Source organism: Pokkaliibacter plantistimulans (assembly GCF_003194385.1).
Lineage (GTDB): Bacteria > Pseudomonadota > Gammaproteobacteria > Pseudomonadales > Balneatricaceae > Pokkaliibacter > Pokkaliibacter plantistimulans.
In genome coordinates this window covers 1-44,293 of sequence record NZ_LAPT01000115.1, presented here as the reverse complement: position 1 = coordinate 44,293, position 44,293 = coordinate 1, and the positions used below count along the sequence as shown (strand labels likewise).

37 protein-coding genes and 1 tRNA gene are annotated in these 44,293 nt (G+C 57.0%); 18 read left to right on the top strand and 20 right to left on the bottom strand.

Annotated features, from left to right (window positions below):
- Window positions 1–476 precede the first annotated feature (476 nt).
- Window positions 477–553: transfer RNA gene (locus WH50_RS21940), tRNA-Arg, on the bottom strand.
- 252 nt (window positions 554–805) lie between these two features.
- Between WH50_RS21940 and WH50_RS21935 the strand changes: the two genes are divergently transcribed.
- The 4 genes from WH50_RS21935 to WH50_RS26185 all read left to right on the top strand — a co-directional run bounded on the left by WH50_RS21935 (window position 806) and on the right by WH50_RS26185 (window position 3,809).
- Window positions 806–1,258 carry a c-type cytochrome gene (locus WH50_RS21935; protein WP_243410227.1) on the top strand — a complete coding sequence of 151 codons (453 nt, stop codon included), beginning with the start codon at window positions 806–808 and terminating at the stop codon, window positions 1,256–1,258.
- A gap of 218 nt (window positions 1,259–1,476) precedes the next feature.
- Window positions 1,477–2,436 (top strand): thioredoxin-disulfide reductase, encoded by a 960-nt coding sequence (gene trxB, locus WH50_RS21930; RefSeq protein WP_110189357.1) that lies wholly within the window; start codon window positions 1,477–1,479, stop codon window positions 2,434–2,436.
- A 181-nt stretch (window positions 2,437–2,617) separates the two neighbouring features.
- Window positions 2,618–3,202: a superoxide dismutase [Fe] gene (gene sodB, locus WH50_RS21925; protein ID WP_110189356.1), complete on the top strand. Its 585-nt coding sequence runs from the start codon at window positions 2,618–2,620 to the stop codon at window positions 3,200–3,202.
- A gap of 172 nt (window positions 3,203–3,374) precedes the next feature.
- On the top strand, window positions 3,375–3,809 hold the full coding sequence (locus WH50_RS26185) for a VanZ family protein (protein ID WP_133251400.1): 435 nt from the start codon (window positions 3,375–3,377) through the stop codon (window positions 3,807–3,809).
- 44 nt (window positions 3,810–3,853) lie between these two features.
- Here the strand turns inward: WH50_RS26185 and WH50_RS26430 are convergent, their stop codons facing one another.
- Window positions 3,854–4,378 carry a hypothetical protein gene (locus WH50_RS26430; RefSeq protein WP_165838516.1) on the bottom strand — a complete coding sequence of 175 codons (525 nt, stop codon included), beginning with the start codon at window positions 4,376–4,378 and terminating at the stop codon, window positions 3,854–3,856.
- A gap of 358 nt (window positions 4,379–4,736) precedes the next feature.
- Complete coding sequence (locus WH50_RS21910; RefSeq protein ID WP_104155683.1) at window positions 4,737–5,033, bottom strand: hypothetical protein; 297 nt, start codon at window positions 5,031–5,033, stop codon at window positions 4,737–4,739.
- 155 nt (window positions 5,034–5,188) lie between these two features.
- On the opposite strand from WH50_RS21910, the gene WH50_RS21905 reads away from it, so the two are divergent.
- Window positions 5,189–5,731, top strand: coding sequence for a DUF1499 domain-containing protein (locus WH50_RS21905; RefSeq protein ID WP_110189354.1), 543 nt, complete (start codon window positions 5,189–5,191; stop codon window positions 5,729–5,731).
- 19 nt (window positions 5,732–5,750) lie between these two features.
- On the opposite strand, the gene WH50_RS21900 is transcribed toward WH50_RS21905, so the two are convergent.
- A complete protein-coding gene (locus WH50_RS21900) occupies window positions 5,751–6,272 on the bottom strand; it encodes a TIGR02444 family protein (protein WP_165838515.1) in 522 nt (173 codons plus the stop codon).
- On the opposite strand from WH50_RS21900, the gene WH50_RS21895 reads away from it, so the two are divergent.
- Together WH50_RS21895 and bamJ are read left to right on the top strand one after the other, a co-directional pair.
- Complete coding sequence (locus tag WH50_RS21895; protein WP_110189352.1) at window positions 6,271–8,202, top strand: ABC-F family ATP-binding cassette domain-containing protein; 1,932 nt, start codon at window positions 6,271–6,273, stop codon at window positions 8,200–8,202. The genes WH50_RS21900 and WH50_RS21895 overlap by 2 nt on opposite strands.
- Window positions 8,203–8,392: 190 nt before the next feature.
- A complete protein-coding gene (bamJ, locus tag WH50_RS21890) occupies window positions 8,393–9,112 on the top strand; it encodes a BamJ family beta-barrel-assembly machinery protein (protein WP_104155679.1) in 720 nt (239 codons plus the stop codon).
- Window positions 9,113–9,208: 96 nt separating this feature from the next.
- Here the strand turns inward: bamJ and WH50_RS21885 are convergent, their stop codons facing one another.
- The gene (locus WH50_RS21885; protein ID WP_110189351.1) at window positions 9,209–10,219 is read right to left on the bottom strand and encodes a WD40 repeat domain-containing protein; all 1,011 of its coding nucleotides are present in this window, start codon (window positions 10,217–10,219) and stop codon (window positions 9,209–9,211) included.
- Between the two features lie 260 nt (window positions 10,220–10,479).
- On the opposite strand from WH50_RS21885, the gene ugpB reads away from it, so the two are divergent.
- From ugpB to WH50_RS21860, 5 genes are all read left to right on the top strand, one after another.
- Window positions 10,480–11,781: a sn-glycerol-3-phosphate ABC transporter substrate-binding protein UgpB gene (ugpB, locus tag WH50_RS21880; protein WP_207780428.1), complete on the top strand. Its 1,302-nt coding sequence runs from the start codon at window positions 10,480–10,482 to the stop codon at window positions 11,779–11,781.
- Between the two features lie 83 nt (window positions 11,782–11,864).
- On the top strand, window positions 11,865–12,740 hold the full coding sequence (ugpA, locus tag WH50_RS21875) for a sn-glycerol-3-phosphate ABC transporter permease UgpA (protein ID WP_110189350.1): 876 nt from the start codon (window positions 11,865–11,867) through the stop codon (window positions 12,738–12,740).
- Window positions 12,740–13,588: a sn-glycerol-3-phosphate ABC transporter permease UgpE gene (ugpE, locus tag WH50_RS21870; protein ID WP_104155676.1), complete on the top strand. Its 849-nt coding sequence runs from the start codon at window positions 12,740–12,742 to the stop codon at window positions 13,586–13,588. Before ugpA ends, ugpE begins: the two co-directional genes overlap by 1 nt.
- A 6-nt stretch (window positions 13,589–13,594) precedes the next feature.
- Window positions 13,595–14,653, top strand: a complete 1,059-nt coding sequence (locus tag WH50_RS21865; RefSeq protein ID WP_110189349.1) for a sn-glycerol-3-phosphate import ATP-binding protein UgpC — start codon at window positions 13,595–13,597, stop codon at window positions 14,651–14,653.
- Between the two features lie 128 nt (window positions 14,654–14,781).
- A complete protein-coding gene (locus tag WH50_RS21860) occupies window positions 14,782–15,501 on the top strand; it encodes a glycerophosphoryl diester phosphodiesterase (protein WP_110189348.1) in 720 nt (239 codons plus the stop codon).
- Between the two features lie 257 nt (window positions 15,502–15,758).
- On the opposite strand, the gene rsd is transcribed toward WH50_RS21860, so the two are convergent.
- Window positions 15,759–16,238, bottom strand: a complete 480-nt coding sequence (gene rsd / locus WH50_RS21855; protein ID WP_110189347.1) for a sigma D regulator — start codon at window positions 16,236–16,238, stop codon at window positions 15,759–15,761.
- Between the two features lie 136 nt (window positions 16,239–16,374).
- The gene (locus WH50_RS21850; RefSeq protein WP_243410226.1) at window positions 16,375–16,857 is read right to left on the bottom strand and encodes a disulfide bond formation protein B; all 483 of its coding nucleotides are present in this window, start codon (window positions 16,855–16,857) and stop codon (window positions 16,375–16,377) included.
- 230 nt (window positions 16,858–17,087) lie between these two features.
- Here WH50_RS21850 and WH50_RS21845 point away from each other — a divergent pair, with 230 nt between their 5' ends.
- Window positions 17,088–17,516: a flagellar basal body-associated FliL family protein gene (locus WH50_RS21845; RefSeq protein WP_165838514.1), complete on the top strand. Its 429-nt coding sequence runs from the start codon at window positions 17,088–17,090 to the stop codon at window positions 17,514–17,516.
- Window positions 17,517–17,589: 73 nt separating this feature from the next.
- Here the strand turns inward: WH50_RS21845 and WH50_RS21840 are convergent, their stop codons facing one another.
- The 11 genes from WH50_RS21840 to WH50_RS21790 form a co-directional block, all read right to left on the bottom strand.
- A complete protein-coding gene (locus WH50_RS21840) occupies window positions 17,590–18,690 on the bottom strand; it encodes a zinc-binding metallopeptidase family protein (protein ID WP_110189344.1) in 1,101 nt (366 codons plus the stop codon).
- 45 nt (window positions 18,691–18,735) lie between these two features.
- Entirely contained in the window at window positions 18,736–19,791 is a 1,056-nt protein-coding gene (locus WH50_RS21835) for a diguanylate cyclase (protein WP_207780427.1), read from the bottom strand.
- Window positions 19,792–19,864: 73 nt separating this feature from the next.
- Complete coding sequence (cheB, locus tag WH50_RS21830) at window positions 19,865–20,884, bottom strand: chemotaxis response regulator protein-glutamate methylesterase (RefSeq protein WP_110189343.1); 1,020 nt, start codon at window positions 20,882–20,884, stop codon at window positions 19,865–19,867.
- 175 nt (window positions 20,885–21,059) lie between these two features.
- Window positions 21,060–23,372, bottom strand: a complete 2,313-nt coding sequence (locus WH50_RS21825) for a hybrid sensor histidine kinase/response regulator (protein ID WP_110189342.1) — start codon at window positions 23,370–23,372, stop codon at window positions 21,060–21,062.
- Window positions 23,373–23,529: 157 nt separating this feature from the next.
- On the bottom strand, window positions 23,530–24,201 hold the full coding sequence (locus tag WH50_RS21820) for a chemotaxis protein CheW (protein WP_110189341.1): 672 nt from the start codon (window positions 24,199–24,201) through the stop codon (window positions 23,530–23,532).
- Complete coding sequence (locus tag WH50_RS21815; protein WP_110189340.1) at window positions 24,194–25,582, bottom strand: CheR family methyltransferase; 1,389 nt, start codon at window positions 25,580–25,582, stop codon at window positions 24,194–24,196. Before WH50_RS21815 ends, WH50_RS21820 begins: the two co-directional genes overlap by 8 nt.
- The gene (locus tag WH50_RS21810; RefSeq protein ID WP_110189339.1) at window positions 25,579–26,151 is read right to left on the bottom strand and encodes a chemotaxis protein CheW; all 573 of its coding nucleotides are present in this window, start codon (window positions 26,149–26,151) and stop codon (window positions 25,579–25,581) included. Before WH50_RS21810 ends, WH50_RS21815 begins: the two co-directional genes overlap by 4 nt.
- A 110-nt stretch (window positions 26,152–26,261) precedes the next feature.
- Window positions 26,262–27,866 carry a methyl-accepting chemotaxis protein gene (locus WH50_RS21805; protein ID WP_110189338.1) on the bottom strand — a complete coding sequence of 535 codons (1,605 nt, stop codon included), beginning with the start codon at window positions 27,864–27,866 and terminating at the stop codon, window positions 26,262–26,264.
- Window positions 27,867–28,016: 150 nt separating this feature from the next.
- Window positions 28,017–29,759, bottom strand: a complete 1,743-nt coding sequence (locus WH50_RS21800) for a bifunctional protein-serine/threonine kinase/phosphatase (protein WP_243410225.1) — start codon at window positions 29,757–29,759, stop codon at window positions 28,017–28,019.
- A gap of 24 nt (window positions 29,760–29,783) precedes the next feature.
- Window positions 29,784–31,253, bottom strand: a complete 1,470-nt coding sequence (locus WH50_RS21795) for a NarK family nitrate/nitrite MFS transporter (RefSeq protein WP_110189337.1) — start codon at window positions 31,251–31,253, stop codon at window positions 29,784–29,786.
- 344 nt (window positions 31,254–31,597) lie between these two features.
- The gene (locus WH50_RS21790) at window positions 31,598–34,297 is read right to left on the bottom strand and encodes a putative bifunctional diguanylate cyclase/phosphodiesterase (RefSeq protein ID WP_110189336.1); all 2,700 of its coding nucleotides are present in this window, start codon (window positions 34,295–34,297) and stop codon (window positions 31,598–31,600) included.
- Between the two features lie 85 nt (window positions 34,298–34,382).
- Here WH50_RS21790 and WH50_RS21785 point away from each other — a divergent pair, with 85 nt between their 5' ends.
- The 5 genes from WH50_RS21785 to WH50_RS21750 all read left to right on the top strand — a co-directional run bounded on the left by WH50_RS21785 (window position 34,383) and on the right by WH50_RS21750 (window position 42,703).
- A complete protein-coding gene (locus WH50_RS21785) occupies window positions 34,383–35,201 on the top strand; it encodes a substrate-binding periplasmic protein (protein ID WP_110189335.1) in 819 nt (272 codons plus the stop codon).
- A gap of 323 nt (window positions 35,202–35,524) precedes the next feature.
- Window positions 35,525–38,485 carry a PAS domain S-box protein gene (locus WH50_RS26695; protein ID WP_243410223.1) on the top strand — a complete coding sequence of 987 codons (2,961 nt, stop codon included), beginning with the start codon at window positions 35,525–35,527 and terminating at the stop codon, window positions 38,483–38,485.
- Complete coding sequence (locus WH50_RS21760; RefSeq protein WP_110189334.1) at window positions 38,482–40,488, top strand: sensor histidine kinase; 2,007 nt, start codon at window positions 38,482–38,484, stop codon at window positions 40,486–40,488. The genes WH50_RS26695 and WH50_RS21760 overlap by 4 nt, the downstream gene beginning before the upstream one ends.
- Before the next feature lie 198 nt (window positions 40,489–40,686).
- Entirely contained in the window at window positions 40,687–41,076 is a 390-nt protein-coding gene (locus tag WH50_RS21755) for a response regulator (RefSeq protein WP_110189333.1), read from the top strand.
- Entirely contained in the window at window positions 41,066–42,703 is a 1,638-nt protein-coding gene (locus WH50_RS21750) for a diguanylate cyclase (protein WP_110189332.1), read from the top strand. Before WH50_RS21755 ends, WH50_RS21750 begins: the two co-directional genes overlap by 11 nt.
- A gap of 22 nt (window positions 42,704–42,725) precedes the next feature.
- Here WH50_RS21750 and WH50_RS21745 read toward each other — a convergent pair whose 3' ends face one another.
- Both WH50_RS21745 and WH50_RS21740 read right to left on the bottom strand, forming a co-directional pair.
- Entirely contained in the window at window positions 42,726–43,595 is an 870-nt protein-coding gene (locus WH50_RS21745) for a CopD family protein (RefSeq protein WP_110189331.1), read from the bottom strand.
- The gene (locus tag WH50_RS21740; protein ID WP_110189330.1) at window positions 43,592–43,981 is read right to left on the bottom strand and encodes a copper resistance CopC family protein; all 390 of its coding nucleotides are present in this window, start codon (window positions 43,979–43,981) and stop codon (window positions 43,592–43,594) included. The genes WH50_RS21745 and WH50_RS21740 overlap by 4 nt, the downstream gene beginning before the upstream one ends.
- Window positions 43,982–44,293: the final 312 nt, after the last annotated feature.

The following is a 44,293-nucleotide window of genomic DNA, read 5'->3' as shown; positions in this document are numbered from 1 at the left end:
TGATTTTTAAAGAGCAGCTGGCGATCGCAACCACCAGTAAAGAAGAGGTGCGCATTCTATCGAATCACCGGAAGATGTCAAGCCGCGTTTTCGCTTGGCTTTTCTTCAGTATTCGCCGTTGCCGGCTAAGGTACTGAATTTGAACATCTTCTTTTTCTTCCGGAGCACTCAGCGTGTCGCTGCGTGTTCAGTGGGGGCGCATTATAGGCACTTCCGGGAGTCTGTCAACACTCTTCTCAACAAAATGCAAAACACCCTAAAACTGACCACCACAAGCGCAAAAGGCCCCGTAGGGCCTTCACCAATAGGCCAACTTCAACTCACAACCAGCATCAATGCGAAAGACGATGTCGTTAACAAGCCATCACCACTCAACTGACCGAACAGCGCTATAAATGTCATGACTATTAAAGAGGAGGAGATAGAAGCGACTTAGATATATAAGAGGAGGAGTATGTATAGAATGAAGTGTTTGATGGCGCGCCTGGAGGGATTCGAACCCCCGACCAACAGAATCGGAATCTGCTACTCTATCCAACTGAGCTACAGGCGCAATGTTCTTACCAGACAGGTAAGAACGACGCAGTATATTACTCAGCGATCAAACTGACGTCCAGAGCTTACAATCACAAAATCAAGAAATTAAAGGATTTTTTGTTGATCCCCCTCACAAGAGACCTTATTTCCGCTATGGGTATCTCCGACTATAATTCATGCACGTTTTAGCAAAATCAGCAGTACCGCACGCCTCATGTGAGGCGATTGCTCAAGATCGTGCTTACCGCGACCCGATAGAGAGGCTACCGTGACCAACCCTAACAAGATGCATACTCTCATCAAGCCCACATCCATCCTTGCAGTACTAGGAATGTGTACGTTGCTGAACATGCAGAGTATAGCGGCAGTAAACTCTGAAGAAGCTATCGCTAACCGGATCAAGCCATTTGCTACTGTATGCCTGGAAGGGCAAGAATGTGCCAATACCGTTGCTGCAGGGCCCGCGTCTGCAAGCGGGGCTCGAACAGGTGAAGATGTGTATAACGCATCCTGCCATACATGCCATGCCAGCGGATTGCTCAATGCACCAAAATTTGGCACCACTGATTGGCAAGAGCGAGCCGCCAAAGGGATGGAAACATTAATGAACCATGCGTTAAACGGCTTCAACGCAATGCCCGCCAAAGGGACCTGTGCAACATGTTCCGATGATGAGATAAAGAATGCTGTCCAATATATGGTAGATAGCGCGTCGAAATAACCATTGCGTCACCGGAAAACGACATAGTCGCCCCCACAAGTCTGAGACGACTTGTGGGGGGATATTTTAATAGTCACGTCCTATCAAGCTCATAAGCGGTCACTACTATAAGATGTCTCCGCGCCCCTCTAGAATGTCTCGCTTTCTGTCCTGCTATTGAAATCTGTACCTTGCGCCACCATTGCAAGGCCAACGCATTTATTGAGTAAAGGTGCATTATGAGCGAAGCCAAACACGTTCGTCTGTTGATTCTGGGTTCGGGCCCAGCCGGTTACACTGCGGCAGTATATGCAGCACGAGCAAACCTGAATCCAGTCTTGATCACTGGCATGCAGATGGGAGGTCAATTGACCACCACTACTGAGGTGGACAACTGGCCAGGCGACGTAGAAGGCTTGCAAGGCCCGGACCTCATGGAACGTATGCGCCAGCACGCAGAACGCTTCAATACAGAAGTTATCTTTGATCACATCCATACCGCCGACCTGCAGCAGCGCCCTTTCCGTCTGGAAGGCGACAGTGGCATCTACACCTGTGACTCTCTGATCATCTGTACCGGCGCCAGTGCCAAATATCTTGGTCTGGACAGCGAAGAAGCCTTTAAAGGCAAAGGCGTATCGGCTTGTGCTACTTGCGATGGATTTTTCTATCGCAACAAGAAAGTTGCAGTGATTGGTGGCGGCAATACTGCAGTAGAAGAGGCGCTTTACCTCTCAAACATTGCTGCCGAAGTCACCGTGGTACATCGCCGTGATAGCTTCCGCTCAGAAAAAATCCTGGCGGATAAGCTGCTGGCCAAAGCGAAAGATGGCAACGTCAAGATTGAATGGAATCACACCCTGGATGAAGTTCTGGGCGACGACATGGGCGTAACCGGTATGCGTATCAAGGATGCCGATACTGGCGCTACGAAAGATCTGGCAGTAGATGGCATTTTTATTGCCATTGGCCACACGCCGAACACCAGCCTGTTTGAAGGTCAGCTGGACATGAACAATGGCTATCTGAAAGTAAAAAGCGGAAGCGAAGGCAATGCCACTGCGACCAGTATTGCCGGTGTTTTCGCCGCAGGTGATGTTGCAGACCAGATCTACCGTCAAGCCATAACCTCTGCCGGGGCAGGCTGCATGGCCGCGCTGGATGCAGAACGCTATCTGGACCACCAGAGTAACAAATAATCGAACCCGGCGATTAACCATAATAAAATCGTGGATTTATGGCCCATCTTCCGAGAAAAGCTTAAATCCGCGATCACTATCTCTGGCCATGCAAAGGGCTCAGGGCAGTGATATGATGGCACCGCATCATAGATCGAAAAAACCACAACCGTTTGCTTAGCACCGATGATAGGAGACAACCATGAGCTTTGAACTTCCCGCTCTGCCATATGCGATGGATGCACTGGAGCCCCATATCTCCAAGGAAACCCTGGAATACCATTACGGCAAGCATCATCAGACTTATGTAACCAACCTGAACAATCTGGTTGCAGGCACCGACAACGAAAACAAATCACTGGAAGAGATCGTCCGCAGCTCCAGCGGTGGCCTGTTCAATAACGCCGCCCAGGTATGGAACCACACCTTCTACTGGAACTGCCTGGCACCCAACGCAGGTGGCGAACCCACCGGAGCGCTGGCTGATGCCATCAACGCTAAATTTGGCTCGTTTGCCGCGTTCAAAGAAGAATTCACCAAAACTGCCATTGGCACATTCGGTTCTGGCTGGGCCTGGCTGGTGAAAACGGCCGCAGGTGAACTGGAACTACGTTCTACCAGCAATGCCGGAACGCCTCTGACTGAAGATGGAGTGACTCCACTGCTGACCTGTGACGTTTGGGAGCATGCCTACTATGTAGACACTCGCAATGCCCGTCCCAAGTATGTAGAAAACTTCTGGGCACTGGTGAACTGGGATTTCGTTGCTGCCAATTTTGCAGCTTAATCCTTATCTCGCTGTGCATAGAAACCCAGCTTTGCTGGGTTTCTTGTTTCTGGCGATACCAACCAGCAACCGTATACATCCCTCATACATCTAAGCTAAAGAGCATAAATCTCCCTGTCAGTTATAAGAGCCTAATTGCGACTCAGCTACCATCGGCTTAATTTTGAGCGCGATGATGGAATCGCAATTCTGGAATGAAAAAGTTACCTTATCGACCATGACCTCTTCCTCATACTCCCCATGGCATCGCCGTCTGCTTGTACGTCACGTCATTGTACTGCTACTACTGGCAGTCGTATTTGCAGCAGCTTTCATACCTCTGGCAGGACAACTTGCAGGAGGAAAATGGCACAAGCTCATTCACATAGGAGTGTTTGCAGCAATAGGTATGCTCGGCCAGTGGGCATTACCCCGCACGCCCATGCATTTCAATCTCGGCTTCGCAGTCTTACTGGCGATTGCCCATGAGACCTGTGAAATAGTGGGGCACCATCACTACCTGGAGATCCATGACGTGATTATTGACAGCGTGGGAGGAATGCTGGGGGTATGCATGATGTCGCTGCTGCAGAGTGGCTATCGACGTTTTAGCCACTCTGGCTCTTGAGATATCTATGGAAGTAGTCCGACCTGTTAATGATCAGCTCGATTTCAGGGTTTTGTACGTAAGTCGATGCTAGAAATAGCCCACGGCCAGGGATACCCCTTGCCTATAGTCTGATCGTGAGCAGTCCAGACCAGGAAATAGGGAGACGGATCGGCCTGCATTTTGGTAACAGGCTCCCATTCCCCCTGACGATCAAGATCAGCAAAAGCAATGTAGCCCCCCTCTTGTAGTAGATGCCCTATATCACCGCTCGCTTCATAACCATCAATTGCCTTGAAGATCACCTGCTGGTGAACGCCCTTAAGTCGCTCACCATAGACCATTTCAAGCAACGCTTTTAAAGCGACAGCCCGGTAGTTCTTTTCTTTACGCAGAAAGGGATGATCAATATGCACGTCAGTAACAGGCAACTTGGTGCGTAATTCACTCAGCGTCACGGTAGTCAGGTCACGCTGATCCAGCTTGACGATAATCGAGGCCTCGTCAGCCCAGCCAGAACGCCAGCACCCCAGAGTTAAGAAGACAAACAAAAAAAACACTTTGGTTTTAGTGAACGAGTACAGAGGCATCACGGTTTCCATTCCGATCGAGTTGAAAGTTTAATCGCTACCTCTCCGTCATCAGAGGGCAGCGGCACACAGAGATATATCCAACCACCGCACTCCCTTGCTCCGTGGCAGTATAACCCGTCAAACTAATACTGAACCCGGCTCAAGGCAATCAATGCAGGGGCACAAATCAGTACAAAGGCAACCAGCACCAATAGCCAGGTGAATATGCCCGTTGCGTCTTTTGCATCATGTGACATAAAACCTCCTCCAGAAAACAGCCACGGCATCAACGTGTTTGCAGACACCAGAGCAGTAACAAGTAAGCGGTACACGTCAAAATTATTCAGAGCAATGAAGCTGCAAAACTCCGCCTGAATCAGAACAGCGGCATCTGGCCGTGATCTCCCGGCTCCTCCTGAGGTGTCTGCTCTTCCGGCAACTCCGTGGCAAGCAACCACTTCCAGTGTTCCTTCGCAGCGTCGGGTTCATTCAAGGCGAAACTGATCATGTTCCCCCAGGCATTAATACCCACATTCTCTGCGTAAGGGAGGCGACCTTCATAGTGTGCCTGAAACACCAACTGCCCAAGCCGGGCGACACTAACATCAACTCCCTGCCTGACCGCTGCCAAGCGCCACTTTTCCGACAATGTTTTTCTTTTAGGCTTAATCATGCCAGTACAGCATCCAGTCACCATACTGCAGCAATGCAGTCTGTTCAGAGGTCGTTTATTGTAAGGGAGCCATTGGGGATCAGCAAATAGCGACGAAAGCAAGGTGCAGTAAGCAACTGCGCAGTCGACGAGAAATTCATGACGGACACTGAATAATGAAGATCACGCGTAGAGTAGCCATACCGATAATGTCTATGCTGGGATTGTTGCTCTCCCTGCTGATATATCTGTTCGCCATAAGAGACCGGCTTATTCCTATCAACGATATTTCTACCGACCTGCAAGATCCACCCACTTATCACAAGGTAATCAGCCTGCGCAGCAGCTGGCAGAACTCTCCTCTCTATCCTCCTGAATTCGCCGCCATACAAAAGCAAGCTTATGCGGATATTCGCCCTTTGCAGAGCACGCTCTCAGCCAAGAAAAGCTTCGCACTGGCACAACACCTGATTGAACAGTCAGGCTGGATACTGGTTAGCAGTACACCCGAGGAAGGCATGCTCGAAGCAACTGCCATCACGCCGATACTACGTTTCCGTGACGATGTAGTGATTCGCATCCGGCCTCAGCCAGCAGGCAGCCTGCTGGACATGCGTTCATCATCGCGACTGGGGCGGAGCGATCTGGGTGTCAATGCCGCCCGTATACGTGCATTCATGCACCAATTTTCAGAACAGGCAGCGGAACTCCAGCAGTAATCGCCGTAAGTTCCGCCCCTCACCCAAACAGTGCTACTACGCCCAGCGACGGTATCCCTTGACTGAGGGCCGACAGATCGACATGTACTTCACTCAGCCCCTGAGACTGCAGATAGCAGCGCAGATTAATGCCAGCCAGCGCCCGCGCATCTGGCTCCGCAGAAGGTTCACGCTCACTACCCAGTAACAAAAGCTGCAGCCGTTGCAACTCTTCACGCTCCGCTGCCAGCTCATCATCCTTCAAACGCGCATACAGCGAATGACTCTTGTTTTCCTGCCCCACGGCACATCGCGCCTGACGCAGTGGCAACGTCACCTGCAGATGCCATTGCTGCCATGCCGTCGCCTGTTGAATCACGCTATAATCCAGCCTTTGTCCGCGCCAGCCCAGCCAGCAACAGGCCAGCAGCCAGTTCACGGCCAGCCCGTGCTGATCCTGAACACTCAGGCAAGCCTGCATCACGCCGGGCTGCCGGTACAGGCAACAGGCGAAGGACCACAACGAGGCCGCCTCGGCCTGCGTATATGTCGGATAGGTCATGATCAAACTCAGTGCACTCAGTTTACAGAGAGGAAAGCAGCTTCTGCTGGACAAGGCAGACCTGACTCTCAACCCCGGATACAAAGTGGGCATTATCGGCGCCAACGGCGCAGGCAAGTCAAGCCTGTTCAAATTGCTCATGGGTGAGCTGCATCCAGACAGTGGTGAGCTGAATATCACCCCCAGCTGGCGCATTTCGCATATGGCACAGGAAGTACATGCCTCGGAGCGCACTGCCCTCGACTACGTGCTCGACGGTGACAGCGAGTTCCGCCGACTGGAGCGAGAAATGGTCGCTGCCGAAGCGGAGGAGCGCCACGTTGAGCTGGGCGAGCTGCATGCACGCTTTGATGCCATTGATGGTTACCGTGCCCGCAGTCGTGCGGGGCAACTGCTTGACGGCCTTGGCTTCGGTGCGGCAGATCATCTGCGTGCCGTGCAGTCGTTCTCCGGCGGCTGGCGCATCCGTCTCAACCTCGCCCAGGCACTGATGTGCCCTTCTGACCTGCTATTGCTGGATGAGCCGACCAACCACCTGGATCTGGATGCCACCTTATGGCTGGAGCAGTGGCTGCGCCAGTATCAAGGCACCCTGCTGCTTATCTCTCACGACCGTGACTTTATCGACAACGTGGTCGACTACGTAGTGCACTTCGATCAGTGCAAAACCGTTCTGTACAAAGGTAACTACACCTTCTTTGAACAGGCACGCGCGGAGCGTCTGGCGCAACAGCAAGCCATGTTTGAGCGGCAGCAGGCACAGATCGCCCATATGGAAGACTTTATCCGTCGCTTCAAGGCCAAAGCGACCAAGGCGACGCAAGCCCAGAGCCGGATCAAGGCGCTGGAACGCATGGAGCGTATTGCGGCAGCTCACGTCGATACTCCTTTTACATTCCGCTTTGAAGCCAGTGACAAACTGTCTCATCCGCTGCTGGCACTGACACAGGCAGATCTTGGCTACAGCGACAAAAGCATCATCCGCAATATGAAGCTCAGCCTGCAGCCCGGCCAGCGTATCGGCCTGCTCGGCCCCAACGGTGCAGGTAAATCCACCCTGATCAAAACCCTGGTGGGCGAGCTGCCTCTGCAGGGTGGCGAGTATCAAAGCGGTGAACATTTACGCATTGGCTACTTCGCTCAGCACACGCTGGAAGCACTGGATATGGAAGCCAACCCGGCATTGCATCTGCAGCGCCTGAAGCCCGAACTGAGCGACCAGGATGTACGGAATTTCCTCGGCAGCTTTGGCTTTCAGGGCGACCGGGTATTTGAACTGGTGGGCGTTTTCTCCGGCGGTGAAAAAGCACGCCTTGCCCTGGCCCTGATTGCCTGCCAGAAGCCAAACGTCCTGCTGATGGACGAACCGACCAACCACCTGGATCTGGAAGTGCGTCACGCCCTCACTCTGGCACTACAAGAGTTTGAAGGCGCCCTGATTCTGGTATCGCATGATCGCGCCCTGCTGCGTTCCTGCGTCGATACATTCCTGCTGGTCGAAGGCGGTAAGGTCGAAGAATTTGCTGGCGATCTGGAAGATTACCAGCGCTGGCTGGCAGACCGTCAAGCCAGTCAGCGCGTAGAGTTAGAAGCCGAATCCAGAAGTGAAGGCAGTAGCAACAATGCCGCCGCACGCAAGGAACGCAAACGCCAGGAAGCCGCTATTCGTCAACAGCTGCGCCCTCTCAAGCAGAAGCTGGAAAAGCACGAGAAAGCAATGCATGACGCCCAGCAAAAACTGGACGAACTCAATGCCTCACTGGCAGATCCTGCAAACTATGAGGAAAGCAGCAAGAATCAGTTAAAGATCTTGCTAAGTGAGCAAGCGCAAGTGCAAACTCGCTTGGCAACTGCGGAGGAAGCCTGGCTTGCCCTCAGCGAAGAGCTGGAACAATTGGAAATACAATTAAGCGAAGCGCTTAACGACTAGCTTCCGTGATTTCAGTACCCTCTGGGCAACACGTTTGGAACTCTCCAAGCGTCGCAGGCAGGTCTCAGCTGGTGCCAGGCACCGGCGTCAGGGTGATATGCAACAGGCGTAGGGTCATGACTCGGCCCTATGCATATCGCCGCCGACGGGCCCGGCCCACAACTACATTAAACATCTTTAAGGATGCATCATGAAGAAACGTCTGTTGGCGATCGCCCTCAGCATGGTAGTGGCAGCGCCAGTTCTGGCCGCGGATGCGGTCAAGCTGGACAACGATAATGCCAAGCTCAGCTACTCCTTCGGTCTGGTACTGGGTGAGCAGCTGTCCAGCCGGGTCGACACCCTGGACTACGACGCTTTTATTGCAGGCGTGAAAGCGATCTATGACAAAACTGAACCTGCCATGAACCAGGAACAGGTTGCCGAGACCATCAAGTCGTTCCAGCAGAAGAAAATGGACGAAATGCTGGCTGATGCGAAAAAGAAATCTGATGACTTCCTGGCAGCCAATGCCAAAAAAGAGGGTGTGAAAAGCACCAAGAGCGGTCTGCAGTACAAGATCATCAGCGAAGGCAAAGGTCCCAAGCCCAAGTCAACCGATCAGGTTCGGGTAAACTACCGCGGCACCCTGATCGACGGTACCGAGTTTGACTCCTCTTACGCACGTAAAGAACCTGCTGAATTCCCGCTGGATGCCGTTATCCCCGGCTGGACCGAGGGTCTGCAGCTGATGCCTGTTGGCTCCAAGTTCGAGCTGTATATTCCGCCAGAGCTGGGTTACGGTCCCGGTGGTGCGGGCAGCATTCCTCCCAACGCGACGCTGGTGTTCGAGGTGGAACTGCTGGATATCCTCAAGCCAGATGCCAAGGCAGAAGAGAAGCCTGCTGAGCCCAGCAAGACCGGCTCATAAGCGTATCGGTTGGTTAAACACAAAACCCGGCATCTGCCGGGTTTTGTGTTTTTGGGACCCTGTGATCAGTGCGACAGAGGGCTCATCGCCGTATCCTCACGGCCCTTGCAGGATATTCAGAAAGCCATTGGACCCCAGCGCGTAATGATGCACCCCACCTTTGCTCGCCACCGACACAACCGACACACTGACAGGCTTCAGCTCATTACGACGATGTAGCTGCCAGGTTGCATCAAGACTACCGGTGCGCATATCCCACAGCATCACCTTGCCACTGCTGGTACCGGTCAGCAGACGCTGGCCCTTATCAATAAAGCGTGCGGCGGTAAACGTGGCCTTACGATCCAGAATTGAGTCCATTGACGCCAGGGTATATTTCACCTGACCGGTCAGGGTATCCCAGACAATCGCCTTACTCAGCTGAGCGGCGGAAAATGCCAGCTTGCCGTCATCCGACAGGGTGACCACACTGGGCTGATTGCCAAGATTCAGCTGATGCAGCATCTTGCCGCTGTTGATGTCCCATAGCGTAGTGACGAAAGAATCATCTCCGGTGAGCAGAAATCCTTTCTGGGCATTGAGATCCACCTTGCGGACACGGGAATCATGCAGCAGGGTCTGTATGATCTTGCCGGCCTTCAAATCAAACAGCACCGCGGTCTGATCCGTCAGCCCCAATGCCAGCAACTGGCCATTGGCTGACAGTGACAGATCCATGATCTCACTGGGGGCACGACGAAAATCCAGGGCTTTGCCGGTAGCCATGTCCCACAGCACAAAGTCGAAACTGGCGGCTGTGACGGCATATTTGTCATTGTCATCAATATCCATCGCCACCAGATTGGAGAACTCACCCTGCCGGTGATTCCAGTCATACAACCGCTTGTTGTCATCGACCTGCCACAGGCTGCCGCCATGAGTAACCGAACCAATCAGGGAAAACCTGGCATCCGCAGAGACTACACCACTGTATAGCCCGCGCAGCGCCAGTTCATTGGCCTGCTGTGGCTCGCGATCCGAACAACCGCTCAGCACCAGCATCACACTCAGCAGCAATACCTGCCACCGGCATCTTCGTTGTCGAACCTTCACCACCATGGAATCCATTTTCCCCTGCTGCCAAGCACCGCTCTGCCCTGAGCATAGCGCAGCCCGGTCAGGCACGACAGCCATCATTAGAGCTAAAGGTCTAAGCGAATGGAGGTCGTTTTTTTGTGACAAAAAAATGTCAAAAACAACTTTCATTTGAAAGCAAGTGAGTTATATTTTCTTTCACTCGAAAATATCGAGTCACTAATATGCAATATTCCGGCAGTAGTATCCCTCTCGACTGACAACTCCAACAATGAACCCGACGAGGACGCAAGATGAACAAGATGACTCTGTCAGCCCTGACACTGTCTGCGGCATTACTTCCCCTGGCCAGTCAGGCCGCTACGGAAATTGAATGGTGGCACGCCATGGGCGGCGCCAACGGCGAGAAGGTTAACGAGATCGCTGCCAACTTCAACAAGAGCCAGAGCGACTACATCGTCAAGCCAGTGTACAAAGGCAACTATTCCGAGACGATGACAGCTGCAATTGCTGCTTTCCGCGCCCATCAGCAGCCTGACATCGTGCAGGTCTTCGAAGTAGGCACCGCCACCATGATGTCGGCAAAAGGTGCAATCTACCCCGTATACCAGCTGATGAAAGACGCAGGTGAGAAATTCGACAGCAAGAACTACCTGAGCGCGGTGACCGGTTATTACACCGACAGTAACGGCAACATGCTGTCCATGCCGTTCAACAGTTCCACCCCTGTGCTGTACTACAACAAGGATCTGCTGGCCAAAGCCAACGTCGAGCCGCCCAAAACCTGGGAAGAAATGGACGAAGCAGGCAAAAAACTGCGCGCCGCTGGCGTACAGTGCGGTTTCACTACAGCATGGCAATCCTGGATTCAGCTGGAGAACCTCAGCGCCCGTCATAACGTTGCCTTCGCCACCGAAGACGATGGCTTCAAGAGCACCAAGGCTGAGCTGGCTTTCAACGGCCCGCTGCAGGTCATGCACATCAGCAAGATGGCTGAATGGCAGAAAGAAGGCGTATTCCAGTACGGTGGCCGCACCAATGATGCCGCCGCGAAGTTCTACAGCGGCGAATGCGCCATGTATACCGAGTCTTCTGCGGGATATTCAGGCATCAGAAAAAATGCCAGCTTCCCCTTTGGCGTAAGCCAGCTGCCCTACTGGCAGAGCCAGATCGACAAGCCGCTGAATACCATCATCGGTGGTGCCTCACTGTGGGCAATGCAGGGCAAGCCCAGCGACCATTACAAAGGGGTGGCCAAATTCTTCAGCTACCTGTCACAACCTGAAGTCCAGGCTGACTGGCACCAGTTCAGTGGTTATCTGCCTATTACCCAGGCCGCCTATGACCTGACCAAATCTCAGGGCTTCTATGACAAGAACCCTGGTACTGAGACCGCCGTCATCCAGATGACTTCAGGTACCCCCACGGTCAACTCCAAAGGCCTGCGTCTGGGTAACTTTGCCCAGATCCGCGACATCATCGACGAAGAACTGGAAAGCGTGTGGAGCGGCAAGCAAGATGCCAAGACCGCGCTGGATACAGCCGTCAAACGTGGTAACGAACTGCTGCGCAAGTTCGAAAAAGCCAATAAGTAAGGTGTAGTGAGAATACTGGCCGCCCTGTCTTCGGGGCGTGCCAGTGTTCTGATACCGTGCCTTACGGAAGTGAGTCAGTCCCCATGACCGTAACTTTCCCGCAACGACCCCTACCCTGGCTGCTGTTGCTACCGCAGCTACTGGTAACCGCCATATTCTTCCTCTGGCCTGCCGGGCAGGCAGTCAAGCAGGCTTTCTATCAGGAAGATGCCTTTGGCTTGAGCAGCGAATTTGTTGGTCTGGAAAACTTCAGCCACCTGCTGCACGATCCTCTTTATTACGCCTCGATCGGCACTACCCTGTTTTTCAGCTTTGCCGTGGCGTTTGTCGGCATTGCGCTGGCGTTGCTGCTGGCCGTTATGGCTGATCGGGTTATGCGGGGGCAAATCATCTACAAAACGCTGCTGATCTGGCCTTATGCCGTCGCCCCTGCTCTGGCCGGGGTGCTGTGGTGGGTCATGTTTGATCCCTCCACCGGACCGATTGCCGTCTGGCTGAAGTCCATGGGCATCAACTGGAACCATTTCCTCAATGGTAATCAGGCCATGACACTGGTTGTCATTGCCGCCACCTGGAAGCAGATCAGCTATAACTTCCTGTTTTTCCTGGCTGGGTTACAGGCCATTCCACGTTCGCTGATTGAAGCAGCGGCCATTGACGGTGCCAGCCCGTTCAAACGTTTCTGGACCGTGGTGTTCCCACTGCTCTCCCCTACCACCTTCTTCCTGCTGGTAGTCAATCTGGTCTACGCCTTCTTCGACACCTTCGGCATCATCGATGCGACGACCAGCGGCGGCCCCGGCCAGAGCACCAAGATACTGGTGTACAAGGTGTACGACGATGGCTTTATCGGCCTCGATCTTGGCAGCTCATCGGCGCAATCGGTCATTCTGATGATGATTGTCGGGGTGATGACGGTCATTCAATTCCGCTATATCGAACGTAAGGTCCAGTACTGATGATAGAACGTCGCCCCTGGCTGACTCTGTTCAGTCACTGCATCCTGATTCTCGGCATTATTGCTGTCGCGCTCCCCATCTGGGTCGCGCTGGTCGCCTCAACCCACCCTGCAGAAGCATTCAAGCAGGGGGTTATCCCGTTGTGGTTTGGCGACCAGGGCTGGATTACCTGGAAGAAAGTGCTTTTCAGTGCCGCCGGTAACGGTGTGGATGTGCCGGTATGGCTGATGATGATCAACTCGCTGGTCATGGCCCTGGCCATCGCACTGGGCAAGATAGCGATCTCCATCCTGTCAGCCTATGCCATCGTGTTCTTCCGCTTTCCACTACGCATGCTGTGTTTCTGGATCATCTTCATGACCCTGATGCTGCCGGTGGAAGTACGTATCGTCCCCACCTATAAGGTGGTTGCCGATCTCAGTCTGCTCAACAGCTATACTGGCCTCGCCCTGCCGCTGATTGCCAGTGCCACTGCGACTTTCCTGTTTCGGCAGTGCTTTCTCACCATTCCCGGTGAGCTGGTGGAAGCCGCCCGCATCGACGGTGCTGGCCCCTGGCGTTTCTTTAAAGACATCCTGCTGCCGCTGTCACGCACCAATATCGCGGCCTTGTTTGTCATCCTGTTTATCTACGGTTGGAACCAGTATCTCTGGCCGCTACTGATCACGACGGATGATCATTACTACACCCTGGTGATGAGCATCAAACGCATGGTGTCCGTGGCGGAAGGAGATATTGCCTGGAATAGCATTATGGCAACCACCATTCTGGCCATGTTGCCACCGGTACTGGTGGTCGTCGGTATGCAGAAGCTGTTTGTCAAAGGCCTGGTTGATACGGAGAAATAAGTCCTCATGGCTGAAGTAATACTGAATCAGGTCGGCAAGACCTACCCCAACGGCTACCAGGCCATCCCTGCCATTGATCTGCATATTGCCGATGGTGAGTTTATTGTACTGGTAGGCCCGTCGGGCTGTGGCAAGTCTACGTTGCTACGCATGGTGGCGGGGCTGGAAAGCATCAGCAGTGGTGAACTCCTGATCAACAACCAGCGCATGAATGAAAAGGAACCCGCAGAGCGCGATATTGCCATGGTGTTCCAGAACTATGCGCTGTACCCCCACATGACCGTGTTCGATAACATGGCCTACGGACTGCGCAATCGCGGTGCCAGTAAAGACGAGATCCAGCGCAAGGTATCGGACAGCGCCCGCCTGCTTGGGCTGACCGACCTGCTTGAACGCAAGCCCAAGCAGCTATCAGGGGGGCAGCGTCAACGTGTGGCCATGGGCCGCGCCATGGTTCGCCATCCTCAGGCATTTCTGTTCGATGAGCCACTGTCTAACCTGGATGCCAAGTTGCGCGTACAGATGCGGGTTGAAATACGCCAGTTGCAACGCCAGCTTGGTACAACCACCCTGTACGTGACCCACGATCAGGTGGAAGCCATGACCCTGGCGGACCGGCTCGTCGTATTGAACAAGGGACATGCCGAGCAGATTGGCAGCCCGCTGGAATTGTACGAGCGCCCAGCGACCACTTTCGTTGCCGAGTTTATCGGTTCCCCTTCCATGAACCTGCTGCCTGTCTCCATCACCGATCAGGGTCTGCAGCTGACGGAACAGGTCAGCCTGCAGGCTGACACGAAGGAACGAGGCGCTGTGATTTGGGGGATTCGCCCCGAACATCTGCAGCCCTGTAGCGAGAGCGAAGCCGACTTTGCGCTGCAAGTGAAAGCCGTTGAGGCGCTGGGCGCAGAAAGCCTGATCTATGGCCATACCGCAGGGCGCAGCGAACTGCTTGTAGTACGGGCACCCGGACCGTTCACACCTGCCATTGACCAGATGCTTTATCTGCGTGCGCCACAACAACAGTGGCATCTGTTTGATATCAACACCCAACAGCGAATTTAGGACGGGTTACGATCAGCCCCTGGCTGCCAGACCACTTTTCATATGGCCTGGCTGGCCACGACGGAAAGTAAACACGTTCCTGGAAGCCAAATATTGAGCGCTGCGGTCGCAGCCGAAGGAATGAAAGAATGCAAGATGTGCGTGTCATCGGCCACCGCGGTGCAGCCAGCCTGGCCCCGGAGAATACCCTGGCCTCTATTCGCAAGGCCTTTGAAACCGGCGCCACCTGGGTAGAGATTGATGTCTCTGTCACCCATGATGGCTCACTGGTAATTTTCCACGATGATACTCTGGAACGCTGCAGCAACGGCAAAGGGCTGCTCGAAGAAGCCAGCTGGGACTATCTGAAAAGCCTGGATGCAGGCAGCTGGTTCGACCCAATCTTCAGCCAGGAGCGTATCCCTTCCCTGCTGGATGCGGTACAGCTGATCCAGAGCCTGGGCATGGGCCTGAATCTGGAGATCAAATACGAGGGCAGTGATTATCCCCGGATTGTCGACCCTACACTGGCACTGCTGAACAAATACTGGCAAGAGCCCGATATGCTGGTCATTTCTAGTTTCAATCACGGCGCGTTGCTGCGCTGCAGAGCGCTGCAATGTCGTTACCCTCTTGGTCAGCTGTATGAAGGTATTCCTGCCAACTGGGAGAGCGAACTGCGGGCTATCAACGCTTACAGTCTGCACTGTGACTACAGCCAGTTGAGCTACAAGCAGGCCAGGGCGATCAAGAGCGCAGGCTATCAGCTCTATTGCTATACCGCTAATGAACCGGAATTAGTGGCCAAACACTGGGCCTGGGGCATGGATGCGATCATCACCGACAACCCTCCCGCTTTCCTCAGCTGACACCTACGCTGCGTATCGGTCTCCGCCGGGCGCAGCGCACTCTCCTGCGACATGATGCTCTGTGATGCGATGTGATGGCACAAACAGCAAACGTCGTCAGCCAGCCAGCCAGCCATGGAGAAGATATGAAGTTCGGAGAAAATAGACGAGAGACGCAGAGGGATATTTATACACATAGAGGTGGCGTACATCATCGACGCCATTAGAACCTCCTTACCCATACCTGTCCGCGACGGCAGGGTAAGGAAGGACTGACTTTACACCACTTCGTCGGCGATGTGATCGCGATGAATAAAGTGCAGCAGTTCGATCAGCTGATCTTCCAGACCAAAGCGCTCTTCCAGCACTTCACCCAACTCCGACAGGCGATCAGGCAGACCCTCTTCCTGTGCCAGAGTCATGTCATCTTCACTGCTGAAGTCATCATTGAAGTCGAGCAAAATCTGGGTGGTGGACTCCACCTTGGGCATCAGCGTGGCAGCCAGCTCAAGTCCGCCATCATTAAACTGCTCTGCCTCTTGCAGCAGCAATTCATAGATCTCGAAATGGCCTTTGGACGCATAATCGACCAGCCATGAGCACAACTTCTGCACACGAGCATGCAGGCTCTTGTCGTGGTCGCGCCGCGAACAGTTGAAGTAGGCTACCAGCACTTCCTGACGATCCTGCAACCAGGCGTCGATCAGGTCACTGACTCCTCCCCAACGCTCCTTGGCTGACTCACATTTTTCCAACATAGCAAGGCCCCTTGTACTTACGCTTACAGCACTCTACCAAGTTGTACTGCAACTGCCAACGTATCAGCTGGGGCAATCCTGTCATAAATCACTTCAATGAAGACGCGCCGATGGGGGTACAAAGAGCCGCTGCAGTTCAGGCACGACGCTTGAACATCTGGAAAAGTGCGATGGCAGCACAGCCAACAAAGGCCAGCAGCGACCATACCGGAATACTGACCCCAAGAAACAGCTGTACCTCGGCGCAATCACCCGTACCTTTGATCATGCTGGTCAGCACATCGCCAAGGGGGAAACGATCCAGCATGTAGTAGATACCTGGGCCGCACGCAGGTACCTCCTCTGGAGGCAGGCTCTGCAGCCAGAGCTGACGCCAGGCCAGACCGATTCCAGCCAGAGCAATCAGCAGCATCATACCAGCATAGCCACGCTGCCCTCCCCGGCCTGGATTATGCAAACAACCGAGCAAACACACCAAGCCAATAGCGGCAAATACCAGACGTTGCATCAGGCATAACGGGCAGGGCTCCAGCCCCATGAAGTTTTCAATATAGAAGGCTGTTGCCAGCATCGCAGCACATCCTGCAGCGACTACACCATTGACGACACGATCACCCACTACCATTCCTTGCTAACCTCTTTTCGTATAAAAGCGCTTATATCCTGAACATCAGCTGTTTACACTGTGCCCCATGCCGTTACTGCAAACTGTCGCTCACACTAGCCATTCACCCACCTGCTGACAAGCTGGCGTAAGCCCGGTTGAAACTGGAGAAGCCAGAGCGGTGTGTTTATAGTAATCGCCAGATGCTTTGTACTTCCTGCGACACTGGTCAGGACACCCATACCATGACGACCCTACACCACCCTCTCTCTCGCCTGCTGCTGTTGCTCTGCTGTTTGCTGGCACTGCCTCAGGCCTGGTCCGCTGAAGAAGAGAAGCCTGCCGCTCCTCAGGCCTTCTACGTCGAGTTCGATGACCCACTGGTGGTCAACTTCGGCAAACCCGGGCCGCATCTGAAGTACATTAAAGCGACCATCAGTTTCCGGGTAAGTTCCGATCAGGGCGCCTTTTTAGTCAAATATCACGCAGCGCAGATCCGCAATGATCTGGTGCTGCTGTTCAGTCGTCAGACCGATGAAGACATGAAGACCGTTGAAGGACGGGAGAAACTGCGTCAGGAAGCGTTGAAGACGGCTCAGGATGTGCTGAACAACGAGGAAGGCGAGGCCTACATCACCAACCTGCTGATGCCGAGCTTTATCGTGCAGGACTAAGCACCTGCTATGAGCGTTTCAAGACGGACTCCCATGGAGTCCGTTTTTGTCTATGGCATCGATCACTCGGAAGTCAGGCCGCATTTGTAAGCTCAGCCGCAGCGGTGATAACGCGGTGGACAAAGTCCATTTTCGAGGCGACCAGAGGGGAAATGACGAAGGGATAGAGATCAGGCTGGCCCATACTGCGATTAAGGCTGTTAACTGCGAATGTCAGTGGCAGCCATGCTTCAAACAGGATACCGAAATCTGTCTGACGATAGGGGTCAAAATCCAGCTCCGTATCCAGCTCAGTCTCAATTTTTGCCCTCGGACGGATCGACAACCCAAAGGCACAGGCCGTTTCCAGGGTGTCAACTATGTGCAGATAGTGCGCCCAGGTTTCGGCCCAGTCCTCCCAGGGGTGCATGCTGGCATAGGCACTGATATGACGCTGCTGCCAGTCCTGTGGGGCACCTTGCTGATAATGTTGCTGTAATGCCTGAGCGTAGTCCTGCTGCTCATCCCCGAACAACTCGCGAAACGGCTGTAACCACTGGCTGTTGGCAATCAGCTGATCCCAGTAATAGTGACCACTTTCATGGCGCACATGCCCCAGCAGGGTTCGATAGGGCTCTGCCATATCCTGTCGCATAGCCTCCCTTGTGACGGGGTCAGCCTCGGCTATGTTGAGAGTGATCACCCCCTGTGCATGGCCTGTCAGTATGCCGGGCCCTTCGCGAAAAGCAGGTTCCGAATCTGCCAGAAAATCAAAGGCCAGACCACGCTCACTGTCTTCGAGCTTACTCAGCAAAGGCAGTCTTAAGCGCAGCAGCGCGTACACCAGCCGGTGTTTGGCCACTTCTATCGCCCGCCAGCAGCTTAATCGCGCGGCATCACCAAGGTCAGGGATAGTACGATTGAGACGACAGGCCTCACACAGGGCGGAGTCGCCCTCAGCAGGAATCAGCCAGTTACAGACCTGATGGGCACTGTTGCTGCAGTAACGCCATAGACGACCGCCGGAAGGGATGTTATCTCGCCAGAACTCAGCCCCCTCGGCATCAGTTTCCGCACTGACGGCGGTCACCTCCATGTACTCAGCGACAAAGCCAAGCGATGCGTGACAATGCTCACAGTGAGTATTTTCGAAATAAACTGGCTGTTGGCAGCCATGGCAACGAAACAGACGCATATACACTCCTCCCTGAATTATCAGGTAGAGCGTGAGCCTGCCTGATCAGATGACACTACCTGGGTCCAGAGCTCCCTCTTCAAGATCACCCTGACTACGGAACACCACCCGGTTCTTGCCGCTGGTCTTGGCTTCATACAAGGCTCTGTCCGCCAGCGCCACCAGCAGGCGTGCCGGGCGCGCCTCTTTGGGAACAATCGAAGAAGCACCAATACTGACGGTCACAACGGAGTGCTCATTCGGCGCCACATGGGGAATCGCCATCTTTTCCACCTGCCGCCTGACTTTTTCGGCAATCAGTTTCACCCCAGCCACCGAAGTGGAAGGCAGAATCAGCGCAAACTCTTCACCGCCATAGCGTGCGGCCAGATCATGGGGACGACTGCAGCTCTCACCGATACAGTTGGCCACCTGCTGTAGCGCGTCGTCCCCTGCAATATGCCCGAACTGGTCATTGAAGCGCTTGAAGTAATCGATATCGATCATCAGCAACGACAGCGAGGTCTGATCGCGATGGGCGCGACGCCATTCACCTTCGAGATGATCATCAAAGTGACGACGATTGGACAATGCGGTCAGCCCATCAGAATGGGTCAGGCGCTGCAGCACCAGATTGGCTTCCAGCAACTGCTGCTGACTCTGACGCAAGGCACGGTATGCCTCGTCACGCTGCTGTAATGCCTGATAGGAGCGTGAATGGTAGCGAATGCGGGCAATCAGCTCGATGGCATCAGGCAGCTTGACCAGATAATCATTGGCACCGGCAGCAAAGGCAGCACTCTTGATTTTCGGCTCTTCCTTGGTGGACAGGACGATGATGGGAATATCCCGGGTCGCTGGGTGAGCCCGGTAAGCCCTGACCAGCGACAAACCATCCAGTGATGGCATCACCAGATCCTGCAGGATGACGGTCGGCTTGATCTCGACCGCCTGATCGATGGCATGTTCAGCACTGGAGCAGAAATGCAGATCAATATTAGGTTCTGTAGCTAATGCACGCCGCACCGCCTCGGCGATGATGGCCTGATCATCCACCAGCAGTACCATTACCGGCTGATCCGCCAACATCCACTCATCTTCGTGTTCAAATACGTCAGTCATTAGCGTTTTACCCGATAAGTCCGAACCGAACAGTCCGGACAAAAATTCTTACCGCACTCCCTGCCTGCGTCCATCAGGAAAACACAGCGCTCAAGCGTTCCACCATGTGCTGTAGCGGCAGAATCTCACTCGCAGCATCAATGGCTGCCGCAGCCTTGGGCATGCCATACACCGCCGAACTGGCTTCATCCTGCGCCAGAGTGATGAACCCCCGGTTACGCATGGCCTTCAAACCCTGCGCACCATCACGCCCCATACCCGTCAGCAGTACACCGACCGCATTGCCGGACCAGTATTGTGCCACGCTGGTAAAAAACACATCAATCGATGGCCGGTAAACATGGCTCATCGGCTCGGCGGTGTAGTACAGCCGCCCTTCGGTAGACAAGCGCAAATGATCAGAGGTCCCGGCCATCAACAACTGGCCTGCCACCGGGCAGTCACCCTCTCTGGCCAGCCGGACAGGAATATTCGACTGCGATGTCAGCCACTCGGCCATGCCGGCAGCAAATACTTCGTCAACATGCTGAACCAATACCAGTGCCGCAGGGAAATCGCCCGGCAACCGCTGCAACAACTCGGCCAATGCCGCCGGCCCGCCTGCAGAGGCGCCTAAAGCGACCAACTGGGTGACCTGAGTCGGCTCACTCTGACCACTTGCTGGTTTACTGTCTTTGCTGCCATTGACCGCCGTCAGCCAGCGGATGTTATGAATTTTGCGCAGTAACGCGGTACTTTCCAGCTGATCTGCCGTAGAAAGCCCACTGCCATTCAACATGGGGGTATTGACTGCGTCCAGCGCTCCATAGCCCATGGCACTGAACACCCGACTCATATGTCGCTCCACATCGGAAGTAACGATCAGGATCGCACAGGGGCTATGGGCCATTATCTGCCGGGTGGCCTCGACACCGTCCATGACCGGCATCAATAGATCCATCAGAATGACATCCGGCACATCATCAGCGCAGCGCTTTACCGCCTCGGCACCATTGGCGGCCTGCCAGGCAAGTTGATACCCAGGAGCAGTCAGTAGCACTCGGCGCAAAACCTCCTGCGCCAGAGGCGAATCATTGACGATGGCAACTCTCACCTTTGTGCTCTCCTGTAAGGGACTATGCTGACAGCATGCCGCCACACTGCCACTGCACCATCAAGGGCCTGTAGCCACCTGATAACGGCAGGAAAGGCCGCACCCTTGCCGCCAGCAACGCGTTTACGCTCCATCGACCGGACGGTGGCAGTTCCCCAAATGAACAGGCTCTTATTCAGGGCGAGCCAATCAGCATCTTCACCGCATCCAGCAAGGCATCATCGTGGAAATTGGCTTTGGCCAGATAGTAGTCTGCCCCTGCGTCCAGCCCCCGACGACGATCCTCCTCTCGATCCTTGTATGACACCACCATCACCGGCAAACGCTGCAGCCGACGGTCGCCTCTTACCAGGGTCACCAGCTCAATGCCGTCCATGCGCGGCATGTCGATATCCGTCAGCAACAGATCAAAGTGCTCGGAGCGCAAGGCGTTCCAGCCATCCATACCGTCCACTGCCACCGCTACGTCATAGCCCTGATTGAGCAGCAGCTTGCGTTCGAGCTCGCGTACTGTGAGGGAATCATCGACGACCAGTACCCGTTTGCGTTGCTGGCGTTCACCTTCGCTCTGGCCGATAAATTCCAGTCGCCCGCTGCTGATCAGCTTGGTGGCGGCACGCAGCATGTCCTCCACATCCAGAATCAGCAGTGGCGCTCCCTCTTCGGATACGGCTCCCGCATAGATATGCGGTAATTTACCCAGTCGCGCGTCGAGCGGCACCGTCACCAGCGTCGACTCGCCGATAAATCTGTCGACCACCACACCGTAGGGGTTGCTGCTGTCGCCAATCAGTACGACAGGCAGCTCGGCGGCGTGTTCATTGTTCTCAGCATAGCCAAGTATCTGGCGGGCGGAGATAAGACTGATATGCAGCCCCTCCACCAGACAGTGCTGATGGCCCTCCAGCTGTACAATCTGTTCGGCCCCCACCTGCAGCATCCGGTCAATGTGTGCCAGCGGCAGGGCATAGCGCTCATCGCCGATGTCTACCAGCAGACAGCGCACTACCGAGAGCGTCAATGGCACTTCAAGATGAAAGGTAGTCCCCTTTCCCGGTTGCTGCCGGACCCGCACCATCCCGCGCAGCTGTCGCACCTGATGCTGAACGGCATCCAGCCCCACGCCGCGGCCGGACACCTCACTGACCTGACGCTTCATGCTGAAACCGGGCAGGAACAGAAACTCCAGCAATTCCGCCTCGGTCAGCCTTGCTGCCGTTTCCGCCTTAGTGAAGCCCCGCTCGACCACTTGTCGACGCAAGACGTCCAGATCAACGCCCTGACCGTCATCGCTGACCTCGACCACCAGCATACCGGCATGATGGCGTGCATGCAGGCGAATCACGCCACACTCTTCCTTGCCGCGCTGACGCCGCACTTCCACTGCTTCAACACCATGATCCACCGCATTACGCAGCAGATGGGTCAGCGGCGCCTCCAGCAATTCGAGAATATCGCGATCAACCTGTGTCTGACCGCCCACCAGCTGCAGCTCAGCCTGTTTGCCCAGCGAGCGGGCCAGATCACGCACCATGCGCGCCTGACCTGCCAGCACATCACTGAATGGCCGCATGCGGCACGCCAGCACGGTATCGTACAGGCGCTGCACGCACAGCTCGTTATCCCAGGCAAAATCATCCAGCCAGCCCAGCCCCTCGTGCAGACGAGTCTGGCTGTCACGCAGCTGCGCCAGTGTGTCCTCCAGCTGGGTAGCCAGTGAGGCCACGTTGCCCGCCTCCTGAGTTTCATTGAGCAGGCTGGCAAGGCTGCGCTCCAGCGCCCCGAACTGACGTTTCAGCCGCTGCATGCCATCAATGCGGGGGATCAGGGTATGGGAACGCACCAGGGTTCGGCTGGCCAGATCCAGCACGATATTGAGCTGCTCGGCAGACACGCGCAGAGCGCGGTCTGCTGCAGCGGACTTGCTGGCAGCACGCGCCGACACGTCCGGCGGCTCGGGCGATACTGCGGATATCTCTGCTGCGATAGCACTTACCGTAGCGGGCCCATCAGCGGCAGACAGCAGCAGGCTCTGGTTGATGTCATCAAGGTTTGGCTCGGCCAGCACAGACTCAGGCAGAATCGGCACCGCGGCGCCAGCAACTGAGCCACTCTCTAGCAAGCGCTGCAGCCCCTGCTGCACCTTTTCAGCCTGCTTGCTCAGGGCGTGCGGATCGGTGTCGGGTTGCGCCAGACGCAGCAGTACATCGGTGCCCTGCAGCAGCTGATCAATGTGTTCAGCCCCCAGTAGCAGCCTGTTTTCCTGTGCCGCGACCAGACAGTCCTCCATGACATGGGCCACCTCCCCCCCCAGAGGCAGGTCAACAATACGCGCAGCCCCCTTGAGCGAGTGTGCTGCACGCATGCAGGACTCCAGCAGGTCGGCCTGCTGCGGATTGCGCTCCAATGCCAGCAAACCATCGGTCAAAACCGCCGTCTGTGTTTCAGCTTCCTGGCGAAACAGCTCCAGCATGATCGGATCAAGCATCGGTTATGCGCTCTTCCTTCAAAGGGTCCGGGATGAACAGCCCGGCCATCATGACAAGGCAAAGGTGAAATCATTCAGCGTCGTAGGTCACGTTATCTGCGTTGGCTTTGCCTCAACAACGCGGAGAGCCCCACTCGCAGCAGATAGCGAACAGCGTCTACGTCATATTACGCGCCACAACCCGCAGCAACGCCTCACTGTCGAGCAAACGCAGACTGTACTGACGCCAGCGGACGATGGCCCGGGTGCAGGGGCTGACGACCTTGTCGGCACGATCATCATTCAGGGTCAGTCGCTGTACGCCCAGCACTTCATCGACCGCGAACACCACCTTGCCCTCTTCGTTACCGACTACCAGCAGGCGTGGTCGCAAAGCGGCCCTGGCACCACTGCGACGCGGCAGCTCCAGCAACAGCGGCAATGACATGCTGACGAGTAATGAACCATCGACGTTGACGATACCTTCAAGCGCCTGCGAGCGTCGGTGCGGCAGGCTGTGCCTGGGTAACGGAAGCAATACCGTCACCAGCGTCACGGTAGGTAGCGCCAGCCACTCATCTCCCAGACGGAACACCAGCACCGACGTACCGCTGCTGTCGTCATCGGCATCCGCTTGGGCAGCGGTGAGCAGATCACTGCCCTCCGTCAGCCCCTGCAGATCGTAACGATCCAGCAACTGCACCGCCGCGTCAGCATAGACCGGGCAGTTATGGCAGTGGATATGTTCCGCCAGCCGGGCGCAGGTGCGGTCACCACGCACACCAATACGATTCCAGCAGTCGTCAATCTGTACTTCGCTGGAGAGCAAATGCTCCAGACGCTCAACCATGATGAGTCTCCATCATCCTTGCCCGCAAACGGCTGGCCGCCACGTGTTCGCCCTCGGCCTCCAGCAGAGCGGCCAGTTGCCCTAGCGCCTCAGTATGACGAGGTTGCAGATACAGCACTTTCCGATACCAGGACTGCGCCGCCAGACGATCACCGCCACTTTCTGCCAGTAATCCCAGCCAGTACAGCACCTGAGGCTGTTCGGCATGCTGCTGATGCAACTGCCGGCACAGCACCAGCGCCCGGCCGGTTTGTCCCTGATCCGCCAGCTGACGCACCTGTTGTAGCTGCAGTTCCAGTTCGCTGTTGGCGTCATTTGCCAGCGAGGCGTCGTGAGGCGGGTGCTGAACAGGCTGACCCGGCACCGCTGCTAGAGGGCGTCTGGTAATACTCCGCTCCTTGCCCTGCCGTGCAGTGTCTGCAGGTGTACTGTCGCCGTGGCTCCCGCCATGCCTTCCCAGCCAGCTGCGCAGGCGTTTTAGCCCATCAGCGGCCGGGGCTTTATCGTCATCCGGAACCGCGACGTTGGCCGCTCCCCCCGTCAGCACGCTACCTGAGCGAGCATGGCATTTCACGGCCTGTAGCTCAGCCTGGTTGCGAGCAAACACAAAGGCCAGTGGCATGCCCAGCGGTTTCAGCCCCATCGCCATCACCACAGTGGTTTCTGCCGGCCCGGAAAACAGCAACCCGTCTTCACTGAGCGTCGCCATCAGGCGGGACAACACCTGTTCCTGAGTGGCTCTGTCGAAGTAAATCAGCAAGTTACGGCAAAAAATAATGTCATAGCGGTCGCTGCTCATCGTCGCAGCGCTGTCGATGATATTGCCCTGACGGAAGCTGACCTGTGCCAGCACCTGCGGTTGCAACTGATAGCCCGCCGCCGTTTCACTGAAATAGCGCTGACGAAAACTCAGGTGCTGACCACGAAAGGAGTTGCGGCTATAAAGCCCCAGTTTAGCCCGCTGTAGCTGAATCTCGCTGATATCCATCGCTTCCACCTGAAAGCACTCAGCAGCGATACCGGCATCGAGCAGCGCCATGACAATGGAGTACGGCTCCTCACCGGAGGAACAGGGCAGGCTGAGGATACGCAGCGGCCGCCTGGGCTGCTTCCCCAGCCGCTGCCAGACCAGACGGGTCAGGGCCGTGAACGACTCGCCATAGCGGAAGAACCAGGTCTCCGGCACCAGCAGGGCGTCCACCAACGCCTTCACCTCTTCAGCCGAGCGTTGCAGCAGTTGCCAGTACGCTTCCGGATCGGCCTGCCCAGCCTGTTGCTGGCGATACCGCAGAATGCCTTCGACCACCGAGGCGCCAATGGAGTCGATATCAAGACCGATCAGCTCCTTGATAAAGCGAGCAAAGCGCAGATCAGCAATCACGACAACGTTTCTCCTGCTGCCGATGGCGTCAGTGCCAGCAGTTTGTCAGCCGGGAACAGCAGACGATGAGCCTCCTCCGTCAGTAGCCGCTGGATACTGACCCGTTGCAGCAAGCCACGTTCGTCACGACGCACCGGCCCCAGATAGTCCTTTTCACGCTGTTCAAGACCATGCTGACTGAATTCGTGCACGCCGCAGCGCAGGGTGGCGGTCGCCCGCTCCACCAGCACACCAAACAATGGCGCACTGCTCTGTGCCATCGCGGCGCTGCCCTGTTGCCCGTCACGGCCATAGCGGCTGAGCAGCAGGCGCGTGCTGGTCTGGCGACGGGCCGGTCGCCCCAGCGTCAGCGCACAAAGATCCAGCACCGGCACCACCTGATCATCATGGACAAAGATACCGGCGACCCAGTCGGGCATGCCCGCCAGCGGGCGCAACGCAGGTACCGACAACACCTCGACGACATCGGCGACATCGCAGGCATAGCGCTCATCACCCAGCTGAAACAACAGAAAAAGCCCACGTTGCTGCGCGTTACTGCCGCTGGCAGCCTGTTGCACTTCACTCATGGCAGGCCTCTTCTTTACGGCATTTCCGGATAGGGCGGCCATGGCTTCCCGACTTGCCACCCTGTATGGCAGCGCGCTGCGCCACCCCGCTACGAGTCACACACACGCGCTTATACCTTGAAGCGCGACACGCTGTTACGCAGACCACTGGCCACCTGATTCATTTCATCAATGGTGAAGCTGGCCTGACGCAGGGAGTCCACCGTCTGGTTGGAGGCTTCGCTCAGCTGCACCAGTGCTTCGTTGATCTGCCCTGCACCGGTGGCCTGTGCCTGCATGCCTTCGTTGACCATCAGGATGCGCGGTGCCAATGCCTGAATCTGCTGGATAACCTGCGACAGCTGGTCACCAATGCGCTGCACTTCATACATGCCACGGCGCACCTCTTCCGAGAACTTGTCCATGCCCATCACCCCGGCCGACACCGCTGACTGGATTTCACGCACCATCTGCTCGATATCGTAGGTGGCGACCGCCGTCTGATCGGCCAGTCGGCGGACCTGGGTGGCCACCACGGCGAAACCTTTGCCGTATTCCCCAGCCTTTTCGGCCTCGATAGCGGCATTGAGGGACAACAGGTTGGTCTGATCGGCGACCTTGACGATGGTAGTCACCACCTGGGTGATACTGCCCGCCTTTTCGTTGAGTACGGCCAGTTTGGCATTGACCAGCTCGGACGCGCTCATCACCTGATGCATGGTGTCTTCCATCCGGACCAGCCCCTGCTGGCCAGAATCCGCCAGTTGCGCCGCCTGCTCTGCCGAGGTCGACACCTCGTTCATGGTCTGCACCAGCTCCTTGGAGGTGGCAGCGATTTCCCGCGAGGTGGCGCCGATTTCGGTAGTGGTACCCGCTGTTTCAGTCGCGGTGGCCTGCTGCTGCTTGGAGGTGGCGGCTATCTCATTGACGGCCGTGGCCACCTGCACCGCCGAACGCTGCGCTTGCGACACCAGCACCATCAGCTCTTCAGCCATGCCATTGAAACCTTTTTCAATGGTGCCGAACTCATCCTCACGGTTAAGCTGCAGACGGGTGGTGAGATTGCCTTCCTTCATCTGCTGGAAAGCAGCAAGGACATGATTGATGGGGCTCATGATGGCCAGCATCAGGCTCCAGCCTGACAGCAATGCCGCAGCGATTATGACTACCATTAGCGTGAACATGGTGGCATTGGCGATCAGCACAGCATCCTCGATACCACTGACCGAGCTTTGTGACACTTCGCGGTTGTAGGCAATGATCTTGTTCAGGTTATCCCGGCCTTTCTGCCACAGCGGCCGCAGTTGCTGTGCAATCAGCTGAATGGCCTGATCGGGCTGATGCTGGTCAAACAACGCCAGTACCTGGCTCTGTACCTTGCTGTAGTCATCCAGAACAGACAGGAACTCATCAAACTGGCTCCGGTCATCCTGCTCATCAATGGTTTTCTGATACTCCTGCACCAGCGATTTCAGGTTCTGAGCGTTATCGAGAAACGCAGCTCGGTCCATCTGCAGCTCAGGCCGAATTTCCCGCACCAGCAAGAAGCTTTCGGTCCAGGCACCACGAATCATGGTGCTGTAATACATGCCCGGCACAGAGTTGCTGCTGACCGTCTCGACCCGATCATTGATCGCCAGCATGCGGCTATAAGAAATGACCACCATCAGCACCATGATGGCCGCGACAACAAGGAAGCTGGCCAGAATACGTTTACGCAGAGTCCAATTCTTCACAGCAGGGATTCCGTCGGGCAGGGAAAAGAAGCATCTGCCGGGGCCATCTGGACCTCACCGGCAAAACAATGTGACAAGAATAGACGCGGCAGGACAAAACGCTCAACCGCTTTGCGCATTGCGGAACAGGATGACAGCGGAAAGGTTACTTCAGGTACGGTACAACAGACTCACCAGCAGCAGGACCAATAAAATGGCACTGGTCACCTGCCAGAAGCGCAGCGGATGACGCTCAATCAGCGGCGCGCGGAATGTACTGGCTTCCAGTGCGCGGTTAGGGACGCTGAAATCCTGCAGAAATTCAGACAAGGCCGCATAACGGCTGGCCGGGTTGGGCTGCAGCGCCTTGCGCAGACAGGCATCCACCCAGGTTGGCAGATCAGCCCGATAGCGCCCCAGCGGAATATAGTGCCAGTCGGCGTAGCTGCGGCTTTTCAGCAACTGTTCGCGACTGCGTGAGGGATAGGGCAACTGGCCGGTGAGCATTTCATAGACCACCACCGCCAGTGAAAACAGATCGGCACGAAAGCTGGCTGGCTGACCAAACAGATACTCCGGCGCCACGTAGTCCACCGATCCCTGCGGCACAGCCTCCGCCTGCGGGGGTGCCACTTCCTGCAGGCCGGTGACAACCACGGTGCCCAGATCAATCACCTTGAGGACGCCGCTGCTGGTCAGCATCAGGTTCTCCGGCTTCAGATCACAGTGCACCATGTCCAGTCGCTGGAATGCGCGTAACGCCGTCACCATCTGCCTCAGCAACGCACGCACGGTCGCCAGTGACGGCTGCGGATGATCATCAATCCACTGCCGCAGCGTCTGGCCAATGATCAGCTCGGCCAGATAATACATCCCGGTACGCGGCTGGGGGTTGGCAGCCATGGCCAGCACCTGTTCATGCCGGAACTGGCGGCCGATCCACTCTTCGCGGGCAAAGCCCTGCAGATAGGCAAAGTCATCGGCGAAGTGGCGGGACGGCACCTTCATTGCCCATTGTTGCCCGTCACGCTCATCTTCCACCCGGTAGAGATGGGAGCGCTGACTGGCGTGCAGCACTTCCAGCACCCGATAGCCATCCAGTTTATGCCCGGCCTGTAACGCCGGTGGCACCGGCAGACTGGCCAGCTGACGCTCGGCTTCCTCGCTGTCGGCGTGTGGCAGCTGCTCGACCTGCAGTAACAGGCAGCTGAGGTTATCATCGCTGCCGGCCTGCAGCGCGCGCTCTGCCAGTCGTTGAGCCAGTGGTTCAAGATCACGGCTACCCGCTTCATTCAGGGTAAGCGGCCAGTCCGATGCAGGCAGAAAAGCATGGACGCCATCAGTCGTCAGTACGAAGCCATCGCCCTCCTCCACCGTCAGACGGTGGTAATCCACCTGCAGGTGAGGATCACCGCCCATGGCCCGGTTGAGCACATCGCGCTCCTGCTGGCGCTGCAGATGATCGCGGGTCAGACACTCCAGCTGACCGCCTCGCCAGAGGTAGATGCGACTGTCGCCGATGTGGAATACATGGGCCGTCTGCGACCTGATCACCAGCAGTGACAAGGTGGTGAGCATGCTCTGCCCCTGCAGCCCTTGCTGGTACAGCCAGCTGTTGAGCCCTTCCAGCACCCGCACCACCGACTTCTTCACGCCCCAGGCTTCGGGGGTACTGAAATAATCATTGAGAAAGCTGGTCACGCAGGTCTGACTGGCCTGCGCGGCGCGGGCACTGCTGCTGACACCGTCACAGATCAGCGCGGCCATGCCTTTACCCAGCTCGGCACGGGTCTGCGGCATACGCAGGGCAAAGGCATCCTGATTCTCGGCTTTGAGCCCGGCGCTGGAATAGCCTCCGCAACGGACCTGCAAGGGCAACATCGCGGCAGCAGGCAGGACGCTGGCAACACTCATCACGGCACTCCTTTCGCAGCGCACTCAGCTGACGCGAATCAGCTGCACGGCACCGTCTTCACCCACTTCGGCAATCTCGCCACGGGGTTCTTCCATCAGCAGCAGCACGGCAAAGCCCAGCAAGGCCGTGGCAGCAATCACGGAGAAGAACACCTGATAGCTGGTGACCGACAGAATGGTCAGATAGAACACCGAACCCACATTGCCGTAGGCGCCAGTCATCCCGGCAATCTGCCCGGTCAGGCGACGTTTGATCAGCGGCACCACGGCAAACACCGCCCCCTCGCCCGCCTGCACAAAGAATGAACAGGCCATGGCGGCAATCACCGCCACCACCAGCGGCCAGCTGCTGTTGATCATGGCCATCAGGAAATACCCCAGCGCCAGACCCAGCGTGAGCACCAGCAGGATAATCTTGCGGCCAAAACGGTCACTCAGCCAGCCGCCGCCGGGGCGCGACATCAGATTCATGAAGGCGTAGGCAGAGGCCACCAGCCCGGCCTTGACCGGATCAAGGCCGAAAGTCTCCGAGAAGAACAGCGGCAACATCGACACCACCGCCAGCTCGGAACCAAAGGTGGCAAAGTACAGCACGTTGAGCACCGCCACCTGCCTGAATTTATAGCGATGCAGCGCTGGCACCGGGGCCTTGAACAGATGTCCGTTGACCTGCCAGACCTTCCAGGCATCGAACAGATAGATCGCGGCCAGCAGCACATAGATGATCAGCGCCGCCCGTTCACTCAGCAGGTTGACCCCCTGCGGTGACAGCTTCCAGGTCAGCAGGGCCAGAGCGGCATACATCGGCAGTTTCATGATCAGCAGCAGATAGAGATCGCCCACACTGGTCACTTCCATGGCGGCGATTTGTTTCGGACGGAAATAGGTTGAGCCCTTGGGCGTATCGGTGACATGCAGATACCAAACCACGCTGAACAGCAGACACAGGGCGCCGCTGATACCAATCGCATAACGCCAGCCATCGGCACCACCGAACAGCAGCGCCAGCGTCGGCAGCACCATGGCCGCCGCGGCAGAACCAAAGTTGCCCCAGCCACCGTAAATGCCTTCGGCGGTGCCCAGCTCATGGGCAGGAAACCACTCACTGACCATACGGATACCAATAACGAAACCCGCCCCGATAAAGCCCAGCAGGAAACGACCGAGGGCCGCCTGAGCAAAGTTATCGGCCAGGGCAAACATGAAACAGGGAATACTGGAGGCCGCCAGCAGCAGGGCATAACTCAGACGCGGGCCATACTTGTCAGTCAGCATGCCGATAATGACCCGGGCGGGAATGGTCAGTGCCACGTTGAGAATCAGCAGGGTTTTCACCTCGGCCTTGCTCAGGCCCAGGCTGGAGGCAATGGCTTCCAGTAACGGCGCATGGTTGAACCACACCACAAAAGTCAGAAAGAAGGCGATCCAACTCAGGTGCAGGATTTTCATCTTGCCGCTGAAGGAGGTCAGATTGAAACGTTCAATCTTGTCCATGCTGCTGTCCTCATCGCAAATCAGCTATATCAATGTCGCCAGCAGATAGCGCCCAACAAAAAAGGCGTTCACTCCCGGCCGGAAATTCCGGTAGGAGAGAACGCCTTTGTTGTCCTGCCAGCAGCACAGGTAAGCGGACCTTGCCGTTACCGCCGCTGCTGACAGCCTGTATCTGCCTGTAGAAGAGCACCTAAGCAAGACCCAGGCCAGATCAGAAAAACAGAACTATTTCATGTGGTTAAGGGAAATATCGGCACTCAGCCCGGATCAGCGTGGGCCACGATGAAGCACGGCACCCGCAAGAGTGCAGCCAGAGCGCCCTGAAAAGGGTCAGTCAGCCTGTCTCACTTAGAGTCCTGCGTAATACCGTTCTGTTGCTGCCAGCGCTCCATAAACAGCGTCAGCACAAGAGGCTTGGCATAACGATAGCCTTGTCCCAGCGGGCACTGCTCCGCCACCAGAAACGCCGCCTGCTCATCGGTTTCAATACCCTCTGCCACCACCTGCAGCCCCATGCTGCGGCCCATGGCCAGAATGCCGCGAATGATACTTTCAGCCGCTTCCGACTCGCCGATGGCCCGCACGAAGGAGGTATCGATCTTCACCACCTGCACCGGCCAGTCCTTCAGCAGGGACAGTGACGAGTAGCCAGTGCCGAAGTCATCCAGCGCCAGACCGATGCCCAGCATACGGAACTGGCGAATATTCTCGCGCACCTGCTCGGTAGCCGACATCAGCGCCGTTTCGGTGATTTCCATTTCCAGCCGCCTGGGATCAATACCATAGTGCACCACCAGCTCGTGGACCCGCTCGGCCACGGCCTGACGTTCCAGCTGCGCCGCCGACAGGTTGATAGACAGGCGTGGCAGATGAATCCCGGCCTGATCCAACTCCTGCAAATGCCGCAGGCTCTGTTCCAGAATCCAGTCGCCTAGCAGCAGAATCAGATCGCTACCTTCAGCCAGCGGCACAAACTCATCCGGCCCGGCCTGATCCCAGCGCACCAGCACTTCAGCACCGACAATCTGCTCGGTCTGCAGATCCACCTGCGGCTGTAAGGTCAGCCACAGCCCCTTGCTGTCATGATCCAGCGCCGAGCGCAGCGCCAGCTCCAGCATGTTCCGCCGTCTGACCCGCTGGCTGAGGCTGATATCAAAGAAGGCATAGCCACTCTTGTTTTCCTTGGCGGCATACATGGCCAGCTCGGCTGCCTGTACCAGAGGCGCACTGAGCATACCCGGCTCACGGAAGGTCAGCCCCAGGCTGGCGCTGATGCTGATACGCTGACGCTCCCAGAAATAAGGTTCCTGAATGACCTGCAGAATTTGCGTAGCCATCACCGCCAGTTCATTTTCATCGCGGCAGGAATGGACGATAAATGCAAACTCATCCCCCCCCAGACGGGCCAGCAGATCACCGCTGGGCAGGATGGCACGGAAGCGGTTGGCCAGGGTGATCAGCAGTGCATCACCGGCGGGATGGCCGAGGGTGTCGTTAAGCTCCTTGAAGCGGTCCAGATCCAGATAGATCAGTGACAGCGGCGCGGTCTCTTCATGAATCTGTTGCTCCAGCAGCTCCATAAACCACAAGCGGTTAGGCAGGCGGGTCAGGGTGTCATGGCGTGACAGGTACAGCGCACGTTGTTCGGCGCGTTTTTGCTCGGTGATGTTCTCATGAATCGCCACGTAGTACTGCGGCTGCTGACTCTTGTCGAGCAGCGGCGTGACGGTCTGATTAACGGTGATCAGCTTGCCTTCCCGGGTGCGGTTGATCACCTCGCCCTGCCAGACCTGCCCGCTGTTGATGGTGCGCCAGAAGCGCTCGTAGAACGCGCTACTCTGCTTGCCGGAGTTAAGAATCGAGGGTTGTTGCTGTAGAGCATCTTCACGCCGGTAGCCGGTCAGCTGTTCAAAGGCTTTGTTCACCCAGATGATGCGGCCGCTGGTATCGGTGATGAATACCGCATTGGCCGCCGAGCGTAAGGCGGCACTGAGCAGGCGGTTACGCTGCTCGCTGCGCATCAGCCAGGTGATATGAAAGGCGGCATACAGCGCCAGCAAGCCCAGAATCACCACCACCACAGCCAGCAGCCCCAGCAGGCGGGAGCGCGACTGTCGCCAGTTGCTCCATACCTGATCCGGTGACAGATTCACTTCCAGCACCAGTGGATACTGGGTCGGTGAGCGGTAGGCAAGCACGCCGATATCGGTACGTCCCAGCCAGTGATCCAGCCAGCCGGTGCTCACTTGCCCCGGCAGATCCAGCTCACCGTAAGCATTACGTTCCAGCAGGTTCTGTGAACGGGCCCGCTGCTCCAGCTGCGCGGCAAAATTATCCGGATGAAAAGGCACCGTCATCAGCAGCTCGCCACGGTAGGAGTACAGCGAAACATCGCCCCCCTGACTGGTCTGTACCCCGGCAAAAACGTCTTCAAAAAACTCCGTGGCCAGTGCGCCATAAATATAGTAGTCGTGGCCATGGTTGCTTCTCAGCAAGGCACAAACAGGGATGTACCACGAGGCTGACGTCGTCTTGTCTCCCGGCCAGCGCCCACGTTGCGGTGATCCAAGGCGCAGGCTGCCCGCCATCATCGGGTGGCCGTTGATGGTATGCGCACAGCTCTCCAGCAGCGCCGGTGAAACCTCAACGCCCAGCTGTTCGGGCGCACTGTGCAACACCTGAAGGTCAACATCGAACAGGCTCAGGGAGCGCAATGCCGGCAATTGCTGCAGCACGTCAGCCATACGCTCCTGCAAGGCTTGCTCTGAAGGATGCTCATCGGCCTCTTCTGCAAGCAATGTGGCATACCAGCGCACTTGCTCCAGCGTACGGGTGACCGCATCAGTAGTGAGCGAGGCCGACTGCGAGGCATATTGCCTGGCAGACTCCAGCGTCTGCTGACGCCCCTGCAGAAAGGCAGCGCCACTGACCACCACCAGGGCAATCAGCATACAGGCGACAAAGCCCCCCAGTACCAGCCACTGCCTGAGCATGGCGGGGCCTTTCAAGATGGGTGTAGTGCTACGTTCTTCAATCGCTGACATATATCAATACTGACTAAACTCTGATTCCTAGAATAATGGCCGTCGGTGGGCAGTCCCACAGCATCAACGGACACAAGGAAGCGACATGAACATGGCACTCGCTCACAGCAAACAACTCTGCACTCTGCTCTTAAGCTCAGCCCTGGGACTGGCCGCCACATTGCCAGCGTTCAGTATGGCGGACAATCGCCAAAACGACATACTCAACCGTCACGAACTGCGGACGTGCATCTGGCCGCAATATTATTCGATCAGCTATAGCAATCCCAAGACTGGCGAGCTAGAAGGCATTGATATTGATCTGGCGCATGAATTCGCCAGCCGCCTTGGCGTAACAGTACAGTTCGTCCCCAGCAGCCATGCAGAATTCGCCCATGATCTCAGCGAAGACCGCTGCGACATCGCCATGTTTGGCATCGCTATCACCCCCGCCCGTCAGCAGCAGGTGGACTTCAGCCAGCCCTATCTGGCCAGCGCCATGTATGCCGCCGTGCGTAACCGTAACTCACGCATCAGTGTCTGGCAGGATATGGACCAGCCCGGCAATCTGGTGATCGTGCAGCAGGGCACCTTCTTTGAGAATCTGATGAAGCAGCAGTTACAGCAGGCAAAGCTGGTCATCGTCTCCCAGCCGCAGGAACGTGAGGCCTGGCTGAAGGCCGGACGAGGTGATGCCTTTCTGACGGACTTCCCCTATGGCAAACGACTGATCAGGGAGAATGACTGGATCAGCCTGCTGCGCGCTCCCGATGACAGCCCGCGCTTTCAATACGCCTATGCCATCGCCAAAGACCAGCCCAGCTGGCTGGCGGCCATCAACCAGTTCGTCAGCGACATGAAGAGCAGTGGCAAGCTCAGACAACTGGCGGAAAAACATGGTCTGGAGCCCATGCTGATCCCCTGATCAAGCCGTTCTGCGGTCTGCCCTTACCGGCACGGTCATGGGCAGACCGGCATCCCCTCCTCCCCTACTGTTCTGATGCTCTCTCACCGCACCGTTCAACCGCCGCATTTCTTTAACCGGCGGACTAACCGATGCCGTGCTGTCGGTGTCAACTCATCCCTCTTTGCCGCCAGCCGCCTGCCGGGTCGTGACATCCCGGTGTCAGGGGCTAAGCTGTTGGTTAAAGCATATAAGGTTAAGTTGCTCAGTGTTTATCTTCCGGCCTGCCGACAGGGAATGCAGCCCGTCGGAACCTCGCCGGTGTTGCTATGGAGTCTCTGGGTGTGACCAAACCGCTCCCGCGCTATCAACCCGCTGTCGTTGCGGATAACGAAGCTGCCCGGCTGGCCGCCCTGCAAAGCTACGCCATTCTTGATACCGCCGCCGAGCAGGCTTTTGACGACGTCACCGAGCTGGCGGCACAGATTTGCGGCGTGCCCATTTCCCTGATTTCGCTGGTCGACAAAGACCGGCAATGGTTCAAGAGCTGTCTGGGGCTGGAAGCCAGAGAGACGCCCCGTGATATGGCCTTCTGTGCCCACGCCATTCTCAGTGACGAGTTGTTGATCATTCCCGATGCGAAGGATGACGACCGCTTCGCCGATAATCCGCTGGTGATCGGTCCTCCCCATATCCGCTTCTATGCCGGCGCCCCGCTGATCACCCCCGGTGGCTTGCGTATTGGCACCCTGTGCGTCATTGACCAGCACCCACGGGACCTCAACCCTGCCCAGTGCAGCGCCCTTAAGCGACTCGCACGGCAGGTCATTAACAAGCTGGAGCTGCTGCAAAAGCTCAAACGTGAGCAGGCACTGGAAGCGATGGCCCGCCATCAGACCAGCACAGCCCTGCGCCACCAGCGGGCGTTGCGTGCGCTGAACGATATCGCCGGGCTGCCCGGTAACGACCGCCTCGCCAGCCTGCGTTATGCGCTGGCACTGGGCAGCGATTACTTCCAGCTGCCCTATGCCATCATCAGCCGTATCGTAGAAGACGATTACGAAGTGCTGCTGCAATATTCACCACCCGACACCCTGCAGGATCATCAGCATTTCTCGCTGGGCATCACCTACTGTCAGCTGGTCACCGAACGCGGCGGCACCATCGCCATCCACCATATGCGCGACTCGGTCCATGCCAGACACCCGTGCTACACCCACTTCAAGCTGGAGACCTATATCGGCACGCCAATCATGGTGGATGGCGGGATCTACGGCACCCTCAACTTTTCCTCACCCGAACCGCGCCAGGAGCCGTTCGATGAGGCTGAGCTGGAGTTTCTGCGGCTGTTTGCCCGCTGGGTAGGCACCATGCTGGAGCAGCACCTGCATGATCAGCAACAACGCTCAGCACTGCAGCGACTGCAGAAGATTGCTGCCCATGTGCCCGGCATGGTGTTCCAGTATCGTCGGCGGGCAGATGGCAGTCGCCACTTTCCCTACATCAGTGAGGGCGTGAGGGATATCTACGGTTTGTCACCGAAGGAGCTGAATGAGGATGCCAGCGCGGTCTTCGGGCTGATTCATGAGGATGATGTCGAAGAGACGATGAACAGCATCCAGCAGTCCGCCGACACCTTGCAGCCCTGGCATCATCAGTATCGCGCCCATCACCCCCAGAAAGGCCTGATCTGGCTCGATGGCAATGCCACCCCTGAACGGCTGGAGGACGGCTCCATACTCTGGCACGGCTTTATTACCGATATCACTGAGCGCCGTCACCAGCAGGAAGAAATCAGTCGCTCCCGTGCCTACCTGCAGGCCATTCTCGACTCCTCCACCGGAGTGGCCATGATCGCTACCGATCCGCTGGGTACCATCAGTTTCTTCAATACCGGTGCCGAACGCCTGCTCGGTTACAGCGCAGAAGAACTGGTGGGAAAGACCAGCCCTGCCATCTTTCATGTACAGGCAGAAATGGAGGCACACGGCCGCTATCTGAGCAAGCTGTATGGCTACCCCATCAGCGGCTTTGAGGTGTTTGTCACCCAAGCCCAGACCGAAGGTAGCGAAACCCGGCAATGGACCTATATCTGCAAGAACGGTGAAGCACGCCAGGTCAGGCTGACCACCACCCGCATTCAGGACAGCGAAGGCAATATCCAGGGCTTCCTCGGTGTCGCCATCGACATGACCCAACTGATCAAGACCAGTGAAGCCCTGCAGGAAAGTGAAAACCGCTATCGCGGCATGCTGCAGAACCTGCCGGGCATGGTCTATCGCCGCCATGCCGACCCCTGGCAGCCTTTCAGCTATTGCAGCGATGCCTTCAGTGACCTGACCGGCTATGCGCTGGCCCAGCTAAGCGCGCAAACACCTGCCAGCCTGATTCACCCTGCCGACCAGCAACGCGTGCAGGCACAGATTGAAGAGGCGATTTCCCGCCAGCTGGCCTACGACATCAGCTATCAGCTGCTGCATGCCGATGGCCGTCTGATCTGGGTACAGGACCGTGGCCGGGCTGAGTATGACGAGCACGGCCAGTTACGCTGGCTGGATGGTTTTCTGCAGGACATCAGCGAACGCAGAAAAGTAGAACTGATGAAGAGTGAGTTTGTCTCCATCATCAGCCACGAACTGCGCACCCCGCTAACCTCCATCTATGGCGCGCTGGATCTGATTCATGGTCAGGCCGTCGGGCAGGCACCCGCGGCCATGAGCTCCATGCTGGATGTGGCCTGGGACAACAGCCAGCGCCTGTGCCAGCTGGTGGATGACCTGCTGGACATGGACAAGATCGTCGCTGGCAAGCTCTCCATTCACCCCCGTCGCCAGCCACTGCCACCGATCATTACCGAAGCCTGCCGCAGCAGCAGCGGTTATGCCAGCAAATATCAGGTGCACTTTCATATCGGGCCACTGGCCGATGTGGAGGTCATGGTGGACTCAGTGCGCCTGCATCAGGTACTGCTGAACCTGCTGTCCAACGCCGCCAAGTTTTCGCATCAGGGCGGGCGGGTAGATATAGGCACGGAGTGGCAGGATGGGCAGGTAAAAGTCTGGGTGCAGGATCAGGGTTGTGGAATTCCTGCTGTATTCCAGACACGGCTGTTCCAGAAGTTCAGTCAGGTTGATGCGTCTTCGACACGGCGTGCAGGCGGCACAGGGCTTGGTCTGGCCATTTCCCGTGAGCTGGTGGAACAGATGGGCGGACAAATCGGCTTTGATTCGGAGGAAGGCCAGGGGTCGACCTTCTGGTTTGTACTGCCGATACTGAGCAGCACCGGGGAGAGCGTGGCATCATGAATCATCAGGCCTCTCCCGCGTTTCAGCCGATACTGAACCCGCCAAGGGCCAGACTCCCCTGGTACAGTGGCGGCTGGCAGGCACTGCTGGTACTGATCCTGATGCTGACCGTCAGTGAATTCATCCTGCATCAGCAGCGTCAGCAATTTGACAACGAACAGCGGCAGGAATTACTGGTCAGTCTGGGGCAACTGCGCACCCTGATTGATACCGAACTCAACAGCAACCTCTATCTGGCTTCCGGGCTGGTGTCTTATCTGCGCGCCCAGAACGGTCAGTACGACCACGATACGCTGGAACCCTGGATCAAGGGTCTGCTGGAGCAGGGCAAATATATCCGTAATATCGGTATCGCCCCGGATAACCGCATCAGCTACGTTTATCCGCTCAAGGGCAATGAGCAGGCTATTGGCCTGTTCTACCCCAACCTCGCCAGCCAGTGGCCGAGTGTGGCGCGGGCAATCCGCCAGCGGCGTCCCATCCTGGCAGGCCCCGTGAACTTGCGCCAGGGCGGCCAGGGCCTGATCTTCCGTGCCCCGGTATTTCTTGCTGACGGCAGTTACTGGGGCATCGTCAGTACCGTACTCAACGCCGATGCCGTGCAGGAGTCACTGCGCCAGACTGCGACCCAGCTGCACATCAGCTATGCCCTGCGCAATCTGGATGAAGATGAGCATCCGCAGCTGAGCAACAGCACAGAACTGCTGGACAGCGAAGCGGTCAGCAACGACATCGTCGCAGCCGGAACGCGCTGGCGCCTGCTGGTGGCGCCACGCAGTGGAACGGCCATCCTGGATCAGCGCCTTGGCTACGGCCTGGCCATTGCCGTCTCGCTGCTGACCGCCATGCTACTGCTTAACCTGTGTCGCGCCTATCGCCGTCAGACCCTGATTCTGCAGGCTCTGGCGGAGAGCCAGCAACGCTTCGCCGGGGCCTTTGAGACGGCGCCACAGGGCATGGCCCTGCTCAGCCCTCAGGGCCTGCTGATGGAGTGCAACACTACCCTGTGCCAGTTGCTGGGACAAAGTGCCAGCAGCCTCGGTGGCCAGTCGCTGCTGGAGCTGACTCATCCGCTGGATCAGCCCGTCAGCAAACAGATGCTGCATGCCCTGCGCAAAGGCCAGCAGCAGAACTATCAGCAGGAAAAACGCTACCGGCGTGCCGATGGCGACTGGATTGATGTCTGGGAAAGTGCCGCACTGGTCAACAGTGCCAGTGGTGCTGACTATCTGATCCTGCAGATTCAGGACCTGACGGAGTTCAAGCGCATGGAGCGCATCAAAAGTGACTTTATCGCCACCATCAGCCACGAACTGCGCACCCCGCTGACAGCGGTCGTCGGCGCCCTTGATCTGGTACGTGCCGGTGTCGTCGGTGATAACCCGGCGCAACTGACCGCCATGCTCGATATCGCCCACGACAACAGCCAGCGCCTGACCCTGCTGATTGATGACCTGCTGGATATGGACAAGCTGCGGCGTGGTCAGATGCGTTTTGAGCTGCGTCCGCAACGCCTGCAACCGCTGCTGGAAAATGCCATTACCCTCAATCAGTCGCTGCTGAAAGAGTTTCCGGTGCAGTTCCAGCTGCTCAATCACACTGACGTTGAGGTGGAAGTGGACAGCCAGCGCCTGCTGCAAGTGATCAGCAACTACCTGTCCAACGCCGCCAAGTTCTCGCCGGCACAGGGTGTCATTGAGATCGAGTCGGAGACTTACCCGCACCGGGTCAGAGTCAAGGTGCGTGATTTTGGTCCTGGCGTACCGGCCAGTTTCCACGCTCATATTTTCCAGCAGTTCAGTCAGGCCGACTCATCCAGCCGCCGTCAGCAGGGCGGCACTGGCCTCGGGCTGGCCATCTGCAAGGAGCTGATCCGCCATATGGGCGGCGAAGTCGGCTTTGACTCCATTGAAGGGCTTGGCGCCTGCTTCTGGTTCGAGCTGCCTATTCTGGCCAGAAATGAACCTAAGACGCCCCAACAGCATCAGGGCGCAGCGGCTTAGTGATGGAGTGTGCCGTCAGGTCAGCAACCGCTAAATTACCGGTAGCAACATAACTCCGGGCCGCCTATTCTTGGGAGGTTTACTTATCTGGATCAGGCGTAGGCCCGGCCAGATGGTTTGCCGCACTGATACCGCAAACGACTCTGGCCAGAGCGCGCTGCGAGAGCGATAACTGTTTAATGTCTAAGGCACATAACCATGGGTGAGCTAAAACGCATCATGCATGTCGAAGATGATCCTTCCATTCAGGCGGTAGCCCGGGTGGCGCTGGAAGTCGTCGGCGGTTTTGAGGTGCTGACCTGTACCTCCGGCCAGGAAGCGCTGGACAAGGTACAGGCCTTCGCCCCTGACTTTATCCTGCTCGATGTCATGATGCCCGGTATCGATGGCGCGGAAACCCTTGAGCGCCTGCGTAAACTGGTGGATCTGACCGATATTCCGGTGGCCTTTATGACCGCCAAGGTGCAGCCTGAAGAAGTCGCCTACTACCATAGCCTGGGCGCCAGTGACGTGATCATCAAGCCGTTTAGCCCCATGCAACTGGCCAGTCAGGTCAGGAATATCTGGAGCAAGCACCATGATCGATGAACGCGGCGCCGAGCTGCAGCAGCAACTGCAACTTCTGGTCGAGCAGTTTATCGCCCATCTGCGCAATGAAATCCCAGCTCTGCAACACCTTGCCGCCAGCCTGCCCGGCGCAGGCGCCAGCACCCGCGAAGCACTGGCCGATCTGCGCCAGCGTCTGCACCGGCTGGCCGGCAGCGCGGGGACTTACGGCTTTGAGCAGCTGGGGCAGGATTGCCGCAGTCTGGAGCAGCAGACCGATCAGCTGCTGACCCTCGACAGCCTTGAGCAAGGCTATTTGCAACAACTGGCGCAGGCTATGCACGCCCTCAGCGTACCGCAACCGACAGCGCCGCAGTCCCTGACCTCCTTGCTGACACCTGAGCCGGTCCCGGAGCAACAGGAAGACACGCTGCTGTATATTCTCGAATCCGAACAGGAAATGGCCGACAGCCTGCAGAACACCCTGACCAATTTCGGTTATCGGGTGCAGCTGTTCGCCGATGAGGAGCGGCTGCATCAAGCCTGTCTCCTGCAGCGTCCCCATGCCCTGATTGTCGACTTTGATCACCATCCGCAGCTGAACAAGGCGGCGATGCTGAGTAACGGACAGGCCAGTACCAGCGTGCCCCTGTTTGTACTTGCCAGCCAGGATGACTTCACCACCCAGCTCAAGGCTGCCAGTGCTGGCGCCAGTGGTTTTCTCAGCAAACCCGTCAACTTTTCGGCACTGGAGAACAGTCTCGAACGCTACTTCCGCCGTCAGACAGACGAACCCTATCGGGTGCTGATCATCGATGATGACCGTGAGCTGTCGACCCGCTACGCATTAATACTGCGTGCCGCCGGGATGATGGTGGAAGTGCAGGAGAATCCGGCGGAGATTTACCCTACCCTGATGCGCTTTCACCCGGAAATCATTCTGCTCGACGTCAATATGCCGGAGTGCCCCGGCCCCTATCTGGCGCAGATTATCCGCTTCCATGATGAGTTGCTGCAGATTGCCATCGTCTATGTGTCCGGTGTGGTGGATGCACACCGGCAGATGGATGCGTTGCTGCGGGCCGGAGATGACTTCATTACCAAACCGGTGGGTGATCAGACGCTGATTACTACCGTCTTCGCCCGGGTACGCCGCGCCCGCACCCTGGCCAATTCTCTGTCGCGAGACAGCCTGACCGGGCTGATCACTCACGCCAACATCAAGGAGCAGGTCGTCCTTGAGACAGAGCGCGCACGGCGTTTCAACAAGGTGACCAGTGTGGTCATGCTGGATATTGACCATTTCAAACGGGTCAATGACACCTATGGCCACCTGACCGGGGATAACGTTATCTGTACTCTGGCCAACATGCTGCGCCAACGTCTGCGTAAGATTGACAGTATTGGCCGTTACGGGGGTGAGGAGTTCGCTCTGGTGATGCCGCAGAGCACCAGCGAGGATGCCGCCCGGGTTATCGACCAGATTCGCGAGGACTTTGCCAAACTGCAGTTTCAGGCGGGCGAAGAAACCTTCACCGTCACCTTCAGCGCCGGTGTCACAGATACTTCCAGCCCGATCGAGTCGAAACAGGTACTGGAAGTGGCTGACCGCGCCCTGTACGCCGCCAAGACCGCTGGTCGTAATCAGGTCAAGGTGCAGCTGCAGTAAATGCGCACCAGTGTGCAGCAGATCAGCCTTCCCGCCCCATCAGGGTCGTCAGCAATACCGTGACCAGCAACACCGCCAGCCCGAGCAGCTTTTCCACTTTCAGGGACAGGTCAAGTGCGCGGCTGCTGGCGGGCAACGCTGGCACCAGTTGCCAGCGATTGAGCGCGGCCAGCAGCAATAATCCGCTCACCAGCAGCAGCTTGATCAGCACGCTCTGGCCATAAACAGAATCCACCAGCCCCTGCCAGTGGCCACCACTGATGCGCCACAGCATGAAGACTCCGGCCAGCAGCAACACGGCCACCCCATACCCTGCCAGTTCACCAAAGCGTGTCAGTACCGCCGCGGAGCGGTTGCTCTGCGTCAGCCGCAGGTGCTGCCAGAGCGGCAGCAGGCTCCCCATCCAGATCAGTGCCGTCAGGGCATGCAGGGCCACCGCGAACGCCGCAGCACTGCCCTGCGTGGCCATATGACCACTGCTGGCGAATGAAGCGGCCATCAACCCGCCCACGGCAACAGACAGCCAGCGATAAAGGCTGTGACGGGTCAGAAAAACACTGCTCAGCAAGGCCAGCACCGCCGCCAGCAGGCGCAGCCCGGTGGTGGTGCCGTTGCCCGATGACCACAGCATGGCCGCGAGCGGCCAGTCAAACATCCCTGCTACGCCGTTCTCTGCCAGCGCCCCTACCTGAATCAGAAAGGCCAGCAGGGTCATCACCAGTGTGCCGCCACAACCTACCCACAGATAGCGGAGCAGCCATGGCTCCACCTCCGCAGAATAAAGACAGGTGCGCATAAACAGCGCGCCTGCCAGTGCGGCCATCGCGCCATAGCTGCCCAGTTTGCTCAGCAGGGTCAGCACCTCCCACCCTAACAACGTAGCCAGCATCATGGTTTGACGACGAAGCCGAACTCACCGGACATCTTATGCCCATCATGGCCAAGACAAATCCAGCGTACGGTATAGCTGCCCTGTGGTAGTGCTGGCGAAGCTATCTGGTGCTCTGCTTTCGCAACGCGCTCCAGCGGCAGGTTGATCACCTCACCGCTCGCAGGCTGCACGGTGACCTTGGTAAGGGTCACCGCCAGCGGGAACGTCAGGGTGATGTGGCTGGGTGCAGCCGCGAGTACCTGCTGGTCAGCAGGCTCCGTGCTCTGAATCGCCATGTGCGCCAGCACCGGTGACGTCACACCGGCACTCAGCAGGGCCAGTACGAAGAACAGGATATGGGACAGACGCTGCCGTGATGTTGGCTTCCCTGATAATAGTTGCTGCATGGTGGTTATCTCCCTTGTCAGTGGCTTTGTTATGGTCGTTTTCTTCGTCGTTTAGCAGGCTGTTGAAAAACGTTATCGAGGCAGCCGAGACAAGGAAAACACAGGCGAAAAAGCGGAGTTTAGTGAACTAAATGAGCATTTGACTCGCTTTGCTCGCCCCTTTGGGGCCGTGCTAAAGCACGTTCAGCCTTCGGCTGTGAGCCTGTTTTTGACGCGGTATTCGGCAACGCAGATAGATTTTCAACGACCTGTTAAAACGCATCGCTACCGGACTACTCCAGCAACAATAAACCCTCTGGCAGGATGGCCTGA

Coding starts and splice junctions, on each gene's coding strand:
- rsd (WP_110189347.1), bottom strand. CDS start 16,238: ATGTTGGAAAAATGTGAGTCAGCCAAGGAGCGTTGGGGAGGAGTCAGT.
- WH50_RS21825 (WP_110189342.1), bottom strand. CDS start 23,372: ATGCTTGATCCGATCATGCTGGAGCTGTTTCGCCAGGAAGCTGAAACA.
- WH50_RS21910 (WP_104155683.1), bottom strand. CDS start 5,033: ATGATTAAGCCTAAAAGAAAAACATTGTCGGAAAAGTGGCGCTTGGCA.
- WH50_RS26185 (WP_133251400.1), top strand. CDS start 3,375: ATGATGGAATCGCAATTCTGGAATGAAAAAGTTACCTTATCGACCATG.
- WH50_RS21845 (WP_165838514.1), top strand. CDS start 17,088: ATGACGACCCTACACCACCCTCTCTCTCGCCTGCTGCTGTTGCTCTGC.
- WH50_RS21745 (WP_110189331.1), bottom strand. CDS start 43,595: ATGATGCTGGCTACGTTGTTAGGGTGGGAGGTGCTGACCCTGCTGAGC.
- WH50_RS21785 (WP_110189335.1), top strand. CDS start 34,383: ATGAACATGGCACTCGCTCACAGCAAACAACTCTGCACTCTGCTCTTA.
- sodB (WP_110189356.1), top strand. CDS start 2,618: ATGAGCTTTGAACTTCCCGCTCTGCCATATGCGATGGATGCACTGGAG.
- WH50_RS21755 (WP_110189333.1), top strand. CDS start 40,687: ATGGGTGAGCTAAAACGCATCATGCATGTCGAAGATGATCCTTCCATT.
- WH50_RS26430 (WP_165838516.1), bottom strand. CDS start 4,378: ATGCCTCTGTACTCGTTCACTAAAACCAAAGTGTTTTTTTTGTTTGTC.
- WH50_RS21760 (WP_110189334.1), top strand. CDS start 38,482: ATGAATCATCAGGCCTCTCCCGCGTTTCAGCCGATACTGAACCCGCCA.
- bamJ (WP_104155679.1), top strand. CDS start 8,393: ATGAAGAAACGTCTGTTGGCGATCGCCCTCAGCATGGTAGTGGCAGCG.
- WH50_RS21900 (WP_165838515.1), bottom strand. CDS start 6,272: ATGACCTATCCGACATATACGCAGGCCGAGGCGGCCTCGTTGTGGTCC.
- WH50_RS21840 (WP_110189344.1), bottom strand. CDS start 18,690: ATGCGTCTGTTTCGTTGCCATGGCTGCCAACAGCCAGTTTATTTCGAA.
- ugpB (WP_207780428.1), top strand. CDS start 10,480: ATGAACAAGATGACTCTGTCAGCCCTGACACTGTCTGCGGCATTACTT.
- WH50_RS21885 (WP_110189351.1), bottom strand. CDS start 10,219: ATGGATTCCATGGTGGTGAAGGTTCGACAACGAAGATGCCGGTGGCAG.
- WH50_RS21740 (WP_110189330.1), bottom strand. CDS start 43,981: ATGCAGCAACTATTATCAGGGAAGCCAACATCACGGCAGCGTCTGTCC.
- WH50_RS21750 (WP_110189332.1), top strand. CDS start 41,066: ATGATCGATGAACGCGGCGCCGAGCTGCAGCAGCAACTGCAACTTCTG.
- WH50_RS21810 (WP_110189339.1), bottom strand. CDS start 26,151: ATGAGTGAAGTGCAACAGGCTGCCAGCGGCAGTAACGCGCAGCAACGT.
- ugpA (WP_110189350.1), top strand. CDS start 11,865: ATGACCGTAACTTTCCCGCAACGACCCCTACCCTGGCTGCTGTTGCTA.
- WH50_RS21895 (WP_110189352.1), top strand. CDS start 6,271: ATGATCAAACTCAGTGCACTCAGTTTACAGAGAGGAAAGCAGCTTCTG.
- WH50_RS21790 (WP_110189336.1), bottom strand. CDS start 34,297: ATGTCAGCGATTGAAGAACGTAGCACTACACCCATCTTGAAAGGCCCC.
- WH50_RS21905 (WP_110189354.1), top strand. CDS start 5,189: ATGAAGATCACGCGTAGAGTAGCCATACCGATAATGTCTATGCTGGGA.
- WH50_RS21865 (WP_110189349.1), top strand. CDS start 13,595: ATGGCTGAAGTAATACTGAATCAGGTCGGCAAGACCTACCCCAACGGC.
- WH50_RS21800 (WP_243410225.1), bottom strand. CDS start 29,759: ATGAGTGTTGCCAGCGTCCTGCCTGCTGCCGCGATGTTGCCCTTGCAG.
- WH50_RS21860 (WP_110189348.1), top strand. CDS start 14,782: ATGCAAGATGTGCGTGTCATCGGCCACCGCGGTGCAGCCAGCCTGGCC.
- WH50_RS21820 (WP_110189341.1), bottom strand. CDS start 24,201: ATGGTTGAGCGTCTGGAGCATTTGCTCTCCAGCGAAGTACAGATTGAC.
- trxB (WP_110189357.1), top strand. CDS start 1,477: ATGAGCGAAGCCAAACACGTTCGTCTGTTGATTCTGGGTTCGGGCCCA.
- WH50_RS21795 (WP_110189337.1), bottom strand. CDS start 31,253: ATGGACAAGATTGAACGTTTCAATCTGACCTCCTTCAGCGGCAAGATG.
- ugpE (WP_104155676.1), top strand. CDS start 12,740: ATGATAGAACGTCGCCCCTGGCTGACTCTGTTCAGTCACTGCATCCTG.
- WH50_RS21835 (WP_207780427.1), bottom strand. CDS start 19,791: ATGACTGACGTATTTGAACACGAAGATGAGTGGATGTTGGCGGATCAG.